Below are 55,555 nucleotides of genomic sequence, written 5' to 3'. Positions count from 1 at the left end.
GCCTCCTCGGGAGCTCACTCGACGACAACGCCCGCACGATCGGCCTCGACCCGCAGGCCCTCGCCCAGACGATCCGCGACCTCCACGACGAAGTCCGCACCGTCCGCAACCCGTAACCCCTCTCGCACCTCTCCTCCAGGAGCTCTCATGGCAGTGACCTTCGCCCTTCTCGCCCTCGTCCTCGGACTCGCCCGGCTCGGTGTCTTCGTCGCCCTCCACCTCGTGCCCAGCGACTACTCGATCGTCTCCCATGCCGTCAGCGACTACGCGGTCGGACCGACGCGGAGGCTGAGTTCGATCATGACCTGGCTGACCGCAGGATTCTGGGCACTCCTCGCCGGAGCGGTGATCACAGGCGTCCCCGACTGGTCGGATGCCACGGGCATCACGATCGCCCTGCTCGTCCTCGCGGGGATCTTCGTCGCCCTCCCCTTCGCGCCGACCGATCTCGAGGGTGCGAAGACGACGCTCGTCGGCCGCCTCCACTACCTCTTCGCGATCGCCTGGTTCGCCCTCACCTACGCGTGCATGGGCAACTTCACCCGTCTCTTCACCGCCGAGGGCCCCGCGTGGCTCGCCTCGACGCTGGCCGTCATCGGGTGGATCGCCGCGATCTCGCTGGCCGTGAGCGTCCTCGTCCTCGTCGTCTCGAGGCTGAGGCCGAAGGTCTTCGGCATCTCCGAGCGGATCTTCATCCTCTCGGTGAGCCTCTTCTACATCGGCGTCGCCGCCGGACTGATGATGCTCAGCGCCTGAGACAGCCAGCTCCGCCCCGCTCACCCCGGTCCACCTTCCGCCCCGAGCCCGCCCGGGCCCCTCCGACGTCCTTGAGGCGTACACTCGATCCGTGCCGACGACGAACCCCAAGACCCCTCCCCGCAGACGCGGACGTCTCGCGTGGGGGTCGATCGTGCGCAACGCGGCCCTCGCCGTCGTCGTCCTCGCCGGACTCTGGCTCGTGGTCAACGTCCACCTGCCAACTCCCCGCGTGCTCCAGGATGAGATCGCCGAGGCGGGCGCGTGGGGCTTCGCCGTCTTCGTCGCCCTCGCCACGGTGGTCGCGGCCACCCCGATCCCGGTGACGATCGTCGCCGTCGCCGGTGGGCTCGCGTTCGGTCTGCCGCTGGGAACCCTGCTCACGCTCATCGGCATCGTCCTCGGAGGGTATGCCGGGTACTGGATCGCCCGGCGGCCTCGGCCGTCCGACCGCGAGGAAGATGCTCGGCTCCCACGCCGAGGCGGTCGAAACCCAACTCCACGGCGGCGGCTTCTACGCGGTGTGCACACTCCGCCTCCTGCCGGGTCTGCCGTACTGGCCGGTCAACTACGGCAGCGGCGCCTTCGGGATCGACAATCGCACGTTTCTCACGGCCACGACGATCTCCTCGCTGCCCGGCCTTTTCGCCCTCGTCGGCATCGGGGCCTTCATCGGCGACCCGAGCATTGCCAACGCTATCGCCGTCGGCGTCGCCTGGGTCCTCGTCGGCACCCTGACGATCCTCGCATTCCGTCGCTGGCGAGCGACGACCCGGGAACCTGCGGCCCAGAACGGCATCGACGAGCGCGACAACCGAGGGAATCCGGGACCCGTCACCGAGGCGGCCGACGGCTGAGGGTATCAGAACGCCCGGCCAGCGCCCTACCCGAAGTTCGGCTTGCGCCGCTCCTGGAAGGCCCGGAAGCCCTCGGCGTAGTCGGGGGTGCGCCGCGCCGTCTCCTGGAGGTGCGCTTCGGCGTCGAGCACCTCGGCGAACGAGGGCCGTTCGTCGGCGAGCCTCTGGACGAAGCCCTTCTCCATCGCATACGCCTCGGCGGGGCCGGTGACGATCCGGTCAAGCTTCGCCTCGACGAAGTCGGCGAGCTCGGTCGCGGGGACCGCACGGGAGACGATCCCCGTCGCAGCCGCCTCGGCACCGGACATGAAGTCACCGGTGACGATGAGGTCCATCGTCCGGTGGTAGCCGACCCGGTCGAGGAAGACGTGGTGGGCGCCGGAGTCGAGCATCGCCCCGATCGCGGCGAACGGCGAGCCGAACTTCGCGTCCTCGGCGGCGTAGATGATGTCGGCGGCCGCGGCGACCCCGAAGCCGAGCCCGAGGGCCGCCCCCTGGACCTGGGCGACGACGGGGATGGAGAGGCCGCGGATGGCCTGGACGATCGGGGTGAACACCTCGGCGAGGAACGCATACGCGTCGTCGGTCTCGACGTCGACGGCGGAGATGTCGCGACCCGAGCAGAACACCTTCCCCTCACCGCGGATGAGGAGGACGCGGACGTCCGGCACCGCCTCGGCGACCGTCGACACCGCCTCGGCGAGGGCACGGAGGCTGTCGGCATCGAGGGCGTTGCGGGACTCGGGGCCGTCGAGGACGATCTCGGCGACCGGGCCGCGGGTGGCCAGGCGGATCTCCGTCACCATTCGTAGAACCCCTTGCCCGTCTTGCGGCCGAGTTCGCCGGCGGCGACCTTGTCGCGGAGCAGCTGGGGTGGAGCGAAGCGGGGACCGAGTTCGCGTTCGAGGTGCTCGGCGATGCCGAGGCGGACGTCGAGGCCGACGATATCGGTCGTCTTCAGCGGTCCGGCCGGGTGCCGGTAGCCGAGCGTCATCGCGGTGTCGATGTCCTCGGCGCTGGCCACACCCTCTTCGACCATGCGCATCGCCTCGAGGGCGAGCGCGACGCCGAGGCGCGAGGACGCGAACCCGGGCGAATCGGTGACCGTGATCGGGGTCTTGCCGAGACCGGCCACCCAGTTCGTCGCGGCAGTGACGAGGTCGGGCGAGGTGCGGGAGCCGACGACGATCTCGACGAGGTCGGAGACCGGGACGGGGTTGAAGAAGTGGAGGCCGATGAGGGCCTGCGGGCGGGGCAGGACGGAGGCGAGCTCGTCGATCGAGAGTGAACTCGTGTTCGTCCCGATGCTCGCCGCGGGGGCGAACTTCGCGATGTCGGCGAGGACCCGCTGCTTGAGGGCGACGTCCTCGGGGACGGCTTCGACGACGAGCAGCGCCTGGTCGAGCAGGGTCGGGTCGCGGACGACCTCGACCCGGCCGGGGACCTCAAGGCCTTTCGCTCGGGACTTCTCGATCGAGGCCTCGACCCGCTCCCGGGCCGCGGCCGCGGTCTCCTCGGTGTTCTCGATGACGATGACGCGGGCGCCGGCGCTCGCGAACGCATGGGCGATGCCCGCCCCCATCCGGCCGCCGCCGTAGACGCCGACGGTGTCAGGCACGTAGGCCCTGTTCTCGGTTGCCGGACGCGCCTCGTCGGTCGCGCCGGGGGCCGCCTGTGACTGGTTCTGCTCGCTCACTCGTGACCGGCCTCTCTCTTCTCCTGCTGCTTCTTCTCACGCCGCTTCTCCTCGCGCCGGGCGAGGAAGGCGTCCATCCGGGCGAACTTCTCGTCGGTCTCGAAGAGCACCGCCTGGGCGACGTTGTCGATGAGGGGGTGCGCCTCGCGGGGGGCGTGGAACGCCGACTTCGTCAGCCGCACGGCCAGGGGCGCGAAGCTCGCGATCCGGTCGGCGAGCGCCTCACCGGCGGCTTCGAGTTCCTCGGGGTCGACGACGTCGTTGAGGAGGCCGATGCTGCGGGCCTCATCGGCCTGGAGCGTGCGTCCGGCGAGGAGGATCTCCTTGGCCCGGGGCTCTCCGACGAGTTCGCGCAGACGCCAGGCGGCACCGGCAGCGGCGAGGATGCCGAGACCGGGTTCGGGGTTGCCGATCTTCGTCGCCGGTGTCCCGATGCGGAAGTCGCACGCGAACGCGAGTTCCGCTCCCCCGCCGAGGGCGTAGCCGTCGATGAGGCCGATGACAGGCATCGGCAGGTCGAGGATGCGGCTGAAGATCTTCGAGTTGATGCCGGCGAGCGCATCGTCGCGGCGGCGCTCGCGCAGCTGCCCGATGTCGGCTCCGGCGGCGAAGGTCCCTCCGGTGCCGGTGAGGATCGCGACCTGCGGGTGCGCCTCGAGTTCGGCACACACCTCGTGGAGGGCCTCGACCATTGTCAGGTCGATCGCATTGCGCACCTCGGGGCGGTTGAGCCGGATGACCATCCGGTCCTCCCGACGTTCGACGAGCAGTGGGGAGGCGTCGTCGGCCGCGGAGGCGTCACTCGCGGCGGTGCCGCTCGCTGAGGCGTTCCCGGTTCCGTCGCCCTGCGACGCAGCCGTGCTCACGGGCGTTCCAGGAGGACGGCCGAACCCTGACCCACGCCGACGCACATCGTCGCGAGCCCCCGCTGGTCCTCGCCCTGCTCCATGCGGTTGAGCAGGGTGAGCGTGATGCGGGTGCCCGAGGCGCCGAGCGGGTGGCCGAGCGCGATCGCCCCGCCGAACTGGTTGACGATGTCCGGGTTGAGCCCGAGGTCGCGGATGCAGGCGAGCGACTGCGAGGCTAAGGCCTCGTTGAGTTCGACGGCATCGAGGTCGTTCACACTCCAGCCGACCCGGGCGAGCGCCTTCTCGGTCGCGGGGACCGGGCCGATGCCCATGATCTCCGGGGGCACGCCGGCGCTCGCACCGGCGACGACGCGGGCGCGCGGATCCAGGCCGTGCTTCTCGGCGTAGCGGTCGGAGACGAGGATCGTCACGGCGGCGCCGTCGTTGAGCGACGACGAGTTGCCGGCGGTGATGACGCTGCCCTCGCCATGGAGGGCCCGCAGCTTCGCGAGCTTCTCCGGGGTCGTGTCCGGGCGTGGACCTTCGTCCTTGCTCACATCGCCGATGGGAAGGATCTCGGGGTCGAACTTCCCCTCGTCCTGCGCGGCGAGCGCCCGCTGGTGGGAGGCGAAGGCGAAGTCGTCGAGCTCCTCGCGGGTGAGGTTCCATCGCTTCGCGACGTTCTCGGCGGTCTCCGGCATCGAGTAGGTGACGTTCTCCCCGAACTGCGGGTTGGGGAAGCGCCAGCCGATCGACGTGTCGAAGGACTTCCCGGGCTTGGCCCAGGCCTTCGAGGGCTTCTCGACCACCCAGGGCGCGCGGGTCATCGACTCGACGCCGCCGGCGACGACGACGTCGGCGTCTCCCGCGGCGATCATCGCCCGGCCCTGGATGATCGAGGTCAGTCCCGAGGCGCACAGCCGGTTGACGGTGAAGCCGGGGATCGAGTCGGGCAGGCCGGCGAGGAGGACGGCCATGCGGGCGACGTTGCGGTTGTCCTCCCCGGCCTGGTTCGCCGCCCCCATGATCACCTCGTCGATGTCGGCGGGGTCGATCCCGGTGCGGTCGACGACGGCTTTCAGCGTCGTCGCGAGGAGGTCGTCGGGCCGCTGGTCGGCGAGTGCGCCTCCGTAGCGGCCGATGGGCGTGCGCAGTCCGTCAAGGATGAATGCCTCGGGCATGGTGCTCCTTCAAGTCGGTTCAGACGAGTCGATCGTAACGCCTGCCACATCAGGCCGGGGCAGGGGGCCGGATGGCGGTATCGCCACCCGAACCGGGGTCAGGAGTCGAAGTCGATGGTGACTTCGTCGCTGACCGGGAAGGTCTGGCAGGTGAGGACGAAGTTGGCCTCCACCTCGGCGTCCTCGAGGGCGTAGTTGCGGACCATGTCGACCTCGCCCGCGCACACCTTCGCCCGGCACGTCCCGCACACCCCGCCCTTGCACGCGAAGGGCAGGTCGGAGCGGGACTCCTGCGCGGAGTCGAGGATGGTCTTGCCCTGTGCCATCGCCGAGGTGGTCCGCCGTCCGTCGAGGATGACCGTGACCTCGCTCGTGGCCCCTTCGAGGACCTTGTCGGCGTGGACGACCTCGGGTGGGGGCTCGTCGACGTAGAAGAGCTCGAAGTGGACCTTCTCCTTCGGCACCCCGAGCTCGTCGAGCACGGTGCGGGCGTCGCCGAGCATCCCGAAGGGTCCGCACAGCCACACATGGTCGACATCGTGCACGGGCACGAGGTAGGTGAGCAGCTGGCGCAGCTTCTCCTCGTCGAGGCGGCCGGAGAAGAGCTCGACCTCGCGGGGTTCGCGGGAGAGGACGTGGACGAGGTCGAGCTGCTGGTTGCGCGCGTCCTTGAGGTCGGCGAGCTCCTCGGCGAACATCACGGTGTTCGTCGAGCGGTTGCCGTAGAGGAGGGTGACGGAGGCGTCGGGGTTGGTGAGCACCGTCGTCGCGATCGAGAGCATCGGGGTGATCCCGGAACCGGCGGCGATGCACAGGTGCTTGCCGCCGAGGCTCGCGTCAGCTCGGAAGCTGCCGCTGGGCGGCTGGACCTCGATCGTCTCACCGGGGCGGACGTCGCGGACGAGCCAGCGGGAGAAGAGGCCGTCGGGGATCTCGCGCACGCCGATGCGCGGGGCAGCTCCCGCGGGCGCGCAGATGGAGTAGGTGCGGCGGTGTTCGACGCCGTCGATCATCCGACGCAGGGTGAGCGACTGTCCGGCGGCGAAGTCGAAGAGCTCGGCCACCTCGGCGGGCACGTCGAAGGTCACGGCCGCGGAGTCCTCGGTGAGGTGCTCGACGGACCGGACGGTGAGCGGGTGGAAGCCGGTGCGGTCAGCGGCCTGACCCGTGGACTCCGCGGGGGCGGTCTGGCCGACAGTCTCGGCATCTCGGCCGATCGTCTCGGTCATCTCAGATCTCCTTCACGTGTTCGAACGGTTCGAGGCAGTCCCGGCACTGGTACATCGCCTTGCAGGCGGTGGGACCGAACTCCGAGGTGAGCGCCACGTTGCCCGATCCGCACAGGGTGCACACGATCGCGCGGCGGGTGGGCATGAGCGTGAGCGCGACGGGTCCCTGCCGGCGCGGCGCCTGGCCGGGCGGGGAGATGCCGGCCTCGGCAAGCGCCTCCCGGCCCTCCGCGGTGATCCAGTCGCTCGACCATGCCGGGGTGAGGGAGACGCGGATCTCCGCGTCGGGGAATCCTGCGTCCTCGAGTTCGCGCTGGAGGTCATCGCGCATCGTCGCCATCGCCGGGCAGCCCGAATACGTCGGGGTGATCGTCGCGACGACGTGGTCGTCTTCGAGCGTGACGTCCCGAAGCACGCCGAGGTCGACGAGCGTGAGCATCGGCATCTCCGGGTCGGTGACCCGGGCGGCGGCGGCACGGGCCCGGTCGACCGCCTCGGCGGGGGATTCCAGGGTCGCGTTCATCACCACTGGCCCTGCGGGTGGGCGCGGGCGACGACCTGCATCTCGGCGAGCATGCGGGACAGCGCCTCGGTGTGGAGCCCGTCACGGCCCTTCTTGCCGCGGACCCCGGCGAGTGCTCCCGCCTCCGGGCGGTCGACGCCGGCGGCGGCGAAGACCTGGTCGAGGATGACACCGGCCTCGTCGGCCACCTCGGCGGGGTCGACGCCGATGCCGGCTTCGGCCACCGAGGCTTCGACCGGGTGGGTCTCGAAGAGCTCGGACCACAGCGGCCACAGGCCGCTCAGTGCGGTGAGCAGGCGAGCACGGGACTCCTCGGTGCCCTGGGCGAGCGTGACGACCCAGCGGCCGGCGAAGTCGCGGTGGTAGGACATCTCCTTGACGCCCTTGGCGGCAATCGCGGAGAGCACGGAGTCGCGGCTGGCGGTGAGGCGTTCGAAGAGGGCGAGGCGCCAGGTCGAGTAGATGAGGATCTTCGCGACCGCCTCGGCGAAGTCGCCGTTGGGGACCTCGGCGAGGCGGACGTTGCGGAAGTCCATGTCCTCGCGGAAGAAGGCGAGCCGGTCCTCGTCGGGCACCGGTGATCCCTCCGGCAGCTGCGGGACGAGGGCGGGGTCGGCTGCGGCGGCGCGGGCGAGGAGGAGGCGGGCCTGGCCGAGGAGGTCGAGGGAGATGTTCGCGAGCGCGATGTCCTCTTCGAGGTCAGGGGCGTTGGAGCACCATTCGGAGATCCGCTGGGAGAAGACGAGCGCATCGTCGCCGAGCATGAGGCAGTACTGGGCGAGCTCAGACGGGTCGACGCCGTCGGGCACGGTCGTGTCGACCCCGGCGAGCGGGTCCTCGAAGTCCGTGCCGAAGGCCCAATGGGCGTCGTTGACGAGGAGGCCCGAGTAGGCGTTCTCGTGCTCGTCGTGTTCTGCCGTGGGCTCGTGGACCTCAGGGGCGTTGGATTCGTTCGCCGAGGCGGCGTTGGGAGTCGTCATGTGATGCTCTTCCCTCACATGTGCGGGACATCGTCGGGGATGTCGTAGAAGGTCGGGTGACGGTAGACCTTGTCGCCGCTCGGGGCGAACATCGGGTCCTTCTCGTCGGGGCTCGAGGCGGTGATGTCCGATGAGCGCACGACCCAGATGCTCACACCTTCGTTGCGGCGCGTGTAGACGTCGCGGGCGTGGCGGATCGCGAGCTGGTCGTCGGGGGCGTGGAGCGAGCCGACGTGGACGTGGTTGAGGCCGCGCTTGCCGCGGACGAAGACCTCGTAGAGGGGCCATTCGCCGCGCACGGTCGGGGTCGTCCCTCCGGTGGCCGGGGTGGACTCGGTCATTCTGCGGCCTCCTCGGCGGTGGTGTCGGCGGTTGCGGCGAACTGGGCGTCTGCCGCGGCCTGGGCGGACTTCTCGGCGAAGGCGAGCGCGGCATCGCGCACCCACGCACCCTCGTCCCACGCGCGCTTGCGGTGGGCGATGCGCTGTTCGTTGCAGGGGCCGTTGCCCTTGACGACGGCCCAGAACTCGTCCCAGTCGGGGGTCGAGAAGTCGTAGTGTCCGCGCTCCTCGTTCCACTTGAGGTTCTCGTCGGGGAACGTCACGCCGAGCGCCTCGGCCTGCGGGATCGACATGTCGACGAACTTCTGGCGCAGCTCGTCGTTCGTGTGGGTCTTGATGCCCCACTCCATCGACTGTGCGGTGTTCGGCGAATCGTCGTCGGGGGGTCCGAACATCATCAGGGCCGGCCACCAGAAGCGGTTGACCGATTCCTGGACCATCGCCCGCTGCTCGTCGGTGCCGCGCATCATCGTCATGAGCAGCTCGTAGCCCTGGCGCTGGTGGAAGGACTCCTCCTTGCAGATGCGGATCATCGCGCGCCCGTAGGGGCCGAAGGAGGTCCGGCACAGGGGCACCTGGTTGCAAATCGCCGCGCCGTCGACGAGCCAGCCGATCGTGCCGACATCGGTGTAGGACAGGGTCGGGTAGTTGAAGATCGAGGAGTACTTCTGCTTGCCGGCGATGAGCTTCTCGGTGAGTTCGTTGCGGCTGGCTCCGAGCGTCTCGGCTGCCGAGTAGAGGTAGAGGCCGTGACCCGCTTCGTCCTGGACCTTCGCGAGCAGGATCGCCTTGCGCCGCAGGGAGGGCGCGCGGGAGATCCAGTTGCCCTCGGGCTGCATGCCGATGATCTCCGAGTGCGCGTGCTGGGCGACCTGGCGGATGAGCGTCTTGCGGTAGGGCTCGGGCATCCAGTCGCGCGGTTCGATCCGGTCCTTGGCCTCGATCGTGTCGGCGAACTGCGCCTCGAGCTGCGTTTCGTTGACTTCCGTTGTCATGACCACTCCACCCCCTGGGTGCGCCCTTCCTCGTCACGCGCCCGACCCGTGATCCGGGTGCGGCACTGCTGGTGCGGCGGACGGGATGCGCTCCGTCATCACAGGCCGCCGGAACCGTTCGATCATTTACTGACCGTTTGTTCTGTAATGTTCTTCACCAGTGTGGCATACCCCACGCCGAGGTGCAATATCGGGACAGGGCGACTGACCTGAACCCCGAGCGGGCCTTCGAACAGCCCCAAGCGAGACCTCGCCCAAGCGGTGCCGCCGATCCCCCAGCCTGCCGCCGGCGATGCGGGCACCCGAAGCCACGACGGCACAGCCGACTCGACGAGTGGTCGACCGTCGCCAATGTCCGAACCCACCTCTCCCATCACGCGTTTCACCGCCGCCCCGGGGCGGGAAGACGGTCGTCGCCACCGAGGATGGGTTCGTGAGGCTCCTGAGAATCCGAGACTCCGCAAACGCCCGAGCCCGAAAATCCGCGCCCCATAAAAACCAAGACACCTTTCCCTAAATGGATCGGCCGACGCCTCGAATTCTCAATTCCGAAGACAATCTTCAACTACTTCTGGTTTTGACCGCGCCGATCCGCGGTGAAAAGATTGCTTCGCTCTAAAATGTGGGTGAATGAAGAATAACGTGCGGAGGTACGGACGGTGAACGGTCGTCGAGCAACGATGAAGGCGCGCGCCAGACAGTACCGCCGCAAAGCAGCGACCATGCTCACCGACCAGCAGAAGCTCTGGCTGTCAGAGGTGCGCCATGGTGAGACAGATCTGCAGCGCCGCATGCGAACCGTACTTCGACCGGGGTTGGCCAAGGAACCGAAAGTGGTGGCGACTCGAACGCACGATTCGATCGCAGCACAAGAAGACAATCTGCGCACAGTGCGCACCGTCCTCGCCGAGGCGGGCATCGATTTCGTCGAACTCCCCCGACGCGCCCGCGATCGCTCACGACTGGTCATTCCGCAGTCGCAGATTCGGCGCGCCCAGCAGGCATTGTCGGCTCTGGATCCTCAGGACGGATGGACACAGTTCCGGCGGTATCGGTCGTGGGCGAGTGGGAGTCGTCGCCGCCAGCGTGACGATCCGTTCTCCGTCGCGATGATCATCTGCCACCGTCGCGTGGTCGCCCCGAGCGGCCGCATCCTCAGCACCGGCTTCGAGGGCGTCATCATCGAAGCGTGGGCGGACCTGGGACCCCGACGGGCACGCGTGGACGGGTCGACGCACATCCCGGGAACCCTTCACCGCATCGCGAGACAGCCCCGCACACTGGTCGAGTACTTCACTCCCGAGACCTGGGAGGCGTCATTGGCAAATGACAATCGCACCGTGCTGCCCGATGCCCCTGACCTCTACGCCGTCGCGGGACCGGTCGACCTCGTCTACACGTGGGTCGACGGCTCGGACCCTCTGTGGCGGGCGAAGAAGTCACGCGCCGAAGCTGAGATGCGTGGCGAGCAGATCAACGACACCGCGGTTTCCGAGTCGCGCTTCGCCGACCGGCAGGAGCTTCGCTACTCTCTGCGATCGGTCGAAGCCTACGCCAGTTGGGTCAACCACATCTACCTCGTCACCGACGCTCAGGTCCCCGAGTGGCTCAACGTCGATCACCCCAAGATCACGGTCATCGACCACAGAGACATCTTCACCGACACCGACAATCTGCCTGTCTTCAACTCGCATGCGATCGAGTCTCAACTCCACCACATCCCCGGGCTGAGCGAGAACTACCTCTACATGAACGACGACCTGTTCTTCATGCGCCCGACCAGCCCCGAACTCTTCTTCACCGGAAGCGGACTCTCCCGTTTCTTCCCGTCGACGGCACCTCTCGACCTCGACGACCCGAGCGCCCGAGACATGCCAGTCCTCTCGGCTGCCAAACGAGGAAGACAGTTCATGCTCGACGAACACGGCCGACGGGTGGCCAACAAGTTCAAGCACACGCCTCACCCACAGGTGAGGTCAGTCATGGAAGATTTCGAGGCGACGCATCAGGACCTGTTCGACCACGTCGCACGCTCGAAGTTCCGTCATCCCGATGACTATTCGATCACCTCGGCGCTCTACCATTTCCACGCCTACGCGCAGGGCAAAGCCATCGACTCGTCCATTCGCTACGCCTACATGGACATCTCACGACCCGATGCCGAACTGTACATGCGGCGCCTTCTCCGCCGACGCAACCTCGACGTCCTCTGCCTCAACGACACCGATTCCTCACCGGAGGCGCAAGAGCACCTCGATGCGATGATGAGCTGGTTCCTCAACGAGAAGTTCCCGCTCCCGAGCAGTTTCGAGAAGTAGACCCGGCCTCCCCCCTCCCGGCCCTCCGACTTGACAGAGACGCCGATCACAACGATATTTATTGACCAGATGGTCGTTTATTCCGATCCCGTGTCGCACGTCGGATCGGGCGACGGAGGCAGTGCATCGCATCGGTGCGAGGAGGAACCTGACATGGGAGAGACGACCACAACGACGACGGACACCAGTTCCGGCGCGGCTCCCTCACAAAACACCCATGCCGATCCCACGGCGACTCCCTCCTCTGCCTCCGTCGCCCCCGGCATCGGGAACGAAGCACATACCGGCGCGGCCGCGATGTACGCGAACGACCGCGCCTCCCAGCACCTCGGCATCACCCTCGACGATCACGGCCCCGGCTGGGCGCAGTGCTCGATGACGGTCACCGACATCATGGCCAACGGCCACGAGATCACCCACGGCGGCTACATCTTCCTCTTCGCCGACACGACGTTCGCGATGGCGTGCAACTATCCGGGTTCGGTCACCGTCGCCTCGGGCGGGGACATCACCTTCCTCAAGCCGACCCGCGTCGGCGACGAACTCGTCGCCCACGGCCGCGAGATCGTCAAGCAGGGCCGCTCGGGCATCTACGACGTCGAGGTCAAGCGCGGCGACGAGATCGTCGCGGTCTACCGCGGACGCTCCCGCACCCTACCGGCACCGAAGCCGGCCACCTCCTGACCCTCACCGCGGACCACGCTCACCCGGCGTCTCCCGCGTCGCGCCCCCACCTCGGCGCTTCCTGACTCGACACCTCACCTGCACGGATTCCCAAGGAGACGATGATGACCACGACCGACAGCGACGCCGGTCCGACGATGTGCCTCGACGAGCTGCGCGCCGATCAGCTCGCCAACCTCAAGACCACGGTGGCCGCCGTGTACGAGAAGGTGCCGCACTACCGGAAGGCCTTCGACGACCTCGGCATCACCCCCGCCGACATCACCAGCCCCGACGACATCGCGAAGCTGCCGTTCACGAACAAGCAGGACCTGCGGGACAACTACCCGTTCGGACTCTTCGCCGTCCCGCGTGAGGACGTCGCGCGCATCCACGCCTCCTCCGGCACGACCGGCCTGCCCACCGTCGTCGGGTACACGCAGAACGACCTCGACGTGTGGAGCCGACTCATCAAACGCTCGATCCTCGGCGCCGGCGGAAAGCCGGGGCAGATGCTCCACAACGCCTACGGCTACGGCCTGTTCACCGGCGGTCTCGGCGTCCACGGCGCCGAACGCCACGGCTTCACCGTCGTCCCGATCTCCGGCGGCCAGACCGAGCGCCAGGTCCAGCTCATCCAGGACTTCAAGCCCGACATCATCACGGCCACCCCGACCTACCTGCTCACGATCCTCGACGAGTTCCACAAGCAGGGCATCGACCCGACCTCGACGAGCCTCAAGGTCGCCATCTGCGGCGCCGAACCGTGGACGGACGAGATGCGCCGGGAGATCGAGCGGTCCTTCGCGATCGACGCCGTCGACATCTACGGCCTCTCCGAGGTCATGGGCCCCGGCGTCGCATGCGAATCCGCCGAGACCAAGGACGGCCCGACGATCTGGGAGGACCACTTCTACCCCGAGATCGTCGACCCCTTCACCGGCGAGGTGCTCCCCGACGGCGAGGAGGGCGAACTCGTCTTCACCTCGCTGACGAAGGAGGCGCTGCCGATCATCCGCTACCGCACCCACGACCTCGCGAGCCTCCTGCCCGGCACCGCGCACCCGAACTTCCGCCGCATCTCGCGCATCACCGGCCGCTCCGACGACCTCATCATCATCCGCGGCGTCAACGTCTACCCCGCCAACGTCGAATCCGTCCTCTTCGAGTTCGAGCACTTGAGCCCCCACTTCCAGCTCGTCCTCACCCGCCCAGGGCGGATGGACGAGGTCACCGTCGAGGTCGAGTGCCGCGAGAACGTCGGCGCCGTCGAACGCGAGGGCCTCGACCGCCGCGTCGCCGCCCGGATCAAGGAGCGCCTCGGCGTCTCCTCGACCGTCGACATCAAGGACCCCGGTTCGCTGCCGCGCTCGGTCGGCAAGCTCAAGCGCATCATCGACCGTCGCGAGAACATCCGCTAGGTCCGCTGTGACTCGGATCGCGGCACCGCCGGCTTCCGCTGATTAGACTGATTCCCATGTCCAAGAGCCCGTCACCTGCACAGACTCCGTCGACCGCGACGGAGTCCGTCACCGGTGACCTCGCCGAGGCGGGAGCTGGGTCCGGATCCGCCGCCGAGGCGGGGGTCGGGTCGGAGCCGAAGCGGACCCGCCGCGGTCGGCCCGGCTACGACCGGGAGACGCTCATCAACAAGGCCACCGAGGTCTTCGTCTCCCGCGGCTACGACGGCACGTCGATGGACACAGTCGCCCGCGAGCTCGGGATCACGAAATCGGCGATCTACCACCATGTGAAGTCGAAGGAGGAGCTGCTGCGGCTGGCGATCAACCGCGGCACCGACGCTCTCGCCTCGGCGGTGGAGTCCGAGTCCCACCGGCAGGATCTCAGCGCCCTCGAACGCCTGCGCCACGCCGTCCACTCGAGCGTGCTCATCCTCATCGAATACCACCACTCGGTCACCCTGCTCCTGCGGGTGCGCGGGAACTCCGCGGTCGAACGCGATGCGCTCGAGCAGCGGCGGCAGATCGACATGAAGATCCGCGCCCTCGTCACCGCGGCGATCGAGGAGGGCGGCGTCCGCGCCGACTTCCCGCCGGGCCTCGTCACCCGCCTCCTCTTCGGCATGGTCAACTCGATCACCGAGTGGTACCGCCCGGGCTATCCCGTCGACCCCGAGACCATCGCCGAGGCGGTCACCGCGATGGCCTTCAACGGCCTCGCCGAATAGGACCGTCAATCGCCCTCGAGCAATCGGGGCCGCCGACAGCGCTGATCACGGTCGTTTCCGGCGTACTCTGACAGGGTGACTTCTCGGATCCTCTGGATTGCCGTGCTCGCCTCCTTCGTGGCGTTCCTCGACGGCACGATCGTCAACGTCGCCCTGCCCGCGATCGACCGCGAGCTCGGCGGCGGACTCGTCACCCAGCAGTGGGTCGTCGACGGCTACTTCATCACCCTCGGCGCCATCATGCTCGTCGCCGGCTCCATCAGCGACGCCTACGGCCGCAGCCTCGTCATGCGCATCGGCCTCATCGGATTCGGCATCGCCTCGGTGATCATCACCGTCGCCCCCGACCCGCTCACCCTCATCATCGCCCGCATGCTCCAGGGAGCCGCGGGAGCCTTCCTCGTGCCGAGCTCGCTCGCGCTCATCAGCGCCCACTACTCCGGAGCCGCCCGTAGCAAGGCCATCGGCACGTGGACCGCGCTGACGACGGGCGCGATGATCGTCGGTCCGCTCATCGGCGGCGTCCTCGTCGACTTCGCGAGCTGGCGGTTCGCGTTCCTCATCAACGTCGTCCCCATCGCCGTCACCCTGTGGCTGCTGCGCGCGGTGCCCGATCCTCCCCGGCAGACGGAGCGGCACATCGACATCCTCGGCGCGGTCCTCTCCATCCTCGGACTCGGCGGACTCGTCTTCGGCCTCATCGAACAGCCGCGGCTGGGATGGGGGCATCCGGCGATCCCCATCACCCTCCTCGGCGGGGCCGTCCTCTTCGTCCTCTTCCTGCTCCGGCAGAAGCGGGTGAGCGACCCGATCCTTCCGCTCGACCTGTTCCGCGCGCGGAACTTCTGGGTCGGCAACATCACGACGACGCTCATGTACGGGGCGCTCTCGCTCAACGGCTTCGTCCTCGCCATCTACCTGCAGGAGCAGGCGGGGCTGTCCGCGACGATCGCCGGTCTCGCGAGCCTGCCGACGACGATCATGATGATCCTCTTCAGCTCCACCGCCGGGCGCCTGGCCGGCAGCTGGGGCCCGCGGCTGTTCATGGGCGTCGGACCGATCCTCATGGGTCTCGGGTCGCTCATGCTCCTCCTCGTCAGGGAGGACTTCAACTACTGGTGGCAGGTGCTGCCGGCGATGATCGTCTTCGGCCTCGGGCTCGCCGCGACCGTCTCACCGCTGACGGCGACGATCCTCGGCGCGATCGAGGAGGAGCGCAGCGGGATCGCCAGCGCCGTGAACAATGCGATCTCCCGCGTCGCAGGGCTCATCGCCATCGCGCTCGTCGGCACGGTCGTCGGCGGCACCCTCGACCTCAGCGGCTTCTACCGCGCCGCCGTCTTCGTGTCCGTGCTCCTCATCGCCGGCGGGCTCGTCTCGCTGGTGGGAATCCGGAACCCGGCCGTGCCCGCCCCGGAGGGCTCGCGCCCCTGACTGGGCTGACCACCGACGCAGCGAGTCGAGGACGCTCAGTGTCGATAATGCTCAACAGAATCGACACCGCACGTCCTCGACTCGAGGAGTCAGCGCCCCCTCACTCCTTGGCGACGAGGGTGAGGACGTCGTAGTTCGCGACGGGTTCGCCGTCCTGGTTGACGACCTCGGCGTCCCAGCGGACCTCGCCGTACTCGTCGGTCTCGCGCGGGGTGATGCGCTTCGCGGTGAGCGTCACCTTGAGCTTGTCACCGGGCGAGACGGGCGTGACGAAGCGCAGCCCCTCGAGGCCGTAGTTCGCGAGCACCGGCCCGGGATCCGGCTGGACGAAGAGTCCTGCGGCGAAGGAGACGATGAGGTACCCGTGGGCGACGCGGCCGGGGAAGAACGGGTTCGCCGCAGCCGCCTCCTCGTCGGTGTGGGCGTAGAACGTGTCACCGGTGAACTCGGCGAAGTGCGCGATGTCCTCGAGGGTGACCTCGCGCCACTCCGACTCCAGGGCATCCCCGATCTTGAGATCGGCCAGAGACTTCGTGAACGGATGCTCGCCGAGGTGGCGCTCGGCTCCCGCGACCCACTCCCCGCCGATCGCGGTGAGCATGTCCGGAGAGGCCTGGATCGCGGTGCGCTGCATGAAGTGTGTGATGCCCCGCAGACCGCCCATCTCCTCTCCGCCTCCGGCCCGGCCGGGTCCGCCGTGGACGAGGGTGGGCAGCGGCGAGCCGTGCCCCGTCGACTCCTCGGCGTCGTCGCGGTCGAGGACGAGGATGCGCCCGTGCCAGGGAGCGACAGCGCGGACGAACTCCGCGGCGAACGCCGGATCGTGGGTGACGACCGAACCGACGAGGGATCCGCGCCCGCGAGCGGCGAGGTCGACCGCCTCGGCGAGGGTCGAGTACGTGATGAGTGTGGTCACGGGACCGAAGGCCTCGACGTCGTGGACGGCGTCGACCCACGGATCGTCGGCCTGGAGGACGGTCGGGGCGACGAACGCCCCGCCGAGGGAGGACGCGAGATCGTCCGAGGCCTCGCGGCCGCCGGTGAGCAGGTGGGCGCCCCCGGCGATGATCTCGTCGACGGCGTCGAGGACGTCATCACGCTGCTTCGTCGAGATGACCGGGCCGAGTCGGGTCGACTTCTCCCGCGGGTCGCCAGCGGTCACGGTCGCGAGCTTCGCGGTCAGGGCCTCCCCGACGGCCTCGGCGTGCTCGGCGGGAACGAAGGTGCGCCGGATCGCGGTGCACTTCTGACCGGCCTTGACGGTCATCTCGGCGACGACGCCGTCGACGAAGAGGTCGAACTCGGGCGTGCCGGGGGCGGCATCGGGACCGAGGAGGGAGAAGTTGAGGGAGTCCGCCTCGGCGAAGAAGCGGGTGCCGCGTTCGGTCACGCAGTCAAGGGACGCGAGTCGGCGGGCGGTGCCGGCTGACCCGGTGAAGGCGATCGTGTCCTGCTCGGCGAGCAGATCGAAGAGCGGGGTGATGTCGCCGGTGACGAGCTGGATCGCGCCCTCGGGCAGGAGCCCGGAGGCGAGCATGTCGGCGACGACGGCGCGGGTGAGGTGCGCGGAGTCGGTGGCGGGCTTGACGACGACGGGGACGCCGGCTGTGAACATCGGGGCGAACTTCTCGAGCATGCCCCACACGGGGAAGTTGAAGGCGTTGATCTGCAGGGCGAGGCCCTGCCGGGAGGTGAGGATGTGACGGCCGACGAAGGTGCCGTTCTTCGACAGGCGCTCGACCCCGCCGTCGAGGAGGACGGTCGAGTTCGGCATCTGCCGCCTCGCGACGCCCGAGTACGTGAAGAGAGTGCCGATGCCGCCTTCGATGTCGACGAAGGCGTCGCGCTTCGTCGTGCCCGTGGTGAAGGAGATCTCGTGGTAGTCCTTCGCCCGTTCCATGAGGTACGCGCCGAGCTGCTTGAGGATGACCCCGCGCTGGTGGAACGTCAGCTTCCCCAGCTCCCGGCCCCCGACCTCACGGGCGAAGTCGGCAACCGCGGTGAAGTCGATGCCGTCCGAGGAGACCCGGTGGAGAAGGTCCCCGGTCGTCGAGTCGCGGACGTCGCGCGCGTCGGCGGCCTCGCTCGGGGTGTGCCAGGCACCGGCCGCGTAGGAACTGAGGGTCTCGGTCATGGGGGCCTCCCGTTGTCGGTTGGTCGCTCGAAGCCGCTCAGCCTCGTCGCCGCTGTCCTGCTGCGGCCCGGACGCATCCGGGCTCGCCGATCAGTCCATATACTAACCAATCGGTCGGTAATTGTCATCGGGTGCTGAGGGCGGTTGCACCCGCCTGCCACGACGCCATCACGACCCTGATCCGCGGAATGCCATCGCAGAGCTTCCAATGCGACGACAATGGGCCCTACGCCACGGGAAGCCCAAGCGCGTCTCGCACCTGCGCGAGCACCTCGGGACCCGACACTGCATCGGAAGTGCTGCTCGTGTCGACTCGCACGATCGGACCCAACGCGAGCGGAGCGCTGCGTCGCCACAGATCCACGTCGTTCGGATCGTCTTCGTGGATGCCGTGGCGGTCGCGGTTCTCGTACCGCTCGACGGCCTCGTCGACCGGAGCATCGCACCACACCTCGACCACCGTCTCAGCTCCGGCGACCCTCAGCCCGTCCCTGACGGTCTCGAGATCGCGCTCACGGGCCCAGAACGACTCGACCACCACCGTGTCGTCGACCAGGGCGGCCAGTCGCCATGTCACCGTGTTCGCCAGCTCATGGACCGGTCCCCTGGGGAAGCGGTAGTCAACGGAATCGACGAGGCGTTCGAGCACTTCGTCCACGGACAGGAACGGAACACCTGCCGCCTCGGCGAGTTCGGCACCAAGCGTTGACTTGCCCGATGCGGGGATCCCATTCACCAGGATCACTGCTGTTGCCATTGTCCATCCTCTCCACTGCCCGCGGTCACACTCTCGGTGACGGTACCGGTCACGACAACCCTACGGAGCGAACGCAGGGAAACTGTGCATTCGACCGCCTGCATTCGGCGCGCCCCGCCAGTGGCGCGGGTCACCCTCGTCGGCTATGATCAAGCGCATTAACTGACCAAACAGTCACCAAAGGTCGCCCTGAGGACACACGGCGGGCACAGCCGCCCGCCGGAGAGCACCCACGCAAGCTCGCCGGCGAGCACAGCCGCTCCCCGCACAGCACCCGCACTCGCCCCAGCGTCGACCTGACGGACTTCGGATTTCGATGGAGAGATCAGCCATGTCCACCGCCTCACCCGCGTCCTCGACGATCACGCGCGAGGAGCGCAAGGTCCTCGCGGGCACCCTCGTCGGCACCACGATCGAGTGGTATGACTTCTTCATCTACGCCCAGGCAGCGGGCCTCATCCTCTCGGTGCAGTACTTCGGCCCGCTCGCCGCGGACAACCCGGCGCTCGGCCAGATCATGGCGTGGGCGTCGCTGGGCATCTCGTTCCTCTTCCGGCCGCTCGGCGCGATCATCGCCGGCCACCTCGGCGATCGGATCGGACGCAAGCGGATGCTCGTCCTCACGCTCATCCTCATGGGGGCGGCGACCTCGCTCATCGGCCTCCTGCCGACGTACGCGGCGATCGGCGTGGCCGCACCGATCCTCCTCACCCTGCTGCGCATCCTCCAGGGCTTCTCGGCCGGCGGCGAATGGGGAGGCGCGGCACTGCTCTCCGTCGAACACGCCCCCGACGACAAGCGCGGCATCTTCGGGGCCTACCCGCAGATCGGCGTCCCCGTGGGCATGATCCTCGCGACCGGCGTCATCTGGATCCTCACCACCGTGCTCACTCCGGAGCAGTTCGCGAGCTTCGGCTGGAGGATCCCCTTCCTCTTCTCCGTCGTCCTCGTCGTCGTGGGCTACTACATCCGCAAGCAGGTCGAGGAGAGCCCCGTCTTCGCCGAGCTCGCCGAACGCCGCGCCGAGTCCTCGGCTCCGCTCGGCACCCTGTTCCGGAAGAACACGAAGGAGGTCGTGCTCGCCGCGGTCATCTTCATCGGCAACAACGCCGTCGGCTACATGATCATCGCGTTCTTCGCCGCGTACGCCTCCCGCCCCCTCGCCGAGGGCGGCATGGTCGGCCTCGACCGCGCCCCCGTGCTGCTCGCGACGACGCTCGCGAGCTTCGGCTGGCTGATCTTCACGATGTGGGGCGGGGCGCTCTCCGACCGACTCGGTCGCGTCCGCACCTTCCAGATCGGCTACATCCTCCTCATCCTCTGGCTCATCCCGACGTTCCTCATGATCGATTCCAAGAGCATCTGGATGTACGGCATCGGCATCTTCGTCCTCACCGTCGGCATGGGGCTCAGCTACGGCCCGATGTCGGCGATGTACGCGGAGATGTTCCCGCCGCAGGTCCGCTACTCCGGAGTGTCGATCGGGTATGCGCTCGGCGCGATCCTCGGCGGGGCGTTCGCCCCGACCATCGCCGAGACCCTGCTCGCGAAGACCGGCAACTCCCTGTCGATCGCGATCTACCTCATCATCGTCTGCGTCATCTCCCTCATCGGCGTCAGCCTCGTCAAGGAGACGAAGGGAAACCCCCTCGGCGTGCCCAAGCACCACTGAGTCTGCGGACCCATCCCCTCGCCGAGGCGGCCGACCGTAACCGCGCAGCCTCGGTGAGGGTGATCGCCCACCTCGCCGAGGTGAGCCGACGACGCTCGTGCACGTGTTTGCTAGCCTGAGCGCATGGTCGACAGCGATGTCTGGACACGCGAGCAGGCGCAGAACTACGACGATGCCGAGGATCCGATGTTCGCCCCGGCGCTCCTCACAGCGACGACGGCCTTCCTCGCCGAGGCGGCGGCCGGGGGAAGCGCCGTCGAGTTCGCGATCGGGACCGGGCGGGTCGCGATCCCCCTGCACGAGCGCGGAGTCCCGGTCTCGGGCATCGAGCTCTCGGAGCCGATGGCCGAGCGCCTCCGGCAGAAGGCCCCCGACATCCCGGTGACGATCGGCGACATGACGTCGACGCATGTAGCCGGAGGGCACTCGCTCGTCTACCTCGTCTACAACACGATCGGCAATCTCGTCACCCAGGACGCGCAGGTCGCCTGCTTCGCCAACGCTGCCTCCCATCTGCGTCCGGGCGGACGCTTCGTCATCGAGAACACCGTCCCACCCCTGCGACGGCTGCCGCCGGGCCAGACCGCTGTCCCCTTCGACGTCACCGACGAGCACGTCGGCTTCGACACCCTCGACCCCATCACGCAGCGGGCGACCTCGCACCATCTCACGAGGGACGGCGCGACCTTCCGCTATTCACCGCACCACTTCCGCTACGTGTGGCCCTCCGAACTCGACCTCATGGCCCGTCTCGCCGGGCTCGAGCCCGAAGGGCGCTTCGCCGACTGGGAGAGGACGCCGTTCACCGCCGAGAGCCCCTCACACGTTTCCGTCTGGAGGAAGCCGTGACGCACCCGGACCCGCTCACCTACCCCGACATCGAAGCGGCCGCCGAACGGATCACCGGTCGCGTCCGCCCCCTCGCGGTCGCCTCGGCGCAGCCAGGACGCCGCCCGCACGCGGAGACGGACACGGGCGCGACGTGGGTCGCTCCCCCGACGAGCGACCCCGAGGCCTCGGGTCTCTATTTCGCGCTCGAGTTCATGCAGTACACGGGGACGTTCAAGGCGCGCGGGGCGCAGAACTTCATCCGCCCCCACCTCGCCGAGGGGACGTTCCCCGATGCGGGCATGACGATCGCCTCCGGCGGGAACGCGGGACTCGCATGCGCGTGGGCCGCCGCGGAGGCCGGGGTCCCGGCGACGGTGTTCGTCCCCGCGAACGCCCCGACCGTCAAGGTCGATCGGCTGCGCTCGTACGGTGCCGAGGTCCGGCAGGTCGGAGCCGAGTACGCCGAGGCGGCGCTGGCGTGTGCGGAGTTCGCGGAGTCCTCGGGGGCTCTGTCCTCGCACGCGTACGACCACCCGCTCATCGCCGCAGGAGCGGGGACCGTGTTCACGGAGCTGCTCGCGCAGGTGCCCGATCTCGACACCGTCGTCGTCTCCGTCGGCGGGGGCGGACTCTTCGCGGGTGTCGCGACGGCGGCGACGTTCCACGGGGTGCGAACGGTCGCCGTCGAACCCGTCGGCAGCCGCGCCTTCAATGCCGGACTCGAGGCCGGCCAGCCCGTCGACGTCGCCGTCGACTCGGTGGCGGCGGATTCCCTCGGGGCGCGGCGGGCCACTCCCCTGGCGCTGGACGCCGCGCAGACCGATCTCGTCACCTCGGTGCTCGTACGCGACGAGGAGATCATCGCGGCACGCCGACATCTGTGGGCCGACCATCGTCTCGTCGTCGAACATGCCGCGGCAGCCGCGCTCGCAGGGATCCGCAGTGCGGAGGGCTACGTGCCCGAGCCCGGTGAGAAGGTCGGTGTCGTCCTCTGCGGGGCGAACACGGGCTTCGACGGGCTCACCTAGCCGCGGTGCCGGGCCCGAAGACCTCGGCTCGGCGGAGGCAGCCGGCAAGGTCGTGGGTGAGGTCGAGGGCATCGAGTTCGGCCTCGGCGAACCAGCGCGCCTCGGCGGCGTCGTCGCCGGCGGAGAGCTCACCGCCGATGACGGTGGCTGCGAAGTCGTGGACGTCGTACTCGACTCCGTCGCCGATCGGGATCGTCAGCGACCAGAGCTCGCGGCCGATCTCGACGCGCAGCCCGGTCTCTTCGTACGCTTCCCGGGCAGCCGCCTCGGCGAAGGACTCACCGGGTTCGCACTTGCCTCCGGGCACGGACCATCGTCCCTTGTCGGGGTTCCTGCCGCGCTGGACGAGGAGCACGCGCGACCGGTCGTCGACGATGACGACGCTGGCCGCGCGGATCGTCGTCACGGAGTCGGGCGCTGCCGATCCTGCGAACGGAAGGCGCCCTTGATGAAGCCGAAGACGATCGCGGCGACGGCGATGACGATGACCGCCTTGACGAGGAACCACGCGATCGAGAACACGGCGCTGACGATCCACCACGCGACGATGATCGCGAGGATCGCGCCGAGGGCGCTCCAGACTGTGCTCATCTTCATGGCTCCAGCCTAGGTCTCGGCTGCACCGATCTGCAACGAGGCCAACCGCAATGAGCCGACCCGCACTGCGGCGGTCGGGTCACCGCACTGAGGCGCTCGAGTCACTCCTCCTCGTCGGCGCGGGAGGCCGGGTCGAGCCCGTCCTTGCGCCGTTCGTCCTGCGAGCCCTGGTCGTCGACGTCGCCGTCGGTGTCGGCGAAGACCTCGTCGCGCATCTCCTGGCGGGCCTTGTCCTGCTCGAAGCGGTCCTCGCGCAGTTCGTCGTTGTCCTTGTGATGTCCCATCGGGTCCTCACTTCCCTCGACCGGCGGGCGACGCTCGCCCGTCCCCACAGTCTGCCCGTCTCTGGGCGTCCGCACCAGACCCTCTTGTCGGGGAATCACGACCCTGTGTCGGCGATCCCCGTGTCAGACAACGGCGGTGTCCCCGGCAGACCACGGCGGCGTCCGCTCGCCTGAAGGCGACTCTAGACCACGGCACTGCCCGCGGCCGGCATCGTCCGCACCGCTCGCGCCGACCAGCGACCGTCTGAATGGCCGACCGCGATCGGGTGCTCGAAGGCGGCGGAGACGGCCTCGGTGGTGAGCACCTCGGCGATCGGGCCGGCGGCGGTGAGCCGACCGCGGGAGATGAGCACGGCGTGCGAGGTCGTCTCGGGGATCTCCTCGAGGTGATGGGTGACGAGCAGCGTCGTCAGCTCCGGCGAGCTCACCGACAGGGCGTCGATGGTCTCGAGCAACTGCTCGCGGGCGGCGACGTCGAGGCCGGTCGTCGGTTCGTCGAAGAGGAGGAGTTCGGGCGCCGAGACGAGAGCGCGGGCGACGAGCGCGCGACCCCGCTCGCCCTGGGAGAGGATCCGCCACCCGGCGTCGGCCCGGGAGGCCAGACCCACCTCGGCGATCATCGCTTCGGCACGCGCGATCTCCTCGGGGTTCGCCTCCCACCGCAGAGGACGCTCGATCGTCCCGGTCACCCCGGTGAGGACGACGTCGCGGACGGTGAGGTTCGACCGCAGCGGATGCCGGGGATTGACGTGCCCGATGTGCCGTCGCAGGGCCGCGAGCTCGACCCTGCCCATCCGCCTGCCGAGGACGTCGACCGTGCCCGAGGTCGGGAACACCTGCGCCGAGGCGAAGCTGAGCAGCGTCGACTTCCCCGCTCCGTTCGGTCCGAGGAGGACCCAGTGTTCGCCGCGGTCGATCCGCAGGTCGATGCCGTGGAGGATCTGCGTCTGCCCGCGTCGGAACGTCACCTCGCTGAGGTCGAGGACCGCCTCACCCACGTCGTCTCCTTCGCATCGTCGGGATCGCCGCGACCCGGATGGGGCCGCGTTCGTCCGGGCAGTGGCACTCGGGACCGGACGATGCGAGTCTAGGACGGAACCGCGCCGAGGCGGCCGGACAGTGAGCAGGCAGAGTTCCACATCATGGATCGGACGGGGTCGGTCCCCCCGAGGTGGCCCCTGAGTCCCCGTGTCAGTGCAGGTGAGGACGGTAGATGAGTTCCTGTGTGCGCCCGTCGAGGGTGCGGGAGTAGAGGAGTTCGAGGTCGAAGTCCTCGGTCCCGTCAAAGATCGGTTCGGTGCCCGTGCGGCCGGTGAGCGCCGGGAAGATCGTCACCTGGAGGCGGTCGACGAGTCCGGCCGCCATGAGGGAGCGGTTCATCGACAGGCTCCCGTGCGAGCGCAGCGGGACATCGGACTGCTCTTTGAGCCGGGCGACGACGTCGACGGCATCGCCGCGCACGAGCGTGGCGTCCGGCCAGTCCAGGGGCTCCTCCAGCGTGTTCGAGATGACCGTCGTCGGCAGGTTCCGCATCTCCGTGACCCACGGGTCGAAGACGTCGTCGCCCTCGCCGGCTGACGCGACCATCGCCGCGAACGCCCGGTACGTGTTCGCGCCGAGAACGAGCCGCTGGTCGCCGGAGTACTCGCCGAGGCGCTCCTCGAGGAGTTCGGGTCCCTGCTTGCCCCAATAGCCGCCCCAGTCCGCGTCCTCGGTGACGCTCGCCCGCGAGTCGAGGCTGCTGAAGACATCGAACGTGTACGTGACGGTCATGGTTCCTCCCGAATCCGTCGTGCTTCGACAATAGTCCTCGAACCAGCGCAATGACAGGGAAACCTGAGACTGATCCGTCCCGGCTCGCCATGTGAACGACCTGTCACCGGGTCCGGACGAAAGGTTCCACATCATGGATTCCGCGCGGTGCGCTGAGGGCTGCGCGCGATAATCAGACCATGGGCAGCGGCGTGGACCCGGACGACCTGGGGCGGATGAGGATGCGCGGGAAGATCCTGCGCCGATCGGCGTCGTTCAACGTCGCCCACGCCGTCGATGATCTCGAGCCGGGCACCGGAGCGCAGAGCATCCAGCGGGCGCTGTCGCTGCTGGGCCTCGTCGGCCTCCTCGCCAGCGAACGCACGGGCGGCGCGGGCCTCTCCGAGATCGCGACGATCAGCGGGCGTCCGAAGGCGAGCGTCCACCGCATGCTCCAGGCTCTCATCGCGATGGGCTACGTCGAGCGCCTCGACGAGGGCGGGTACCGCCTCGGCGTGCAGTCGCAGATCCTCGGTCAGCTCGCGCAGAAGTCCGTCGACCCGCTCGTCATCGAATCGGAGTCGAGCCTGTTGCGCCTGGCCGAGATCACCCAGGACACGGCGTTCCTCACGCTGCGCACCGGCAGCTTTGCGATCTGCGCACGGCGCGAGGAGGGCTTCGGGGACATCTTCAACAACGCGCTCGCCGTCGGCGACCGGCATCCGCTGGGGATCGGAGCCGGCAGTCTCGCGATCATGGCGGAACTCTCCCCCGCCGAGGTGGACGCCCTGTTCGAGGCGAACGAGCAGATCCTCGCCGAGCGGTACCCGAAGGTCCGCATCGACCAGCTGCGCGACATCATCGACCAGGCCCGCATCGACGGCTTCGTCCACAATCCCGGGCTCTTCGCGCAGGGTTCGTGGGCAGTAGGCGTCGCGCTCAGGGTCCGTGGGGGCCGTCCCCGCGCGGCCCTGTCGATCGCGTCGATCGCCGACCGCGTCACCGGTCAGCGGGTCGAACACCTCGTCGCTTTGCTGCGCCGCGAGACGAAGATCATCGCCGAGGCGCTCGCCGCCGACGCGGAGCCTGCGAGCTCAGAAGCCTCCGCCGAGACAGACACTTCGCGCCGAGACCGACAGTTCTGAGTGTCGGTCTCGGCGCGAAGTGTCCGTCTCGATGCCTCTCCCGTGGTCGAAGGGACCACTGAGCGGCGAGCGCGCGCCTCCCAGCTTGCTCCCTCGCCATCAGGTGGTCCCCTCGGCGGGCGAGCGCAACGAGAGGGTCAGACGAAGGAAAGGTACCTGAGCTTAGCGAGCACCTCGGGGTTCGTCGGCTCGACCTGGTGGGAGCCATCAGGATAGACGACGACGGGGATGTTCGTCCGACCCGAGATCTCCTTGGCCTCGTCGGCCTTCTCCGGCTCGACGACGAGGTCGATGTAGTCGAAGTCGACGCCGAGTTCGATCAGCTGCTTCTTGGTGCGTCGGCAGTCGCCGCACCACTCTGCTCCGTACATCGTGATGGTCTTCTCGGACATGGTCGGCCTTTCGCTTGGGGCGCTCCAGCGCACGGTGTCGCCGAAGGATTCCGGCACTCATGCGAACCGTGCGCACGGGAGGACTATTCCGGCAGCGGGGCGCCTAGGGAGGAGGATCCGGTGCGAAACCGCGCCCGTTTTCGCACCGGATCCTCCTCCGGGAGCGCGCGGACGCAGCTCTTTGATAAGTAGTTACTAACTTCTAACTTAAAGACATGGCACAACGAATGAGCGGCGAGGAGCGCCGCAGACAGGTTCTCGGGATCGCCGCCGAGGAGTTCGCGGAGCACGGCCTGCACGGCGCGTCCACGGAGGCGATCGCGCGTTCGGCGGGCATCACCCAGGCCTACATCTTTCGTCTGTTCGGGACGAAGAAGGCGCTGTTCATCGAGCTCGTCACTTCGGCCTTCGAACGGACGAGCAGTGGGATGCTCACAGCGGGCTCAGGACGCACCGGGATCCGTTCGCTGGAGAGGATGGGAACCGAATATTACGACCTCCTTGCCGACCGGACCGCCCTGCTGCTGCAGCTGCAGGGACTGGCCGCATGCGGAGACGCCGAGGTGAAGGAAGCAGTGCGCGAACGGTTCGCCCGCATGTGGCAGGTCGTCTCGGAGACGACCTCGCTCGATCCGGTGACGGTCAAGACCTTCCTCGCATTCGGAATGCTCCTCAACGTCGGAGCAGCACTCGACCTGGAACAGATCGACGAGACGTGGGCTGGGGGAATGCGCACACGGATCCGTCCCGGCCTGTTCGCCCACATCAGCGACGAGACCAACCGGTGACAACGCGGGAATCCGACCTCAACGCCCGAGGTCTCGGCCGCGCCATCGTCGCCGTGGCACTGCTCGGCTCCGTGGTCGGAGGCGTCGGCGCCCCACTCATCACCGCAGTCGCACTCGATCTCGACATCGCACTCGACGAAGCACAGTGGACCCTGACCATCACTCTGTTCTCTGGGGCGGTCACAGCCCCGGTCCTCGGCCGACTGGGCGCCGGTTCGCAGCGACAGGAGACGATACTCGGCACCCTCGCCCTGGTCGCGCTCGGCGGCCTTCTCACCGCAGTGCCGGCGCCCTTCGGCGTGCTCGTTGCAGGACGGGGCCTGCAGGGACTCGGTCTCGGGGTGATTCCGCTGCTCATGAGCCTCGCCCGTGACACCTTGCCCGCCGACCGGGCGAGGAAGACCATCGCCACAGTATCGGTCGCGTCCACTGTCGGCATCGGAGTGGCCTATCCGCTGATGGGATTCATCAGCGAGGCCGCCGGACTCCGCGCGGCGTACGGCTGCGGCTTCCTGCTCTCGCTGACTGCGTTCATCGTCGCCTGGCGAGCGTTCCCCCGATCAGTCCCGACCGAAGGCACCCCTGTTGACGCCCTCGGCGCCGTTCTGCTCGGCCTCGGGGTCCTCGGCGTGCTGCTGACGGTGTCGCAACCCTCGGTCTGGAACCCTCTATGGGCCGGGGCCGCGATACTCCTCATCGCCTGCGCTGCGTTCGGCTGCTGGCTGCATGTTGAGCGTCGAAGCCAGGCGCCCTTGGTGGATCTCAGGCTCTTCTTCACCAGGAACATCCTGCTGGCAAATATTGCGATGTTCGGTTCAGCCATCGCCATGTACCTGCTGTTCTCTCTGCTCACCCGATTCGTGCAGACGCCCGTCCAAGCGGGATACGGCTTCGACCTGTCGAACACCGCTGCCGGTGCCGCTCTCATCCCGTTCTCAGTCCTCGGGTTCGCTGCCGGCAGACTGACACCGTGGCTGGTCGACAGACTCTCGGCAAAGCCGACGTTCATCGTCTACACCGCCTTCACCGCATCCACGGTCGTCGTCGTCCTGCTGCTCGATTCGCTCGCAGCCGTGCTTGCGGCGATGAGCGTGCTCGGTCTCGGCGTGGGCGGCATATCCGCCATCATGCCGCAGCTCGTCCTCACCGGCGTCCCGAAGTCAGAGACGGCAAGCGTCCTCTCGATCAACCAGATCGTCAGGGCCAGCGGTTTCAGCATCGGCAGCGCACTCGCGGGGCTCCTGCTCGTCGTGGCGACTGCCCCTGGGACACTCTTCCCAGCTCAGCTCGGGTATGTCACAGCCGCTCTCTGGGCCCTGCCGCTGCTCGCCCTCAGCGTCATCGCCGTCCTGCTCATCCCCAGAGAGGGGCGTGACTGAGCAGAATGCTCGCGCGTCGCGGCAGCACCTCAGCGATTCTCAGCCCCACGCGGACCGGCCGATCCCCAGCGAGGAGGATCCAGTGCGAAACCGAGCCCGATTTCGAACTGGATCCTCCTCCGGGAGCGCGAGCGCCGACGGCCGAACCCGCCCTCACCTCAGGACGACGGTCCGCTTCCCGTTGAGGAACACCCTGCCCTCGCAGTGCCACTTCACGGCGTTCGACAGCGCCTTGCATTCGGTGTCGCGGCCGGCGGCGACGAGGTCCTGCGGGCCGAAGGCGTGGTCGACCTCGGTGACGGCCTGCGCGATGATCGGCCCCTCGTCGAGCTCGCTGTTGACGAAGTGGGCGGTCGCCCCGACGGTCTTCACACCCCGCTCGTACGCCTGGTGGTAGGGCTTGGCGCCCTTGAACGAAGGGAGGAACGAGTGGTGGATGTTGATCGCCTTGCCCGTCAGCTCGCGTGCGAGGTCGTCGGAGAGCACCTGCATGTACCGGGCGAGGACGACGAGGTCGATCTCGAACCGGTCGACGAGGTCGAGGAGCTTGCCCTCGGCCTCGGGCTTCGTCTCCGGGGTGACCGGGATCCGGAAGAACGGCACGTGATGCCATTCGACGAGCTCCCGGTGGTCGGGATGGTTCGACACGACCGCGGCGATGTCGACGGGCAGCTCCCCGATGCGCGCCCGGAAGAGGAGGTCGTTGAGACAGTGCTCGAACTTCGAGACCATGACGAGCACGCGCCGCTTCTCCCCTTTCGGCCAGAGGTTCCACTTCGCGTCGAGGTCCGCGCCGAGCCTCTCGATCTCAGCCCGCAGGTCCTCGAGTGCCTCGGGTTCGAGCTCGAACTCGACCCGGAGGAAGAACCGCCTGCTCAGCGCGTCGTCGAACTGCTTGAGCTCCCTGATGTCGCCGCCGTGGTCGAGCAGCGCCCCCGTGAGCGAGTGGACGATGCCCCGACGTTCATCGCATTCGAGGGAGAGGACGTATTCCGGCATTGTCAGCCCTTCCGGTCGTTGTCTGCTGTGTGCGAGCCGCCGTCGCGCGCCGCGCCGCCGTGCCCCGCCGACCCGGCATCGTGCGCGTGCCCGACGACGTCGTCGAACGCGTCGATGCCCTCCCCGGTGAACTCGGCCATCCCGTCGATGAGCCAGCGGACCATGAAGTCCGCGAAGCTCGACCGCGGCAGGATCCGGAACTCCTCGCCGCCGGAGCGGTGGAGGATGACGGGGACGGGCCCGAGCTGCGTGACGATCGCCGTCCCCACCGGAAACGCTCGCGGGTGGAGGTCGGCCCGGCAGCTCTTCTCGAGCACCTCCCGGGCCTTCGACCCGGTGAGTTCGATAATCGTCCGGTTCGCCGAGAGTTCGACGACCTGCCCGGGCAGCCCCTCGAGCGCGGCCTCCGCCTCGTCGGTCTCCCCCGGCCGCTGCGGCCGGGAGACGTCGATGACGAGGAACTCGTCCGGACTCAGCCACACCGTGTGCCGGCCGTCGGCCTCCCCGGTCACCTCGCCGACGACCTCAGGCAGGGTGATCCCCAAGGCCGCTTCGATCGCCCTCGCCGAGGCGGTCCCCGGCTCCGCGCGCACCCCGATCTGCACGGCGAAGGGGCGCTCCCGCAGTCCCACGGCACCCCCGCCTCCCGCGCTGGCCTCAGCCATCGCCTCGGCGAGGTGGGCCGCCGGGGACACCCGCAGCTCCTCGAGCACGGTCGTGGACTCTTCCGTCTCAGCCATCGCGTCAGTCTCAGCCATCACGGCGCTTCCCTTCGGGATCGTAGAACACGGGTGAGGTGATCTCGACGTCGATCACCTGGTCACCGCACGGTGACTTGACGACCTCGCCGAGGCGGTTGCGGCCGTTCTCGACGAGCGCGAGCCCGAACGGCCGGTTCAGTGTCGGGGAGAGATAGGACGAGGTGACGTGCCCGATCATCGGCACCGGCCCGTCCTCCGGGGTGATCGGGGTGCCGGCCGCGACGAGCTGCGCCCCCTCGATGAGCCGGGTCTGCCCGTCGACGGGGAGGACCCCGACGAGGTGCTTGCGGTCCTCCCGGGCCGTGTCGAGGCGGGAGAACGAGCGCTTACCGATGAAGTCCTTGACCTTCGAGATGATCCATTCCATGCCCGCGTCGGCGGGAGTGACGGTGCCGTCGGTGTCCTGTCCGACGATGATGAACCCCTTCTCCGCGCGGAGCACGTGCATCGTCTCCGTCCCGTACGGGGTGATGTCGAACTCGGCTCCCGCCTCGGCGACCATCTCCCAGACGGCGAGTCCGTAGAAGGCTTCGACGTTGATCTCGAACGCGAGCTCCCCGGAGAACGAGATCCGGCAGATCCGCGCGGGGATTCCGTTCGCGAGCGTCGTGTGTCGGAACTCCATGAAGCCGAATGCCTCGGCGGACACATCAAGGTCGGGGGCGACCTTCGCGATGACCTCCCGCGACTTCGGGCCGGCGACGGCGACCGTCGCCCATTCCTCCGTCACCGAGGTGAAGACGACGTCGAGGTCGGGCCATTCCGTCTGGTGCCATTCCTCGAGCCATTCGAGGACCTTCGCGGCTCCGCCGGTCGTCGTCGTCATGTAGTAGCGATCCTCGGCGACCCGCAGGGTCACGCCGTCGTCGAAGATCATCCCGTCCGGGGTGCACATGAGACCGTAGCGGGCCTTGCCGACGCCGAGCTTGGAGAACCCGTTCGTGTAGATCCGTCCGAGGAACTTCCCGGCATCGGCACCGCGGATCTCGATCTTGCCGAGCGTCGACGCGTCCTGGAAGCCGACGGACTCCCGCACGGCTCGGCATTCGCGCAGCACCGCCGCATCCATGTCCTCCCCGGGCTGCGGGTAGTACCACGGCCGCTTCCACTGCCCGACGTCCTCGAACTCGGCGCCGTGGGCGACGTGCCACGGATGGATCGACGTCACCCGGGCGGGGTCGAAGAGCTCCCCTTTCCGCCGCCCGGCGAGTGCGGCGAAGGCGATCGGGGTGAACGGCGCCCGGAAGGTCGTGTGCCCGACCTCGCCGAGGTCGTCCTCCCCGAGGACGGCGGCGATCGTCCCGATCGTGTTGACCGCGCTCGTCTTGCCCTGGTCGGCGGCCGTCGAGATCGACGTGTAGCGCTTGATGTGCTCGACCGAGCGCATGCCCGCGTTCATCGCCCGGAGGATGTCGGCGACGGTCTGGTCGCGTTGGAGGTCGACGAAATGCGTGGTCAGGGCTCCGGGATCGTCGTTGACCGAGGTGACGACCCAGAGCGGGCGCTGGGCTGCGTCCGTGATCTCCTCGGGCGTCGTCGGCACCGTGAGCTCGGCGTCGAATCCGGCCCGCTCGGCTGCCTCACTCCCGGCTTCCGCTCCCTGCCGCAGCGCCGCGGCCAGCGCATACTCCCCGGTCATCGCGCCGACCGTGAACTGGTCGCGGACCGGTCCGGCAGGCACGAATGCGGCGATGTCCGCATCCCACTCGATGGGTCCGCGGCGCTGCCCGTGGAGCTGGATGACGGGCGAGAACCCGCCGGAGACGGCGAGGAGGTCGACGGCGATGTCCTCCCCCGCCGAGGCGGCCACCCCGTCCTCATCGAGGGAGGCGACCGTGATCCCGGAGACCCGTCCCCCCGGGCCCTCCCCGGCCGTGCCGGTGACGGCGGAGCCGAGGATGAGCCGCACCCCGGTATCGGAGGCGACTTGAGACGCCCTCGCCGAGGCGGTCGGGCGGGAGTCGACGACCGCGGCGACGTCGATGCCGGCAGCGACGAGATCAGCGACGAGCGCATAGGCGGAGTCATTCGTCGTCGCGATCGCGACCCGCTCACCGGCGAGAACGCCGTACCGGCCGAGGTAGGTCCGCACGGCGGAGGCGAGCATGATGCCGGGACGGTCGTTGTCGGCGAAGACGATGGGACGCTCATGCGCACCGGTGGCGAGGACGACCTGCCCGGCCCGGATGTGCCACACCCGCTGCCTCGGTCCCGCCTCGGCGCCGGTCCGGTCCTCTACGGCGACGAAGTAGTTCGAGTCGTAGCTGCCGAAGACGGTCGTGCGCGGGGCGTACGTGAACTCCTCGGCGGCGGCCGCCCCGGCGAGCGTCGTCTCGATCCACTCCGGGGCCAGGATCCCGTCGATGACGGCATGCGGATCGGAGAGCAGGGACCCGCCGGGGATGACGCCGTCGTCGAGGAGGAGGACGCGGGCCCCGGACTGTGCGGCCTGCCGGGCGGCGGCGAGCCCGGCGGGACCGGCGCCGACGACGAGGACGTCGGTGTGGGTGTGCCGGTGCTCGTAGGTGGCGTCGTCGCGGCCGGGGTCGAGGATGCCGAGGCCCGAGAGGTACTCGGCGGTCAGGCCCTCGCGGATGAGGACCCGGGTGGCCTGGAGCATCGACTCGGTCACCTCGGCGGCATCAGGGGCATGGACGCGGACGAGGGCGTTGGGCTCCTCGACTCCGGCGGCCAGAATCCCCCGTGGCCGGTCGAGGTAGGTCGACGGTCCGCAGTCGAGGCGTCCGGCGGCGATGAGGGCGCTCGCGATCGTGTCCCCGGCGAACCCCGAGTAGGCGACGCCGTCGACGGTGAAGCCGATCGGTCGGCTGCGGTCGATGCCGGTCGCGGTCTCGAGCCGATCTGCCTCAGGGCGCAGGGTCGCATCGGTCCGGTGCGAGTCGGTCGTCGTCATCGTCCTGTCGCTCCTTCGAAGGTCGCGGGCCGGGGCTGGCCCATCGGGTAGACCCCGGCGAAGTCGTAGGTCACGGTGTCGCGCACGGCGTTGAACCACTTCCGGCAGCCGAGGCTGTGGCACCAGCGTTCGGCGAAGAGCCCGCGGTCGTTGTCGCGATAGAAGAGGTACTCGGCCCATTCGCGGTCGGTGAGCGCGTACGGATCCTCGGGGTAGGGCACATGCGCCTGGCCTCCGTAGGTGAATTCGGATTCGTCGCGGGATCCGCAGTTCGGGCAGATGATGAGCAGCATGGCGGTCCTCTCTGGTCGGTCAGTGGGCGACGGCGGCCGCGCCGTGCTCGTCGATGAGGTGGCCGGTCTCGAAGCGTTCGAGCGCGAAGGGCGCGTTGAGCGGGTGCGGTTCGTCGGTGGCGATCGTGTGCGCGTACGTGAATCCCGCACCGGGGGTGCCCTTGAAGCCGCCGGTGCCCCACCCGCAGTTGACGTAGAGTCCCTGGACTTCCGTCTTCGACACGATCGGGGAGGCGTCGAGGGTGACGTCGACGATGCCGCCCCAGGTCCGCAGGACGTGGGCGCGGGCGAAGATCGGGAAGAGCTCGACCGCGGCGGCGAGCTGCTCCTCGATGATGTGGAAGCCCCCGCGCTGCCCGTAGCCGTTGTACGAGTCGACGCCGGCGCCCATGACGAGTTCGCCCTTGTGCGCCTGGGAGACGTAGACGTGGACGTGGTTGGACATGACGACGGTCGGGTGGACGGGTTCGAAGAGCTCGGAGACGAGCGCCTGGAGCGGGTGGGACTGGATGGGCACGCGGATGCCCGCCATGTCCGCCACCACCGAGGTGTGCCCGGCGACGGCGACCGCGACCTTCTCCGTGGCGATCCGTCCGAGGGTCGTCTCGACTCCGGTGACCTGGTCGCCGTCGCGGTGGATGTCGGTGACCTCGCAGTTCTGGATGATGTCGACGCCCATCTCGTCGGCCTTCCGGGCGAACGCCCATGCGACGTGGTCGTGCTTGGCGATGCCGGCCCGCGGCTGGAAGGTCGCGCCCATGACGGGGTAGCGGAGGTCGTCGCCGATGTTGATGATCGGGCAGACCTCCTTGACCTGCTGCGGATCGAGCCATTCGGCGTCGACGCCGTTGAGGACATTGGCGTTGACCCGCCTGCGCGATTCCCGGACGTCGCCGAGGGTGTGGGCTAAGTTGAGGACACCGCGCTGGGAGAAGAGGAAGTCGTAGTCGAGCTCCTCGGGCAGCTGCTCCCAGAGCTTCAGCGAATGCTCGTAGATCGCCGCCGACTCGTCCCAGAGGTAGTTCGAGCGGATGATCGTCGTGTTCCGGGCCATGTTGCCACCGGCCAGCCACCCGCGTTCGAGGATCGCGATGTCCGTCATCCCATGGTTCTTCGCCAGGTAGTAGGCGGTCGCGAGTCCGTGTCCGCCGCCGCCGATGATGACGGCTTCGTAGGACTTCTTCGGCTCCGGGTTGCGCCAGAGGAAGTCTGGATGTTCGGGAAGCTGCTCAGCCATGCGATCTCCCTCGATCGTTAATCGTCAACTAATATATCAGCTGTGTTCCTGTAGTCTAGGCCCAGATTCCCGGCGCTGGCAATGGGTTCGCGCGAAGCGATTTCCGAGCGGGCAGGAACGTCCCGGAATTCCGCTGGGACGCATGACGAGGACGGAGGGCGAGATGACATCGGTGACGGACACCTCGGCGAGCAGCACCTCGCTGGCCGACCGCGCGTACGAGGCGCTGCGGCACCGGCTCATCATGCTCGACATCGCCCCCGGCGACGTCATCAACGAGGCGGCGCTGAGCGCGGAGCTCGGGGTCGGGAGGACGCCGATCCGGGAGGCCCTCAAACGGCTCGAGGGTGCGCACCTCGTCGTCTCGTTCCCCAGGCGCGGGACGTTCGCCTCCAACGTCGACATCACCGACCTCGCGGCGATCACGGAGATGCGTGAGGCGCTCGAGCCGATCGCGGCCCGGCGCGCGGCGCGGAACATCGGCCCCGAGCTGCGGGAGGAGTTCACGGCGACGATCGCCGAGCTCAGCTCTCTCGAGGCGGGGATGGACGCCCGCCTGCTCGTCGAACGCGACCTCGAGGTCCACCGGCTCATCTACGGCGCGGTCGACAACCTCCACCTGCAGGAGACGCTCGTGCGCCTCGACGACCTCGCGACGCGGATCTGGTGCCTCGTGCTCCCGAAGATCCCCGACCTCCTCGGCCACATCCGCGAACACATCGCTCTGCTCGAGGGCATCCTCGCCGGTGGCGAGGATGCGGTGGGCCGGGTGGCCGGTGAGCATGTCCGCGAGTTCGAGGCGACCGTCCGCATGGCACTGGCGTAGCCGCACCGCGTCACCGACACCGCCGCGCCACCTCGACCGGGGGGCGCCTGCCCCCTGCTCGCGCGGATCACAGCCCCGAGGCGAACTCCCTCATCGCACGGTCGAGATCCTCGCCGATGCCCTCGGCTCCCCGTGCGCGTGACTCGCGCATCGCGATCGTCAGCGCCGCCCCGCACGCCCTGCCGATGACCTGGGCACGGAAGGGCTCGACGCCGCGCTTGCCGAGGACGGCGGCGACCGCCTCGGCGAGGATGTCGACCTTCGCGATGAACGCCGCCCGCAGTGACGGGGTGGAGTCGATGACCTCGTCGAGGGCGAAGCTGTCGGCCCGCCGGTCGGGGTCGGCGTAGTGGTCGACGATCCCCGACATCGACGCGCGCACGGACGTCCACGGATCCTCGTCACCGGGGCGGGCGAGGAGCCGGGCGATCATGTCCTCCCCCATCCCCACCCACTTGCCCGAGATGACGTCCTCCTTGGACGGGAAGTAGCGGAAGAACGTCCGCCGCGACATCCCCGACGCCGCGGCGAGATCGTCGACGGTGGTCTCGGAATAGCCCCTCTCGCGGAACAGCCTCAGGGCGATCGCGGTGATCTCGGCCTGCATGAGGCGGCGCTTGCGCTCACGGAGGTTCGGGGTGCTCATCTGAGCATTGTAGGCGAAGGACAATGATGGCACTGAGTGTCATTCCTGACTTATAGTGTTCCTGTGACTGCGCGAGGAGGATCCATGACAGCACCGCTCTACCGCGACCAGCAGGCCTGGCAGGATCTCCAGGAGTTTCTGCCGGAACGACTGCGGCTCGACGAATCGACGGCTCCGCAGGAGGAGATCTGGCGCTGGCGCGGCCACCGCATCCATCTCGACCGCTATACGCAGCCGGAGGCTTCGGCACGTGTCGTCCTCCATCACGGGGTCGGGACGAACGGGCGCCAGATGTCGCTCATCCTCGGCGCTCCTCTCGCCCGCCGCGGGTATGACGTCGTCTCCCTCGACAATCTCGGCTTCGGAATGACCGAGATGAGGTCCGGGTTCACGCCGTCGTACTCCGACTGGGTCGAACTCGTCGTCGACTTCCTCAGCGCCGAGCAGGCGAGGGATCCGAAGCCGACCGTCCTCTACGGACTCTCCGCCGGGGGCATGCTCGCCTTTCACGTCGCGGCGACAGCCCTCGCGGGCGTCCTCCATGGAATCGTCGGCATGACCTTCCTCGACCAGCGCTGCCCGGAGGTCCTCGAGCGCACGGCGCGCAGCCGTGCCACCGCACGCGTCGGCGCACCGATCATGGCGGCGCTCGCGAGGACCCCGCTCGGGCGTCTGCGCTATCCGATGCGCCTGGCCTCGAAGATGTCGGCACTTGCCAACGACCGCGGGGCGATGGAGGTCCTCCTCGGCGACCCCACCTCGGCGGGGAATGCGATGCCGCTGAGATTCCTCGCGGACTATCTCGCCTACGCCCCTGCGATCGAACCGGCGCGCTTCCGCGCCTGCCCGGTCCTGCTCACCCAGCCGGCTGCAGACCGGTGGTCGCCGCGCGAGCTCTCCGACCCGGTCGTCTCCCGCCTCGACCCCGCACTGTTCGAGGAGGTGAGCCTGCAGGGAGCAGGCCACCTCCCGCTCGAGGACCCGGGCCTGCGTCAGCTCGAGCTCGCCGTCGCCGAGTTCGTCGACCGGGTGACGAACTGGACCAGGACGCCCGCGCGGTGAGCGCCGGGCATCGTCGCTGAGCGCGAGGGCACGCAACGCACGGCCGCAGCTGCAGCCTCCCGAGCCATCCGATCGCAGACGATCCCAGCCTGCGCGACTCAAGACTGGGCAACCTGCGCGAATCAAAACGGCCCGACCGCAGCCTGAGAGGGCTGCGATCGGGCCGTGTGCTGTCCGCTGCTGACGGAGCCGGGGCTACCTGCTCGAGACGCGCCCGAAGAGGTTGGCGATCGGGGCGAGCAGCAGCGGCCTCGCCGCGAACCAGCCCGCTACGACGACGACCATCGCCACGATGAACCAGATGACTCCCGCCCAGCCGAGAACGTTCGTCCCGGCGAACATGTAGCCGAGGTTCTGCCGCAGTCCGGTCGCGAAGACGAGGAACACGTGGACGGCGATGAAGAACACGAAGAAGAGCATCGTCGGGAAGTGGATCGCCCGCGCCAGCGGCGCCGGGTAGATCTTGTTCAGCGTCGCCGCGTCCTTCGGCCACCACTCGCTCATCCGCACACCGGTGATCGCAGCCAGGGGGGCGGCGATGAAGACGACGATGAAGTACATGAGCTGCTGGAGCGCGTTGTAGTTGACCCACGCGTCCTCCATCGGCCACTCGAGCGTCGCGTACTGAAGCATCGCCGACAGCGCGTTCGGGAAGACCTCCCAGCTCGTGGGCACGATCCTCGCCCAGTGCCCGGAGGCGAAGAGGAGGACGACGAAGACGACGCCGTTGATCAGCCACAGCACATCGAGGCTGGTGTGCAGCCACAGGTTGATGCTGATCTTCTTCCCGCCCTTCTTCGGCGTGTAGAACGCCGGCGGCTTCTGCTGGTGGCGCACCTGCAGACCCGTGCGGATGATGAGAACCATGAAGAAGAGGTTGAGGAAGTGCGTCCACCGCGCCCATGCCGGGAATCCCGGCTCGACGAAGTCGGGCAGGTGGTACTCGCCCGGGTAGCGCTCGAGGAACTCGGGCACACCGGGCAGGGTCGTGACGCCGCGCGCGGCGAGGATGAGGATTCCGCCGACGACGATGAGTCCGCCGAGGCCGAGGCTCACGAGCTTGCCCCACTGGCCGAGCGACTTCGACCCGATCATGATCGGTTCGCGTGCCGGCTGGGCCTTCGCCTTCTCGGCTGTCTTCGGCTTCTCCGCCGTCTTGGTCGAGGCCGTCGATGCCTTCGCCGTCGTTCCCGCCGAGGCGGCCGATGCCTTCGCGGGTTCCGTCGGCTTCGCGTCGGTCTGCTTCGCCGAGGCGGTCCCGGCCGAGGTCGCCGCCGCAGGCTTCTGCGCAGCGGGCTTCTCGGCCGGCTTCGAAGCCGGGCCTGCAGTCTTCGGCAGACCGGTACGGGCTGCGGGCTTGGCACCGGGCTTGCCCGTGTCCGGTCCGGTCGACTTCGGCAGCCCCGTCCGGGTCTTCGGCAGACCCGAGCGTGCCGCCGGCTTCGCGGCCGTGCCAGCGGCGGCCGCGTCCTTGTCTGCTGCTGCTTCCGTGCCTGCGGCATCGTCGGCCGTCGCCGAGGCGGCGGCAGACCCGGCGGCGGTTCCCGCCGCAGCGGTGTCGGTTGCGGAGGTGTCGGCTGTCGCAGCTTCGCTCGAGGCAGCGGGCGCCTGCTCGGCGGCAGGCTCTGCAACAGGGGCGGTCGGTGCTGCAGCCGTCGAGGCAGCGGCGGTGACCGGGGCGAAGCCTTCGGGCGGCCAGGGGTCGCCGCCGGAGGTGCGCGGCAGTCCGCGGCGCAGGGGAACGTCGCTGAGTTCAGAGGCGCCGGCGGGCCGGTTTGCCGCTGCGACCGCGCCAGCGCCCGCTGTGACAGCACTGCCCGCAGCAGGTGCCGCGCTCGTCTCAGCGGCGGGAGTCGTCTCGGGCTCCGCTGCCGAGTCAGCAGCCGGCGTAGACGCGCCAGCGGCTGCCGCCGGGGCGCCCGACTCTGCGGGAGCACCGGTCTCGGCCGACGCACCGTCTGCCGAAGTGGACGGTGACTGTGCGCCGAGGCTCTTCACACCGGCCGGAGCGAATCCTTCCGGCGGCCACGGGTCGCCGCCCGACTGCCGGGGAAGTCCGCGGCGCAGCGGCACCGAGGCGTCCTCGCCCGCAGCTCCCCCACTCGAGGCGGCAGCGATCCCCGCTCCGGCGACGCCGGCACCGGCGGCCACTCCCGCAGCAGCACCGGCAGTCGGCTGTGTCGCGTCGGCCGCGACAACGTCGCTCGGCGCCTCTTCATCCTGTGCAACCCCATCGGCCTGCGCGCTATCGACATCGCTCGCACTCGACACGACCTCGGATTCGGAGACAGCGACCTGCTCCGACGAAACTGGCTCTGACGAGACCTGCTCCGACGCTTCCGCTGCGGACACGCCCGGCTCAGGCGCGGCCGTGGGCGCACCATCGGCCGCAGGCTGCGCCGAGCCAGCGGCGGGACTGCCGGCCGAGGACCTCGCGCGGACGGAGGCAACGCCCTCGGGCGGCCACGAATCTCCTCCGCTCACGCGCGGCAGACCGCGTCGCAGCGGAACGTCGATGACTTCGGTGGCGACGGCTGCCGCCGCCACCCCTCCTCCAACTGCCGCACCGGAATCTTCGGCGCCGAACTCATCGGCTCCGCGATCCTCGATCCCGAGGCCCGAACCACCGAGATCCTCAGCACCGGGTTCAGCGGCACCGTGATCGTCGGCACCGACGGCCGACACGTCGCCGGGGCCGGCCTCAGGGACCGACGAACCGGCATCGTCCGAGGTCACCGGGGCACCCACCTCGGCGGCACCGGATTCGATGACATCCGCCTCGGCGGGCTCAGTCGAAACTGCCTCAGCGGCACCGGACTCAGTCGCACCGGACTCGGTCAAACCGGGCTCAGCGGCACCACCCTCGGCGCTCACCCATTCGCGGGACTCCCATTCGACGGCCTGACCGACGGTCCCCTCCGGGGGCCACGGATCGCCGCCGGAGACCCGGGGCAGGCCGGCACGCAGCGTGGTGGAGAAGGTGGACATATCAGGACTGTTTCGCTTTCAAGGTCTCGACGGCCTGGGGCACGACCTTGAACAGGTCACCGACGACGCCGTAGTCGGCGATGTCGAAGATCGGCGCCTCGCCGTCCTTGTTCACCGCGACGATCGTCTTCGAGGTCTGCATACCCGCCTTGTGCTGGATCGCACCCGAGATGCCGAGCGCGACGTAGAGCTGCGGCGACACCGAGACGCCGGTCTGCCCGACCTGGTGGGACTGCGGGATGTAGCCCGCGTCGACGGCGGCCCGCGAGGCGCCGACCGCGGCCCCGAGGGCGTCGGCGAGCTCCTCCACGAGCACGAACTTCTCCTTCGAGGCGAGACCGCGGCCGCCCGACACGACGCGGGTCGCTCCGCGCAGCTCGGGCCGGGACGAGGTGGCCTCGACCGTCTCGATGGGGCCCGCCGTCGCGGCGACCGCTCCGGACGGAGTGACCGCGAGCTGTTCGACCTGCGGAGAGGCGACCGCCTCGGCCCTGGCCTCCACCGCACCCTGACGCACCGTGACGACGAGCGTGCCGTACGTCGCGGCCGCGTCGACGAGGTACGCCCCGCCGTAGACCGAGTGGTGGGCGACGATGCCTTCGTCGTCGCGGGAGACCCCGACCGCATCGACGGCGAGAGCGCTCTTCGTCCGCACCGCGAACCGCCCGGCGACATCGCGTCCGGAGATCGAGTTCGAGATGAGAACGGCCGCGGGCTGCACCTGCGCGGCGGCGGCCTGCAACGCGTCGACGATCGGGACCGTCAGCGCGGACGGGTCGCCGTCGGCCGTGAGCACGACTGCGGCTCCGGCCTCCGCTGCGCTGGCGACCGCGGCTTCGGTACCGCCGACGATCACCGCGACCGGTGTGCCGATGCCCGCCGCCGCGCCGAGGAGTCCGGCGGCACTGCTGGCGAGCTCGCCGGACGGGTCGACGTCGAGGAGCACGAGGATCGGGTTCTCGGGGTACGCCATGTCACACCAGCCTGTTCTGCACGAGGAACTCGACGAGCTTCTCCGCGGCATCGCCCTCGTCGGTGATCTTGACCCCGGCGGCCCGCGGGGGCTTCTCCGAGACCGCGGTCATGATGGTCCGCGGAGCCGCCGCCGGGTCGGCCGACACGTCGAGGTCGGCGAGGGACAGCACCTCCAGCGGCTTCTTCTTCGCCGCCATGATGCCCTTGAAGTTCGGGAACCGGGCGTCCGGGAGTGCCTCGGTGATGGAGATCACGGCGGGCAGCGGCGCGGTCACCTGCTGGCTGCCCGCGTCGGCGCCGCGGGTGCCGGAGACGCCATCGGCGGTGATCTCGACCGCGGTGAGGGCGGTGGCCTGCGCCCAGCCGAGGTGTTCGGCGAGCATGGCCGGGAGGACGCCGCCGGCGCCGTCGGTGGACAGGTTGCCGGTGATGACGAGGTCGGGGGCGCCGCGGCGGATCGCGGCGGCGAGGACCTCGGCGGTGAGGCCCAGGTCGGCGCCGACGAGCTGCTCGTCGACGACGTGCACGGCTGACGCGGCACCGATCGCGAGGGCGCGTCGCACGGAGGCGGTCGCGCTCTCCGGCGCCATCGTGAGGGCCACGACCTCGGTGCCCTCGTTCTTGTCGGCGTGGGCCAGGGCGACCTCGAGGGCCCGCTCCGTGATCTCGTCGAGGACCACATCCCCGGCGCCGCGTTCGGCGAGTCCGGTCTCGAGATTCAACGTGCGATCGCCATAGGTGTCCGGCACCTCTTTGACCAGGACGAAGATCTTCATCGAATGCTCCTCACGACACGCTGAGTCTATCCGCACGCTCTTCTATGTAGCCAAAGGCGGAGGGATCCGCAGGCCGCACCCCCGATTTCCGCCACGAATGTATACATAGTCGACAGTCGCGCCCCACGGCTCGCCGCTGGCGACCGGGGGCGGCCTCCCCCGGTACCGTAGAGACGTGGTCCGACCCCGCCCGCTTCCCGTCGACCCGCTCGCCGAGGCGAAGCGGCAGTGGATCGCGCACGGCTGGACCGAGGCCGCGGACGGCATGACCGTCGTCACCTCGGTCATGCGCGCTCAACAGCTGCTCCTGGCCCGTGTCGACGCGGCCCTCAAGCCCTTCGCGCTGAGCTTCGCCCGCTACGAGGTCCTCCGCCTGCTGGCCTTCAGCCGCGCCGGACGCCTGCCGTTGTCGAGCGTCGTCGCGCGCCTGCAGGTCCACGCCACCACCATCACGAGCACCGCCGAGCGGCTCATGCGCGACGGCCTCGTCATCCGCGAACCGCACCCGCACGACGGGCGCGCGGCGATGCTCGCCCTGACCGACGACGGCCGCGACCTCGTCGAGCGGGCGACGACCGCCCTCAACGCCGACGTCTTCGCCGACCCCGGCATGAGCGAAGCCGACGCCGCCGAGCTCGTCGCCATCGTCGCCCGCCTGCGCCGCGACGCCGGCGACTTCATCGACCCGCGCCCCCTCCCCGAACCGCTCTGATGCCGCGGTTCGTGCTCGAGACCGTGATCGCGGCACCCCGCCCTGCCGTCTTCGCCGCGGCGCTGGACCCGGAGCTGCATCTGCAGTCGATGGCGCGCTACGACGAGACGATGATCGAGGAGCCCGCGGGCGGTGCGTTCACCGAGGGGTCCACGGTCACCTGGCGCGCGCGGCACTTCGGCATCCCGTTCCGCCTGCGTTCCGTGGTGTTCGACATCGACGCGCCGCATCGGTTCACGGACCGGCAGATCGCCGGGCCGTTCCGCGAGCTCCGACACGAGCATGTGTTCGAGGAGCACCCGCTCGGCACCCTCATGCGCGACACGATCGAGTTCCGCTCGCCCTTCGGACCCCTCGGCCGCCTCGTCGACGCCCTCGTGCTCGGCCGGTACATGGAGCGGCTGATCGCCGAACGCAACTCCGCGCTCGTCGCCGCGATCGAGGATGGCGGGCGTACTCTTCCTGCATGAGCGAACTGCGCGTGCACACCGTCCTCACCGGTCGCGGCCCCGCCGCGGCGATCCTCCTCACCGACGAGCAGGTGGCCTCCTTCGGCGCGGGCAAGGCCTTCCCGGTCGCGGTCACGATCGGCGGCCGCACCGCGCGCCTGCGCCTGGCCCGGATGGGAGGCGAGAACATGATCGGTCTCAGCAAGGCCGCCCGCGCAGACCTCGGGGTGGAGATCGATCAGGAGGTCGATGCCGTGATCCGGCTCGACACCGCGGAACGCACGGTCGACGTCCCGGCCGCACTGGCCGCCGCCCTCGATGCCGACCCCGCGGTGCGCGCGGCCTTCGATGCCCTCTCACCCTCGGCGCGCAAGGAGCACGCCCGAGCGGTCGCCGAGGCCAAGCAGGAGGCGACGCGCGAGCGCCGGATCGCGAAGATCGTGGAGTCCCTGCGCGGCTGACCTGTGCCCCGCCGTCAGCGGTTCTGGAAGTCCGGCGTGCGCTTCTCGCGGAAGGCCGCCATCCCCTCCTTCTGGTCGTGCGTGTCGAACAGTGCCGCGAACGCCTGCTTCTCGTGGGCGAGGCCTGCGGACAACGTCGTCTCCATCGCCGCATCGAGCGCGGCCTTGGCGGCGTAGACCGACGGGAGCGACTTCGACGCGATCGTCTCGGCCAGCGTCGTCGCCTCGGCCAGGAGATCCGCCGCGGGGACGACACGGGACACGAGTCCGGCGCGCTCCGCCTCCTCGGCGCCCATGAAGCGCCCGGACAGCACGAGCTCCGCCGCCTTGTAGTACCCGACCGCGCGGATGAGCCGCTGTGTTCCGCCCATGCCCGGGATCACCCCGAGGTTGATCTCGGGCTGCCCGAACTTCGCGGTGTCCGCAGCGAGGATAATGTCGCACATCATCGCCAGCTCGCAGCCGCCGCCGAGCGCGAACCCGGAGACCGCCGCGATGACCGGCGTGCGCACGGCCGCGAAGTCGTGCCAGACGCCGAAGTGGTCCGTCTCGAGCATCTCCCCCGCGGACATGCCCTCCATCTCCTTGATGTCGGCGCCGGCCGCGAAGGCCTTCTCGGAGCCGGTCACGACGATGGCCCCGACGCCGTCATCCGCATCGAAGGCCTGCGCGGCCGCGCTGACCTCCTCGGCGAGCCGGCTGTTCAGCGCGTTGAGCGCCGCGGGACGGTGGAGGGTGATCCAGCCCACGCGTCCGCGCTGCTCCACCAGGATCGTCTCGTACTCGGTCATCGCTCCCGCCTTCCTGTCGTTATCCACCCTCCCCTTCGAATCGCCCGATTTGCTGCATTTCGGCCGGATTCGCGACCATTCAGGCGATTCGAAAGCCGGAGGTCAGCCACGGATGTCCGTGATGATGCCGGAGAAGTCACGGGCGGCGCCGTCGCCGGCGGCGTAGGCGGCGTACAGCTCCTGCGCCAGACGACCCATCCGCGCGTCCGTCGAGGTCTGCTCGATGGCCTGCAGCGCGAGACCGAGGTCCTTCGCCATGAGGGCGCCCGCGAACCCCGGCTGGTAGTCCCGGTTCGCGGGGCTGGTGGGCACCGGACCGGGCACGGGGCAGTTCGTGGTGAGCGCCCAGCACTGCCCCGACGCCTGGGACACCACATCGAACAGGGCCTGATGCTCGAGCCCCAACCGCTCGCCCAGCACGAACGCCTCGGCGACGGCGATCTGCGACACCGCGAGCACCATGTTGTTGCAGACCTTCGCCGCCTGTCCGAGTCCCGGTCCGCCGCAGTGCACGATGCGCTTCCCCATGATCTCCAGCAGCGGCAGCGCCGCCGCGAAGTCGTCGTCGGAGCCCCCGACCATGAACGCCAGGGTCCCGGCCTCCGCCCCGACCACACCTCCGGAGACCGGAGCGTCGATGTGCCGGTGGCCCGCGGCGAGCGCGAGCGCATGGGCGGCCCGCGCCTCGTCCACGGCGATGGTCGACGACTCGATGAACAGCGTCCCGGGGCGCGCGGCCGCCAGCAGCTCGGTGCGGTAGGCCTCGATGACATGCTTCCCCGCCGGGAACATCGTCACCACGACCTCCGCGTCCGCCACCGCCTCCGCGCCGCTCGCCGCCACGGGGATCCCGGCCGCCCGCGCCGCCTCGATCGCCGCGGGCACGAGGTCGAAGCCGTGCACCTCGTGTCCGGCGGCGACGAGGTTCTTCGCCATCGGCAGCCCCATGTGCCCGAGCCCGAGGAAGGCGACGCGGGTCATGATGCGCTCCGCATCGACGCCGACCCCGCGGGTCGCAGCATCTCCCGACCGACGATCAGGCGCATGATCTCGTTCGTCCCCTCGAGGATCTGGTGCACGCGGAGGTCGCGGACGATCTTCTCGATGCCGTAGTCCTGCAGATAGCCGTAGCCGCCGTGCAGCTGGAGGGCGCGGTTGGCCACCTCGAAGCCGGCGTCGGTCGCGAAGCGCTTGGCCATCGCGCAGCGCATCGTCGCATCCGGCGCCTTCTCGTCCACCGCCTGCGCGCCGTCGCGCACCATCAGCCGCGCGGCCTGCAGATCGGTGCGCATGTCGGCGATCGCGAAGAGGATCGACTGCTTCTCCGCCAGCGGCTCCCCGAACGCGACGCGCTCGTGCACGTACTGCACGGCCTTGTCGAGCGCGGCCTGCGCTCCCCCGAGGGAGCACGCCGCGATGTTGAGGCGGCCGCCGTTGAGCGCCGACATCGCGATCGCGAAACCGCGCCCCTCGTCGCCGAGCATCGCGGACGCCGGCACCCGCACACCGTCCATGATCACGGGGCGGGTCGGCTGCGCGTGCCACCCCATCTTCTTCTCCGGGGCGCCGAAGCTCAGGTTCTCCGCGTCGCCGGGCACGAGGAAGGCACTGATCCCCTTGGCTCCCGGCTCGCCGGTCCGTGCCATGACGACGTACACTGCGGCCTCACCGGCTCCGGAGATGAACTGCTTCACCCCGGTCAGTACATACTCGTCGCCTTCACGGACGGCGCTGGTCGCGATGTTCGCCGCGTCGGAGCCGGCCCCCGGCTCGGTGAGGCAGTAGCCGCCGAACTCCTGCATGGCGGTCAGCGACGGCAGCCAGTGCGACCGCTGCCCATCGTCGCCGTAGGTGTCGATCATCCACACCACCATGTTGTGGATGGAGATGTAGGCGGCCACGGCGGGGTCGGCCTTGGCGAGCTCCTCGAAGATGGCGACGGTGTCGACCCGGGTGAGGCCCGTGCCGCCGAACTCCTCGCTCACATAGATCCCGCCGAGGCCGAGTTCGCCGCCGCGCTGCAGCGACTCTCGCGGGAACAGGTGCTTCTCGTCGCGTTCGGCGGCGAACGGGGCGAGCTCCGCGTCGGCGAACTCCCGCACGGCATCGAGGATCGCCTCGCGCTCCTCGTCGGTGGTGGTGACGGTGGTCATGGTCATCGCGTGTCCTTAGTGCATCGTGGGGATGACGAAGCTCGCGCCCTCGCGGATCCCCGACGGCCAGCGGCTCGTCACGGTCTTGGTCTTGGTGTAGAAGCGGAAGGCGTCGGCGCCGTGCTGGTTGAGGTCGCCGAAACCGCTGCGCTTCCAGCCGCCGAACGTGTAATAGGCGATCGGCACCGGGATGGGCACGTTCACGCCCACCATCCCGACCTCCACGCGAGCGGCGAAGTCGCGAGCCGCGTCGCCGTCGCGCGTGAAGATGGCGACGCCGTTGCCGTACTCGTGCTCGGAGGCCATGCGCAGCGCCTCTTCGTAGTCGGCGGCGCGGGCGATCACGAGCACCGGGCCGAAGATCTCCTCGCGATAGATCGCCATGTCGGTCGTCACGTGGTCGAAGAGCGTCGGTCCGAGGTAGAAGCCCTCCTCGTGCCCGGGGACCGTGAACCCGCGGCCGTCGGCGAGCAGCGTCGCGCCCTCGTCGATGCCCTGCTGGATGTAGCCCTCGACGCGCTCGACGGCTGCCCGCGTGACCAGGGGTCCGTAGTCGACGTCCGCCGCGAGGGCCGGCCCGACGCGCAGTTGCGCGACGCGTTCGGCGAGCTTGGCGGCGAGCGCGTCCGCGGTCTCCGCACCGACCGGGACGGCGACGGAGATCGCCATGCACCGCTCGCCCGCGGAGCCGTAGCCGGCACCGATGAGGGCGTCGACGGCCTGGTCGAGGTCGGCGTCCGGCATCACGATCATGTGGTTCTTCGCGCCGCCGAAGCACTGCGCCCGCTTGCCGTGAGCGGCCGCGGTGGCGTAGATGTACTCGGCGATGGGCGTGGAGCCGACGAACCCGACGGCGCGGATCCGGTCGTCGGTGAGGAGGGTGTCCACCGCCTCCTTGTCACCGTGCACCACGTTGAGGACGCCGGCCGGCAGCCCCGCTTCGAGGAACAGCTCGGCGAGACGCACCGGCACCGAGGGGTCGCGCTCACTGGGCTTGAGCACCACCGCGTTGCCGGCGGCGAGCGCGGGACCGGCCTTCCACAGCGGGATCATGGCGGGGAAGTTGAAGGGCGTGATCGCCGCGACGACCCCGAGCGGCTGCCGCATCGAGTACACGTCGATGCCGGCCCCGGCCCCCGTGGAGTACTCCCCCTTGAGCAGGTGGGGTGCGCCGGCGGAGAACTCGATCACCTCGAGGCCGCGCTGGATGTCGCCCTTGGCGTCGTCCACGGTCTTGCCGTGCTCGCTCGCGAGGAGTTCGGCCAGCGAGGTCATCTCCTGCTGCACGAGGTCGAGGAACCGCAGGAGCACACGGGCGCGCTTCTGCGGGTTGGTCGCCGCCCACGCGACCTGCGCCTCTTCGGCGTTCGCGATCACACGGCGCACCTCCTCCGCGGATGCGAGCGGCACCCGGGCCTGCACGGCTCCCGTGCTCGGGTCGAAGACGTCGGCGAAGCGGCCGTCTTCCGGGGTGACATGCGTTCCGCCCACGAAGTGCGGGATAGTACGGGTCATTGTGCAACATCCCTCCGTGCCGTCTTTGGCACATCGGCGAGTTTACTCCGACGACCGTGAAAATACGAGGACGTCCTTGTATCTTGCGGCGCCCCGCGTTCGGATGCCGCCGTCGCCCGTTCTCCGGCCGTTCACCCGCCGGACATCCGGGCCGATTACAACTGCAGATGCACGGCACAGACTCAGACCGGATCGGGTAGTCGCGTCTCCCGTGCGCACGGTGAGCACTCTGGCTCCCGAGACCCCCGCCGAATCGGGTCGGCGGGGGTCTTCTCTTCCCTTTCGAATCGCTTGCTTTGCTCCATTTCGGCCGGGGATGGAGCACAGTGCGCGATTCGAACGGGGGCTGTGGAGACGGATCCCGGCGCGGCCGCCGGGGTGGGAGCGTGGGGGCATGGGACGACGACAGCAGCTTCCGGGCCGCTTCGAGGGGGACTTCGCGGTGCGGACGGCGCGAATGCACGGAATCAGCCGCGGACGGCTGCGCGGATCCGACCTCGAGGCTCCGTTCCACGGGGTCCGCGTGCACCCGCGCCCGGCGCCGGGGCCCGCCATCGCGGACCCGTACGAGCGGCAGCGGCGAGCGCGGGTGGCACGAGCGCAGTCCTATGCCCCGATCCTGCATACCGGGCACTTCTTCAGTCACGAGACCGCCGTGTCGATCTGGGGAGGCCCGCTGCCACTCGCCTTCGATGACCGCGGGGGTATCGCGACGGCGGACGACCTCGCCCTCCACGTCAGTGCGTCCGGCGGGATCCCGTTCCCTCGCGCCCGCGGCGTGACCGGACACCGCACGCTGTCCAGCCTCACATCGATCCGCTATCGGGACGGACTCCGCGTGACCTCCCCCGCCGCGACCTGGGTCGCCCTGGGCACGCTGCCGCTCGTGGACCTGGTGGCGCTCGGCGACTACTTCTGCCGGCACTGGAGACCGGGCGTCGGGCGGCCGAGGGTCGGGCGGCAGCCGTGGGCGACGGTCGACGAGCTGCGGGAGATGCTGGCTGCCGGGCGGAGGCGCGGGGCGGCACGGTTGCGGGAGGCGGTCGAGCTCGTGCGGGAGGACTCGTGGTCGCCGCGGGAGAGCCGGCTGCGGTGCCTCCTGGTCGCGGCCGGGATTCCGGAGCCGCAGCTCAACGTGGACGTGTTCGACGACCGGGGCCGCTTCCTCGCCTGCGTCGACATGGTCTGGGAGGCCGAACGCGTCGCAGTGGAGTATCACGGCATGGTGCATGGCGCGCAGTGGGCACGGGATGTCGAGCGGGTCGCGGCGCTGCGGGCTGCCGGGTGGACGGTGATCGAGGTCACCGCACCTCTCCTCCACAGACCAGAGGAGCTGATCCGCCGTGTGGCGTCAGCTCTGGGGCGGTGACCCCGCGTTCGAATCGCGCGAATGGCGGCATCCGGCCCGGATTTACAGCCAATCGCGCGACTCGAAGGAGAACTAGAATCGACCAGGCGCCGCGACCCTGGCGCCGCCACCCCGCGTCCGCACCCCGACGCCGCTCACCCCCGAGGACCGCACCATGTCCGCATCCGCGCCCGTCTCCGAACCCGTCACCGTCTCCATCCGCCGCGAGGTCGACCCGGAGCGCATCGCCGAGGCCACCGCGTGGGTGCAGACCGGGGTGAACCTCGCGACGAAGTACCCGGGATTCCTCGGCTCCGGCTGGGTCCGTGCCGGCGAGGACTCGCAGGTGTGGCACATGCTCTACCGCTTTGCGAGCGAGGAGGCGCTCACCGCGTGGGAGCAGTCCGGGGAGCGCGCGTGGTGGCTGTCGATGGGCCAGGGCTTCGTCCGCAGCGAGCGGTCCAAGCGTCGCTCCGGCATCGAGGGGTGGTTCGACGAGCCGTCCACGGGCTCCATCCCCGTCGTCGACCCTGACGGCACGACCAGCACCGTGACCGTCGCCCCCGCGCCGCCGCGGTGGAAGCAGGCCGTCTCGATCTGGCTCGGCTTCTTCCCCGTGAACCTCGCGTTCACCTACGCCATGAGCCCGGTGCCGGGATGGGACGCCGTGCCGCTGTGGCTCCGCGTGCTCATCACCACCCTCGTGCTCACGCCGATCATGACGTACTGGGTGCTGCCGTTCGTCACGCGCTCCCTGCGAAACTGGCTCGCCCGCTAGCGGACCCCCTTCTCAGGAGCCGGATTCCGTACCCGGGGTGACCCCCTTCTTCGCCGGTTCCACGAGCGACAGCGGATCGGCGATGTCCTCCAGCGACTTGCCGGCGGCACTGACGCCGAAGACACCGCACACGACACCGCCGAACATCATAATCGCCGCACCGAGCACATAGCCCCAGAACAGCGGACCGCGGTCGCCGGACTCCGCGCTCGCACCGATCAGCGCACCGTAGAGCACCGGGGCGATGGCGCCGACGAGCTGCCCGATCGAGAAGACGTACGAGATCACCTGGCTGCGCAGCTCGAGCGGGAAGATCTCGCTCACCGTCAGATACGCGGCGGAGGCCCCGGCCGAGGCGAAGAAGAACGATGCACACCAGAACGCCGTGTGCGTGCCCGCGTTCAGCACCCCCGCGTTGAAGAGGAAGGCGCTGACGAGCAGGATCAGTCCCGCGAGCACGTAGGTGCCGAACAGCATCCGCCGACGACCCCACGTGTCGAAGAAGTGGCCGAGGATGAGGGCGCCGGCGAGGTTGCCCACCGCGAAGACGATGAAGTACTGCGACGCGGATGCCGGCGGTGTGTCGTAGAAGTTCTCCAGCACGAGCGCGTACGTGAAGAAGATCGCGTTGTAGAGGAAGGACTGCGTGACCATCATCGTGATGCCGACGAGCGTGCGCCGCGGGTACTTCTTGAACAGCACCTTCGCGATCACGAGGAACGGGACGCTGCCGTATTCCTTGACCGTGATGGCCTTGCTCTCGTCGACGGGCTCGATCGTCTTGCCCTCCTTGCGGATGCGCTCCTCGATCTCGTCGACGTTGCGCTCCGCCTCCTCCTCGCGACCGTGGGTCATCTGCCAGCGCGGGCTCTCCGGGATGTGCCGCCGCAGCCAGATGATGAGGAGGCCGAGGATCGGGCCGAGGAAGAAGCTCAGCCGCCAGCCGATGTCCGCGGGGAGGATGTCGGTGTTGAGGAAGAACATGTTGGCGACGGCGCCGAGGGCCGCACCGCCCCAGTAGGTGCCGTTGATGGCGATGTCGACCCGGCCGCGGTACTTCGCGGGGATGATCTCGTCGATGGCCGAGTTGATGGCTGCGTATTCGCCGCCGATGCCCGCCCCGGCGACGAAGCGCCAGATGTAGAAGAACCAGGGGGCGAACGCGAGGCCGGCGACGGCCGACCCGACGAGGTACACGCCGAGGGAGAGCAGGAAGAGGTTCTTGCGGCCGAGGCGGTCGGCGAGACGGCCGAACACGAGGGCGCCGAACACCTGGCCCAGCAGGTAGCAGGTGCCGGCGAGACCGACCTCGGCCGGCCCCATCCCCAGCGTCTGCGCGTAGCCGTTCGCCGCGACGATCTGCACCTCGAGTCCGTCGAGGATCCAGGAGAACCCGAGTCCGACCACGATCATCCAGTGGAAGCGCGACCAGGGGAGCCGGTCCATGCGCGCGGGGACGAGCGACCGGACCTCCTTGACGGTGACGTCGGACGCGGACATGGGGCCTCCTTCTCGCGGGACGGTCGTCCGTCCCGGATCCGGTTTACTCCTCCCCGGAATCCGCCGCATCCGCTTGACCCCAGGGCTTCGGCACGCTACCGCTTCGAATCGCGCGAATGGCTCCATCCCGGGGTGAGATGGAGCCATTCAGGCGATTCGAACGGAGGGGGTCAGCCGGTGACGTGCCGCTCGTCGGGGCCGTCGTAGTGCGACAGCGGGCGGATCAGGGCGTTCGCGCCGGCCTGCTCGATGACGTGGGCGGTCCAACCCGTCACCCGCGCCGCGACGAACAGCGGCGTGAAGGTGAGGGTGTCGAAGCCGATGAGGCTGTACGCCGGACCGGACGGATAGTCGAGGTTCGGGTGGATGCCCTTGCGCTCGACGAACTGCGACTCGAGCGCGTCGTACAGCTCCGCGACATCCTCCCGGCCGTAGTGCGCGACGAGGGTGTCGAGGGCGGCCTTCATGGTCGGCACGCGGGAGTCGCCGTTCTTATAGACGCGGTGCCCGAAGCCCATGATCTTGCGCTTCTCCGCGAGGGCCTTGTCGAGCCAGGCCTCCACGGCGTCCGCCGACCCGATCTCCTTGAAGATGTGCAGCACCGCCTCGTTCGCCCCGCCGTGCAGCGGGCCCTTGAGCGCGCCGATGGCTCCGACGACCGCGGAGTAGATGTCGCTGAGGGTCGAGGTGATGACCCGGGCGGTGAAGGTCGAGGCGTTGAAGGAGTGCTCCGCGTAGAGGATCATCGACCGGTTGAACGCGTCGACCACGACGTCGTCGGCCTCCTCCCCGAACGTCATCCAGAGGAAGTTCGCCGAGTAGTCGAGGTCGTCGCGCGGAGCGATGAGCTCCTGGCCACGACGGCGACGCTGACCGTAGGCGACGATGGCCGGCAGCGCCGCGAACAGGCGGATGCTGCGCGCCAGGTTCTGCTCGGGACTGCCACCGGCGTCGAGCACCGAGCCGCCGGCCTCGGGGTCCGATGCGCCGATGAGGCTCACGGCCGTGCGCACCTCGTCCATCGGGTGCGCCTCGAGGGGCACGAGATCGATCGCGGCCTTCACGTTGTCGGCCAGGGCGCGGTGCTTGCGCTCCTCCAGCCGGAACGCGGCGAGCTCGTCGCCCGTCGGCAGCTCGCCGTTCCACAGCAGGTACGCCACGGCCTCGAAGGACTGCGTGTCGGCGAGCTCCTGCACGGGATAGCCGCGGTAGAGCAGGCTGTTCGTCTCGGGGTTGACCTTCGAGATCGCCGTCGTGTCGACGACGACCCCCGCGAGGCCCTTCTTGATGTCCGGCTCGGTCATGGTCACTCCTTCGTAACGGTGAAGTTGAAGACGCCCGAGTCGAAGTGGTTGTACGACTCGTAGTCGATCAGCTCGTAGAGGTCGGCGCGGTGCTGCATCTCGCCGAGCTTCGAGGTCAGGTGCCCCTCGTCGTTCAGCGTATCGAGCGCACGGCCCGCCGCCCCCATCGCGATCCGCAGCAGCGAGACCGGCCAGATGACCATGCGTACCCCGGCATCGCGGAGTGCGTCGACCGAGAACAGCTCGCTCTTGCCGAACTCGGTCATGTTCGCGAGGATCGGCACGTCCAGCGCCGCGGCCATGGCCTCGAACTCGCCGATCGTGCGCATCGCCTCGGGGAAGATCGCGTCGGCCCCCGCGTCGACGAGCGCCTTGGCCCGGTCGATCGCCGCGTCCAGCCCCTCGATCGCGCGGATGTCGGTGCGCGCCATGATCAGGAAGTTCTCGTCGCGGCGGGCATCGGCGGCCGCGCGGATCCGCTTGATCGCGGTGTCCTCGTCGACCACGGCCTTGCCGTCGAGGTGGCCGCAGCGCTTGGGGTTGATCTGGTCCTCGATGTGCGTTCCCGCGAGGCCGGCGTCTTCGAGCTCCTGGATCGTGCGGGCGACGTTCATCGGCTCGCCGAAGCCGGTGTCGGCGTCGACGATCGCGGGGAGGTCGGTCATGCGGGCGATCTGCTTCGCCCGCCCGGCGACCTCGGTGAGCGTGGTGAGGCCGATGTCGGGCAGGCCGAGGTCGGCGGAGAGCACGGCGCCCGAGATGTAGACGCCCTCAAACCCCTTCTGCTCGATCAGCCGGGCGCTCAGTGGGTTGAACGCGCCGGGGAACCGCAGCAGCTCCCCGGAGGCGAGCCGTTCCCGGAACAGGCGCCGCTTCTCGGCGGGCGTCGTCGTGGAGTACAGCATCAGAACAGACCGGCCGGGGCGTCGGCGTCGTCGAGCAGACCCGGCTTCGCGACGATCGAGAGTTCGGCGACCTCGGCAGCCGTGAGCTCGGGCAGGCGCTGCACGAGCTCCAGGAACCGCTCGATCTCGGCCGGCTCGAGCACGGGCTCCGCGAGCAGACGGAACTTGGCGATGTAGTTCTCCCGTGCGAACGGACGGGCACCGAGCGGGTGCGCGTCGGCGACGGCGATCTCGTCCACCACGGTCGAGCCGTCGGTGAGGCGGATCTCGACGCGGCCGCCGAAGGCCTTCTCGTCCGGGTCCTCCGAGTGATAGCGGCGCGTCCATTCCGCGTCCTCCGCCGTGGTGATCGTGTGCCACAGCGCGACGGTGTCGGGGCGGCCTGCGCGCTCCGGCGTGTAGGAGTCGACGTGGTGCCAGCCGCCGTCCTGCAGCGCCACCGCGAAGATGTACGGGATGGAGTGGTCGAGCGTCTCGCGGGAGGCCGTCGGGTCGTACTTCTGCGGGTCGTTCGCGCCCGAGCCGATCACGTAGTGCGTGTGGTGGCTGGTGTGCAGCACGATCGAGGCGATGTTCGCGGGGTCGCGCAGGGCCGGGTTCGCGGTGCCGAGCTTGCGGGCGAGGTCGATCCACGCCTGCGCCTGGTACTCCGCGGAGTGCTCCTTCGTGTACGAGTCGAGGATCGCGCGCTTGGCCTCACCGGCGGCGGGCAGCGGCACCTCGTAGGCCGCGTCCTTGCCGTCGAGCATCCAGGCGATCACACCGTCCTCGCCTTCGTAGATCGGCGCGGGGCTCGTCTGTCCGCGCATCGCCCGGTCGACCGCCTCGACGGCCATCTTCCCGGCGAAGGCCGGGGCGTGCGCCTTCCAGGTGGAGATCTCGCCCTTGCGGCTCTGGCGCGTTGCGGTCGTGGTGTGCAGCGCCTGACCGACCGCCTGGTAGATCGTCTCGACGTCGAGGCCGAGAAGGGTGCCGATGCCGGCGGCGGCGGACGGGCCGAGGTGTGCGACGTGGTCGATCTTGTGCTTGTGCAGGCAGATCGCGCGCACGAGGTCCATCTGGATCTCGTAGCCGGTGGCGATGCCGCGCACGAGCGCCCGGCCGTCCTTGCCGGCGTGCTGCGCGACCGAGAGGATCGGCGGGATGTTGTCGCCCGGGTGCGAGTACTCGGCGGCGAGGAACGTGTCGTGGTAGTCGAGCTCGCGCACGGCCACGCCGTTCGCCCAGGCCGCCCACTCCGGGCTGGTGCGGCGGTCGAGCGGGGTTCCGAACAGGTTGGCGCCGGCCCCTCCCGTCGAGACGGGGTGGCTGAACGCCTGCGCGCGGGCTGCGACGATCGGCGCGCGGGTGAGGGAGGCCGCCGCGACGGCGGCGTTGTCGATGATGCGGTTGAT

The 55,555-nt window shown here is 69.2% G+C and carries 55 protein-coding genes (2 of these 55 cut by a window edge); 21 read left to right on the top strand and 34 right to left on the bottom strand.

Translation table 11 applies throughout. From position 1 onward, the window contains the following. The 3 genes from B2W79_RS09085 to B2W79_RS09075 form a co-directional block, all read left to right on the top strand. Positions 1-116, top strand: partial view of a MarR family winged helix-turn-helix transcriptional regulator gene (locus tag B2W79_RS09085; RefSeq protein WP_063248722.1) — the 3' portion only. 304 nt of this gene lie to the left of the window's left edge; 116 of the gene's 420 nt are visible here — the last part of the coding sequence; the start codon falls outside the window, past its left edge; its stop codon occupies positions 114-116. A gap of 31 nt (positions 117-147) precedes the next feature. Then, positions 148-756 carry a DUF998 domain-containing protein gene (locus tag B2W79_RS09080; RefSeq protein WP_063248723.1) on the top strand — a complete coding sequence of 203 codons (609 nt, stop codon included), beginning with the start codon at positions 148-150 and terminating at the stop codon, positions 754-756. 461 nt (positions 757-1,217) lie between these two features. Beyond that, complete coding sequence (locus tag B2W79_RS09075; RefSeq protein ID WP_292788767.1) at positions 1,218-1,613, top strand: TVP38/TMEM64 family protein; 396 nt, start codon at positions 1,218-1,220, stop codon at positions 1,611-1,613. Positions 1,614-1,639: 26 nt separating this feature from the next. On the opposite strand, the gene B2W79_RS09070 is transcribed toward B2W79_RS09075, so the two are convergent. From B2W79_RS09070 to paaA, 9 genes are all read right to left on the bottom strand, one after another. Beyond that, positions 1,640-2,419, bottom strand: coding sequence for an enoyl-CoA hydratase/isomerase family protein (locus B2W79_RS09070; RefSeq protein WP_292788765.1), 780 nt, complete (start codon positions 2,417-2,419; stop codon positions 1,640-1,642). Beyond that, complete coding sequence (locus tag B2W79_RS09065) at positions 2,413-3,231, bottom strand: 3-hydroxyacyl-CoA dehydrogenase family protein (protein WP_197464153.1); 819 nt, start codon at positions 3,229-3,231, stop codon at positions 2,413-2,415. The genes B2W79_RS09070 and B2W79_RS09065 overlap by 7 nt, the downstream gene beginning before the upstream one ends. A gap of 74 nt (positions 3,232-3,305) precedes the next feature. Beyond that, a complete protein-coding gene (locus tag B2W79_RS09060) occupies positions 3,306-4,052 on the bottom strand; it encodes an enoyl-CoA hydratase/isomerase family protein (protein ID WP_095375298.1) in 747 nt (248 codons plus the stop codon). A gap of 119 nt (positions 4,053-4,171) precedes the next feature. Next, positions 4,172-5,338, bottom strand: a complete 1,167-nt coding sequence (locus tag B2W79_RS09055; protein ID WP_131248203.1) for a thiolase family protein — start codon at positions 5,336-5,338, stop codon at positions 4,172-4,174. Positions 5,339-5,436: 98 nt separating this feature from the next. Next, positions 5,437-6,567 carry a 1,2-phenylacetyl-CoA epoxidase subunit PaaE gene (gene paaE / locus B2W79_RS09050; RefSeq protein WP_232254146.1) on the bottom strand — a complete coding sequence of 377 codons (1,131 nt, stop codon included), beginning with the start codon at positions 6,565-6,567 and terminating at the stop codon, positions 5,437-5,439. A gap of 1 nt (position 6,568) precedes the next feature. Continuing rightward, a complete protein-coding gene (gene paaD / locus B2W79_RS09045) occupies positions 6,569-7,090 on the bottom strand; it encodes a 1,2-phenylacetyl-CoA epoxidase subunit PaaD (protein ID WP_101624276.1) in 522 nt (173 codons plus the stop codon). After that, positions 7,090-8,070, bottom strand: a complete 981-nt coding sequence (gene paaC, locus B2W79_RS09040) for a 1,2-phenylacetyl-CoA epoxidase subunit PaaC (RefSeq protein WP_131248204.1) — start codon at positions 8,068-8,070, stop codon at positions 7,090-7,092. The genes paaD and paaC overlap by 1 nt, the downstream gene beginning before the upstream one ends. A 14-nt stretch (positions 8,071-8,084) precedes the next feature. Next, positions 8,085-8,411, bottom strand: coding sequence for a 1,2-phenylacetyl-CoA epoxidase subunit PaaB (gene paaB, locus B2W79_RS09035; RefSeq protein WP_101624274.1), 327 nt, complete (start codon positions 8,409-8,411; stop codon positions 8,085-8,087). Then, positions 8,408-9,406: a 1,2-phenylacetyl-CoA epoxidase subunit PaaA gene (paaA, locus tag B2W79_RS09030; RefSeq protein WP_292788757.1), complete on the bottom strand. Its 999-nt coding sequence runs from the start codon at positions 9,404-9,406 to the stop codon at positions 8,408-8,410. The genes paaB and paaA overlap by 4 nt, the downstream gene beginning before the upstream one ends. Positions 9,407-10,128: 722 nt before the next feature. Between paaA and B2W79_RS09025 the strand changes: the two genes are divergently transcribed. The 5 genes from B2W79_RS09025 to B2W79_RS09005 all read left to right on the top strand — a co-directional run bounded on the left by B2W79_RS09025 (position 10,129) and on the right by B2W79_RS09005 (position 16,009). Next, on the top strand, positions 10,129-11,724 hold the full coding sequence (locus B2W79_RS09025) for a stealth family protein (RefSeq protein WP_292788755.1): 1,596 nt from the start codon (positions 10,129-10,131) through the stop codon (positions 11,722-11,724). Between the two features lie 153 nt (positions 11,725-11,877). Beyond that, a complete protein-coding gene (paaI, locus tag B2W79_RS09020) occupies positions 11,878-12,408 on the top strand; it encodes a hydroxyphenylacetyl-CoA thioesterase PaaI (RefSeq protein ID WP_308443558.1) in 531 nt (176 codons plus the stop codon). A gap of 104 nt (positions 12,409-12,512) precedes the next feature. After that, positions 12,513-13,808: a phenylacetate--CoA ligase PaaK gene (gene paaK, locus B2W79_RS09015; RefSeq protein ID WP_179952602.1), complete on the top strand. Its 1,296-nt coding sequence runs from the start codon at positions 12,513-12,515 to the stop codon at positions 13,806-13,808. A gap of 56 nt (positions 13,809-13,864) precedes the next feature. After that, a complete protein-coding gene (locus B2W79_RS09010; protein WP_201671821.1) occupies positions 13,865-14,575 on the top strand; it encodes a TetR/AcrR family transcriptional regulator in 711 nt (236 codons plus the stop codon). Between the two features lie 75 nt (positions 14,576-14,650). Next, positions 14,651-16,009, top strand: coding sequence for an MFS transporter (locus B2W79_RS09005; RefSeq protein WP_201671822.1), 1,359 nt, complete (start codon positions 14,651-14,653; stop codon positions 16,007-16,009). 100 nt (positions 16,010-16,109) lie between these two features. Here the strand turns inward: B2W79_RS09005 and paaZ are convergent, their stop codons facing one another. Beyond that, complete coding sequence (gene paaZ, locus B2W79_RS09000; RefSeq protein ID WP_259800921.1) at positions 16,110-18,143, bottom strand: phenylacetic acid degradation bifunctional protein PaaZ; 2,034 nt, start codon at positions 18,141-18,143, stop codon at positions 16,110-16,112. 226 nt (positions 18,144-18,369) lie between these two features. Then, the gene (locus tag B2W79_RS08995; protein WP_201671824.1) at positions 18,370-18,900 is read right to left on the bottom strand and encodes an AAA family ATPase; all 531 of its coding nucleotides are present in this window, start codon (positions 18,898-18,900) and stop codon (positions 18,370-18,372) included. Between the two features lie 331 nt (positions 18,901-19,231). Between B2W79_RS08995 and B2W79_RS08990 the strand changes: the two genes are divergently transcribed. The 3 genes from B2W79_RS08990 (at position 19,232) to B2W79_RS08980 (ending at position 22,431) form a co-directional block, all read left to right on the top strand. Further along, complete coding sequence (locus tag B2W79_RS08990) at positions 19,232-20,572, top strand: MFS transporter (protein WP_201671825.1); 1,341 nt, start codon at positions 19,232-19,234, stop codon at positions 20,570-20,572. Positions 20,573-20,695: 123 nt separating this feature from the next. Further along, positions 20,696-21,421: a class I SAM-dependent DNA methyltransferase gene (locus B2W79_RS08985; protein ID WP_063248733.1), complete on the top strand. Its 726-nt coding sequence runs from the start codon at positions 20,696-20,698 to the stop codon at positions 21,419-21,421. Next, the gene (locus B2W79_RS08980; protein WP_063248734.1) at positions 21,418-22,431 is read left to right on the top strand and encodes a serine/threonine dehydratase; all 1,014 of its coding nucleotides are present in this window, start codon (positions 21,418-21,420) and stop codon (positions 22,429-22,431) included. The genes B2W79_RS08985 and B2W79_RS08980 overlap by 4 nt, the downstream gene beginning before the upstream one ends. Here the strand turns inward: B2W79_RS08980 and B2W79_RS08975 are convergent. The 5 genes from B2W79_RS08975 to B2W79_RS08955 all read right to left on the bottom strand — a co-directional run bounded on the left by B2W79_RS08975 (position 22,424) and on the right by B2W79_RS08955 (position 25,085). Then, positions 22,424-22,837: an NUDIX domain-containing protein gene (locus B2W79_RS08975; RefSeq protein ID WP_201671826.1), complete on the bottom strand. Its 414-nt coding sequence runs from the start codon at positions 22,835-22,837 to the stop codon at positions 22,424-22,426. The genes B2W79_RS08980 and B2W79_RS08975 overlap by 8 nt on opposite strands. Then, on the bottom strand, positions 22,834-23,028 hold the full coding sequence (locus tag B2W79_RS08970) for a hypothetical protein (protein WP_172707635.1): 195 nt from the start codon (positions 23,026-23,028) through the stop codon (positions 22,834-22,836). Before B2W79_RS08970 ends, B2W79_RS08975 begins: the two co-directional genes overlap by 4 nt. A gap of 101 nt (positions 23,029-23,129) precedes the next feature. Beyond that, positions 23,130-23,312, bottom strand: coding sequence for a hypothetical protein (locus B2W79_RS08965; protein ID WP_009379686.1), 183 nt, complete (start codon positions 23,310-23,312; stop codon positions 23,130-23,132). A gap of 182 nt (positions 23,313-23,494) precedes the next feature. Beyond that, entirely contained in the window at positions 23,495-24,310 is an 816-nt protein-coding gene (locus B2W79_RS08960; protein ID WP_131248208.1) for an ABC transporter ATP-binding protein, read from the bottom strand. Between the two features lie 193 nt (positions 24,311-24,503). Beyond that, positions 24,504-25,085, bottom strand: a complete 582-nt coding sequence (locus B2W79_RS08955; RefSeq protein ID WP_131248209.1) for a dihydrofolate reductase family protein — start codon at positions 25,083-25,085, stop codon at positions 24,504-24,506. 179 nt (positions 25,086-25,264) lie between these two features. Here B2W79_RS08955 and B2W79_RS08950 point away from each other — a divergent pair, with 179 nt between their 5' ends. Further along, positions 25,265-26,209 (top strand): IclR family transcriptional regulator, encoded by a 945-nt coding sequence (locus tag B2W79_RS08950; RefSeq protein ID WP_131248210.1) that lies wholly within the window; start codon positions 25,265-25,267, stop codon positions 26,207-26,209. A 137-nt stretch (positions 26,210-26,346) separates the two neighbouring features. Here B2W79_RS08950 and B2W79_RS08945 read toward each other — a convergent pair whose 3' ends face one another. Then, entirely contained in the window at positions 26,347-26,601 is a 255-nt protein-coding gene (locus B2W79_RS08945; RefSeq protein WP_063248736.1) for a glutaredoxin family protein, read from the bottom strand. Between the two features lie 215 nt (positions 26,602-26,816). Between B2W79_RS08945 and B2W79_RS08940 the strand changes: the two genes are divergently transcribed. Together B2W79_RS08940 and B2W79_RS08935 are read left to right on the top strand one after the other, a co-directional pair. Continuing rightward, a complete protein-coding gene (locus B2W79_RS08940; protein ID WP_231882139.1) occupies positions 26,817-27,389 on the top strand; it encodes a TetR/AcrR family transcriptional regulator in 573 nt (190 codons plus the stop codon). Then, the gene (locus tag B2W79_RS08935; RefSeq protein WP_063248738.1) at positions 27,386-28,768 is read left to right on the top strand and encodes an MFS transporter; all 1,383 of its coding nucleotides are present in this window, start codon (positions 27,386-27,388) and stop codon (positions 28,766-28,768) included. The genes B2W79_RS08940 and B2W79_RS08935 overlap by 4 nt, the downstream gene beginning before the upstream one ends. 153 nt (positions 28,769-28,921) lie before the next feature. On the opposite strand, the gene purU is transcribed toward B2W79_RS08935, so the two are convergent. The 5 genes from purU to B2W79_RS08910 are packed head-to-tail and all read right to left on the bottom strand — an operon-like array spanning position 28,922 to position 34,972. Beyond that, positions 28,922-29,767, bottom strand: coding sequence for a formyltetrahydrofolate deformylase (purU, locus tag B2W79_RS08930; RefSeq protein WP_009379701.1), 846 nt, complete (start codon positions 29,765-29,767; stop codon positions 28,922-28,924). A gap of 2 nt (positions 29,768-29,769) precedes the next feature. Then, on the bottom strand, positions 29,770-30,507 hold the full coding sequence (locus B2W79_RS08925; RefSeq protein ID WP_313420311.1) for a sarcosine oxidase subunit gamma: 738 nt from the start codon (positions 30,505-30,507) through the stop codon (positions 29,770-29,772). 10 nt (positions 30,508-30,517) lie between these two features. Next, positions 30,518-33,442: a glycine cleavage T C-terminal barrel domain-containing protein gene (locus tag B2W79_RS08920; protein WP_292788735.1), complete on the bottom strand. Its 2,925-nt coding sequence runs from the start codon at positions 33,440-33,442 to the stop codon at positions 30,518-30,520. After that, complete coding sequence (locus tag B2W79_RS08915) at positions 33,439-33,735, bottom strand: sarcosine oxidase subunit delta (protein WP_009379706.1); 297 nt, start codon at positions 33,733-33,735, stop codon at positions 33,439-33,441. The genes B2W79_RS08920 and B2W79_RS08915 overlap by 4 nt, the downstream gene beginning before the upstream one ends. A gap of 19 nt (positions 33,736-33,754) precedes the next feature. Continuing rightward, positions 33,755-34,972, bottom strand: coding sequence for a sarcosine oxidase subunit beta family protein (locus B2W79_RS08910; protein ID WP_063248741.1), 1,218 nt, complete (start codon positions 34,970-34,972; stop codon positions 33,755-33,757). A 163-nt stretch (positions 34,973-35,135) separates the two neighbouring features. On the opposite strand from B2W79_RS08910, the gene B2W79_RS08905 reads away from it, so the two are divergent. Then, complete coding sequence (locus B2W79_RS08905) at positions 35,136-35,798, top strand: GntR family transcriptional regulator (protein WP_292788816.1); 663 nt, start codon at positions 35,136-35,138, stop codon at positions 35,796-35,798. 67 nt (positions 35,799-35,865) lie between these two features. Here the strand turns inward: B2W79_RS08905 and B2W79_RS08900 are convergent, their stop codons facing one another. Beyond that, positions 35,866-36,444 carry a TetR family transcriptional regulator gene (locus tag B2W79_RS08900; protein WP_131248212.1) on the bottom strand — a complete coding sequence of 193 codons (579 nt, stop codon included), beginning with the start codon at positions 36,442-36,444 and terminating at the stop codon, positions 35,866-35,868. Between the two features lie 84 nt (positions 36,445-36,528). On the opposite strand from B2W79_RS08900, the gene B2W79_RS08895 reads away from it, so the two are divergent. Next, the gene (locus tag B2W79_RS08895; RefSeq protein ID WP_063248742.1) at positions 36,529-37,506 is read left to right on the top strand and encodes an alpha/beta hydrolase; all 978 of its coding nucleotides are present in this window, start codon (positions 36,529-36,531) and stop codon (positions 37,504-37,506) included. 195 nt (positions 37,507-37,701) lie between these two features. Here B2W79_RS08895 and B2W79_RS08890 read toward each other — a convergent pair whose 3' ends face one another. The 3 genes from B2W79_RS08890 to B2W79_RS08880 are packed head-to-tail and all read right to left on the bottom strand — an operon-like array spanning position 37,702 to position 42,245. Beyond that, positions 37,702-40,494 carry a cytochrome b/b6 domain-containing protein gene (locus tag B2W79_RS08890; RefSeq protein ID WP_131248213.1) on the bottom strand — a complete coding sequence of 931 codons (2,793 nt, stop codon included), beginning with the start codon at positions 40,492-40,494 and terminating at the stop codon, positions 37,702-37,704. A 1-nt stretch (position 40,495) separates the two neighbouring features. Then, the gene (locus B2W79_RS08885; RefSeq protein WP_292788718.1) at positions 40,496-41,467 is read right to left on the bottom strand and encodes an electron transfer flavoprotein subunit alpha/FixB family protein; all 972 of its coding nucleotides are present in this window, start codon (positions 41,465-41,467) and stop codon (positions 40,496-40,498) included. A 1-nt stretch (position 41,468) separates the two neighbouring features. Next, complete coding sequence (locus tag B2W79_RS08880) at positions 41,469-42,245, bottom strand: electron transfer flavoprotein subunit beta/FixA family protein (protein ID WP_071329143.1); 777 nt, start codon at positions 42,243-42,245, stop codon at positions 41,469-41,471. Positions 42,246-42,420: 175 nt separating this feature from the next. Between B2W79_RS08880 and B2W79_RS08875 the strand changes: the two genes are divergently transcribed. The 3 genes from B2W79_RS08875 to B2W79_RS08865 are packed head-to-tail and all read left to right on the top strand — an operon-like array spanning position 42,421 to position 43,867. Beyond that, positions 42,421-42,957, top strand: a complete 537-nt coding sequence (locus B2W79_RS08875) for a MarR family winged helix-turn-helix transcriptional regulator (RefSeq protein ID WP_071329144.1) — start codon at positions 42,421-42,423, stop codon at positions 42,955-42,957. After that, positions 42,957-43,427 carry an SRPBCC family protein gene (locus B2W79_RS08870; protein WP_292788715.1) on the top strand — a complete coding sequence of 157 codons (471 nt, stop codon included), beginning with the start codon at positions 42,957-42,959 and terminating at the stop codon, positions 43,425-43,427. Before B2W79_RS08875 ends, B2W79_RS08870 begins: the two co-directional genes overlap by 1 nt. Beyond that, positions 43,424-43,867 (top strand): YdeI/OmpD-associated family protein, encoded by a 444-nt coding sequence (locus B2W79_RS08865; protein WP_071329145.1) that lies wholly within the window; start codon positions 43,424-43,426, stop codon positions 43,865-43,867. The genes B2W79_RS08870 and B2W79_RS08865 overlap by 4 nt, the downstream gene beginning before the upstream one ends. Positions 43,868-43,881: 14 nt before the next feature. Here the strand turns inward: B2W79_RS08865 and B2W79_RS08860 are convergent, their stop codons facing one another. From B2W79_RS08860 to B2W79_RS08845, 4 genes are all read right to left on the bottom strand, one after another. Next, positions 43,882-44,658: an enoyl-CoA hydratase-related protein gene (locus B2W79_RS08860; RefSeq protein WP_292788712.1), complete on the bottom strand. Its 777-nt coding sequence runs from the start codon at positions 44,656-44,658 to the stop codon at positions 43,882-43,884. A 102-nt stretch (positions 44,659-44,760) separates the two neighbouring features. After that, entirely contained in the window at positions 44,761-45,639 is an 879-nt protein-coding gene (gene mmsB, locus B2W79_RS08855; RefSeq protein ID WP_292788710.1) for a 3-hydroxyisobutyrate dehydrogenase, read from the bottom strand. After that, the gene (locus tag B2W79_RS08850) at positions 45,636-46,817 is read right to left on the bottom strand and encodes an acyl-CoA dehydrogenase family protein (RefSeq protein ID WP_292788708.1); all 1,182 of its coding nucleotides are present in this window, start codon (positions 46,815-46,817) and stop codon (positions 45,636-45,638) included. The genes mmsB and B2W79_RS08850 overlap by 4 nt, the downstream gene beginning before the upstream one ends. A gap of 9 nt (positions 46,818-46,826) precedes the next feature. Then, on the bottom strand, positions 46,827-48,326 hold the full coding sequence (locus B2W79_RS08845; protein WP_292788706.1) for a CoA-acylating methylmalonate-semialdehyde dehydrogenase: 1,500 nt from the start codon (positions 48,324-48,326) through the stop codon (positions 46,827-46,829). 394 nt (positions 48,327-48,720) lie between these two features. Between B2W79_RS08845 and B2W79_RS08840 the strand changes: the two genes are divergently transcribed. After that, a complete protein-coding gene (locus B2W79_RS08840) occupies positions 48,721-49,695 on the top strand; it encodes a DUF559 domain-containing protein (RefSeq protein WP_292788704.1) in 975 nt (324 codons plus the stop codon). A gap of 154 nt (positions 49,696-49,849) precedes the next feature. After that, complete coding sequence (locus B2W79_RS08835) at positions 49,850-50,452, top strand: antibiotic biosynthesis monooxygenase (RefSeq protein ID WP_071329151.1); 603 nt, start codon at positions 49,850-49,852, stop codon at positions 50,450-50,452. A gap of 12 nt (positions 50,453-50,464) precedes the next feature. On the opposite strand, the gene B2W79_RS08830 is transcribed toward B2W79_RS08835, so the two are convergent. The 4 genes from B2W79_RS08830 to B2W79_RS08815 form a co-directional block, all read right to left on the bottom strand. Then, the gene (locus tag B2W79_RS08830; protein ID WP_292788701.1) at positions 50,465-51,952 is read right to left on the bottom strand and encodes an MFS transporter; all 1,488 of its coding nucleotides are present in this window, start codon (positions 51,950-51,952) and stop codon (positions 50,465-50,467) included. A gap of 170 nt (positions 51,953-52,122) precedes the next feature. Beyond that, the gene (locus B2W79_RS08825) at positions 52,123-53,256 is read right to left on the bottom strand and encodes a bifunctional 2-methylcitrate synthase/citrate synthase (RefSeq protein ID WP_292788699.1); all 1,134 of its coding nucleotides are present in this window, start codon (positions 53,254-53,256) and stop codon (positions 52,123-52,125) included. A gap of 2 nt (positions 53,257-53,258) precedes the next feature. Then, on the bottom strand, positions 53,259-54,161 hold the full coding sequence (gene prpB, locus B2W79_RS08820; RefSeq protein WP_292788697.1) for a methylisocitrate lyase: 903 nt from the start codon (positions 54,159-54,161) through the stop codon (positions 53,259-53,261). Beyond that, positions 54,161-55,555, bottom strand: partial view of an MmgE/PrpD family protein gene (locus B2W79_RS08815; protein WP_292788695.1) — the 3' portion only. The gene runs 132 nt beyond the window's last position; the window shows 1,395 of its 1,527 coding nt (coding positions 133-1,527); its start codon lies beyond the right edge, outside the window; the stop codon is at positions 54,161-54,163. Before B2W79_RS08815 ends, prpB begins: the two co-directional genes overlap by 1 nt.

The organism is Microbacterium sp. UBA7513 (genome assembly GCF_002478345.1).
Classification (GTDB): domain Bacteria; phylum Actinomycetota; class Actinomycetes; order Actinomycetales; family Microbacteriaceae; genus Microbacterium.
This window is presented reverse-complemented; position numbering and strand designations above follow the sequence as displayed.

Coding starts and splice junctions, on each gene's coding strand:
- B2W79_RS09080 (WP_063248723.1), top strand. CDS start 148: ATGGCAGTGACCTTCGCCCTTCTCGCCCTCGTCCTCGGACTCGCCCGG.
- B2W79_RS09075 (WP_292788767.1), top strand. CDS start 1,218: ATGCTCGGCTCCCACGCCGAGGCGGTCGAAACCCAACTCCACGGCGGC.
- B2W79_RS09070 (WP_292788765.1), bottom strand. CDS start 2,419: ATGGTGACGGAGATCCGCCTGGCCACCCGCGGCCCGGTCGCCGAGATC.
- B2W79_RS09060 (WP_095375298.1), bottom strand. CDS start 4,052: ATGGTCATCCGGCTCAACCGCCCCGAGGTGCGCAATGCGATCGACCTG.
- B2W79_RS09055 (WP_131248203.1), bottom strand. CDS start 5,338: ATGCCCGAGGCATTCATCCTTGACGGACTGCGCACGCCCATCGGCCGC.
- paaE (WP_232254146.1), bottom strand. CDS start 6,567: ATGACCGAGACGATCGGCCGAGATGCCGAGACTGTCGGCCAGACCGCC.
- paaD (WP_101624276.1), bottom strand. CDS start 7,090: ATGAACGCGACCCTGGAATCCCCCGCCGAGGCGGTCGACCGGGCCCGT.
- paaC (WP_131248204.1), bottom strand. CDS start 8,070: ATGACGACTCCCAACGCCGCCTCGGCGAACGAATCCAACGCCCCTGAG.
- paaB (WP_101624274.1), bottom strand. CDS start 8,411: ATGACCGAGTCCACCCCGGCCACCGGAGGGACGACCCCGACCGTGCGC.
- paaA (WP_292788757.1), bottom strand. CDS start 9,406: ATGACAACGGAAGTCAACGAAACGCAGCTCGAGGCGCAGTTCGCCGAC.
- B2W79_RS09025 (WP_292788755.1), top strand. CDS start 10,129: ATGCTCACCGACCAGCAGAAGCTCTGGCTGTCAGAGGTGCGCCATGGT.
- paaI (WP_308443558.1), top strand. CDS start 11,878: ATGGGAGAGACGACCACAACGACGACGGACACCAGTTCCGGCGCGGCT.
- paaK (WP_179952602.1), top strand. CDS start 12,513: ATGACCACGACCGACAGCGACGCCGGTCCGACGATGTGCCTCGACGAG.
- B2W79_RS09010 (WP_201671821.1), top strand. CDS start 13,865: ATGTCCAAGAGCCCGTCACCTGCACAGACTCCGTCGACCGCGACGGAG.
- paaZ (WP_259800921.1), bottom strand. CDS start 18,143: ATGACCGAGACCCTCAGTTCCTACGCGGCCGGTGCCTGGCACACCCCG.
- B2W79_RS08995 (WP_201671824.1), bottom strand. CDS start 18,900: ATGGCAACAGCAGTGATCCTGGTGAATGGGATCCCCGCATCGGGCAAG.
- B2W79_RS08990 (WP_201671825.1), top strand. CDS start 19,232: ATGTCCACCGCCTCACCCGCGTCCTCGACGATCACGCGCGAGGAGCGC.
- B2W79_RS08985 (WP_063248733.1), top strand. CDS start 20,696: ATGGTCGACAGCGATGTCTGGACACGCGAGCAGGCGCAGAACTACGAC.
- B2W79_RS08970 (WP_172707635.1), bottom strand. CDS start 23,028: ATGAAGATGAGCACAGTCTGGAGCGCCCTCGGCGCGATCCTCGCGATC.
- B2W79_RS08965 (WP_009379686.1), bottom strand. CDS start 23,312: ATGGGACATCACAAGGACAACGACGAACTGCGCGAGGACCGCTTCGAG.
- B2W79_RS08955 (WP_131248209.1), bottom strand. CDS start 25,085: ATGACCGTCACGTACACGTTCGATGTCTTCAGCAGCCTCGACTCGCGG.
- B2W79_RS08950 (WP_131248210.1), top strand. CDS start 25,265: ATGGGCAGCGGCGTGGACCCGGACGACCTGGGGCGGATGAGGATGCGC.
- B2W79_RS08945 (WP_063248736.1), bottom strand. CDS start 26,601: ATGTCCGAGAAGACCATCACGATGTACGGAGCAGAGTGGTGCGGCGAC.
- B2W79_RS08940 (WP_231882139.1), top strand. CDS start 26,817: ATGGCACAACGAATGAGCGGCGAGGAGCGCCGCAGACAGGTTCTCGGG.
- purU (WP_009379701.1), bottom strand. CDS start 29,767: ATGCCGGAATACGTCCTCTCCCTCGAATGCGATGAACGTCGGGGCATC.
- B2W79_RS08925 (WP_313420311.1), bottom strand. CDS start 30,507: ATGGCTGAGACGGAAGAGTCCACGACCGTGCTCGAGGAGCTGCGGGTG.
- B2W79_RS08920 (WP_292788735.1), bottom strand. CDS start 33,442: ATGACGACGACCGACTCGCACCGGACCGATGCGACCCTGCGCCCTGAG.
- B2W79_RS08915 (WP_009379706.1), bottom strand. CDS start 33,735: ATGCTGCTCATCATCTGCCCGAACTGCGGATCCCGCGACGAATCCGAA.
- B2W79_RS08910 (WP_063248741.1), bottom strand. CDS start 34,972: ATGGCTGAGCAGCTTCCCGAACATCCAGACTTCCTCTGGCGCAACCCG.
- B2W79_RS08905 (WP_292788816.1), top strand. CDS start 35,136: ATGACATCGGTGACGGACACCTCGGCGAGCAGCACCTCGCTGGCCGAC.
- B2W79_RS08900 (WP_131248212.1), bottom strand. CDS start 36,444: ATGAGCACCCCGAACCTCCGTGAGCGCAAGCGCCGCCTCATGCAGGCC.
- B2W79_RS08895 (WP_063248742.1), top strand. CDS start 36,529: ATGACAGCACCGCTCTACCGCGACCAGCAGGCCTGGCAGGATCTCCAG.
- B2W79_RS08890 (WP_131248213.1), bottom strand. CDS start 40,494: ATGTCCACCTTCTCCACCACGCTGCGTGCCGGCCTGCCCCGGGTCTCC.
- B2W79_RS08885 (WP_292788718.1), bottom strand. CDS start 41,467: ATGGCGTACCCCGAGAACCCGATCCTCGTGCTCCTCGACGTCGACCCG.
- B2W79_RS08880 (WP_071329143.1), bottom strand. CDS start 42,245: ATGAAGATCTTCGTCCTGGTCAAAGAGGTGCCGGACACCTATGGCGAT.
- B2W79_RS08870 (WP_292788715.1), top strand. CDS start 42,957: ATGCCGCGGTTCGTGCTCGAGACCGTGATCGCGGCACCCCGCCCTGCC.
- B2W79_RS08865 (WP_071329145.1), top strand. CDS start 43,424: ATGAGCGAACTGCGCGTGCACACCGTCCTCACCGGTCGCGGCCCCGCC.
- B2W79_RS08860 (WP_292788712.1), bottom strand. CDS start 44,658: ATGACCGAGTACGAGACGATCCTGGTGGAGCAGCGCGGACGCGTGGGC.
- mmsB (WP_292788710.1), bottom strand. CDS start 45,639: ATGACCCGCGTCGCCTTCCTCGGGCTCGGGCACATGGGGCTGCCGATG.
- B2W79_RS08850 (WP_292788708.1), bottom strand. CDS start 46,817: ATGACCATGACCACCGTCACCACCACCGACGAGGAGCGCGAGGCGATC.
- B2W79_RS08845 (WP_292788706.1), bottom strand. CDS start 48,326: ATGACCCGTACTATCCCGCACTTCGTGGGCGGAACGCATGTCACCCCG.
- B2W79_RS08840 (WP_292788704.1), top strand. CDS start 48,721: ATGGGACGACGACAGCAGCTTCCGGGCCGCTTCGAGGGGGACTTCGCG.
- B2W79_RS08835 (WP_071329151.1), top strand. CDS start 49,850: ATGTCCGCATCCGCGCCCGTCTCCGAACCCGTCACCGTCTCCATCCGC.
- B2W79_RS08830 (WP_292788701.1), bottom strand. CDS start 51,952: ATGTCCGCGTCCGACGTCACCGTCAAGGAGGTCCGGTCGCTCGTCCCC.
- B2W79_RS08825 (WP_292788699.1), bottom strand. CDS start 53,256: ATGACCGAGCCGGACATCAAGAAGGGCCTCGCGGGGGTCGTCGTCGAC.
- prpB (WP_292788697.1), bottom strand. CDS start 54,161: ATGCTGTACTCCACGACGACGCCCGCCGAGAAGCGGCGCCTGTTCCGG.